The organism is Mariniflexile jejuense, from assembly GCF_042675665.1.
Lineage (GTDB): Bacteria > Bacteroidota > Bacteroidia > Flavobacteriales > Flavobacteriaceae > Mariniflexile > Mariniflexile jejuense.
This window is the reverse complement of sequence record NZ_JBHTJI010000001.1, coordinates 2,301,008-2,358,678: the sequence shown is the minus strand read 5'-3', so window position 1 is coordinate 2,358,678 and position 57,671 is coordinate 2,301,008. Positions and strand designations below refer to the sequence as shown.

Here is a 57,671-nt window from a genome sequence, read left to right as displayed (position 1 = left end):
ATTGGCGGCTTCAGCACGTTCTGTACGCGATTTTGATATTTACAATGTTTTAGAAGCTTGTAGCGAACATATAGAACAGTTTGGCGGCCATAAATACGCTGCTGGTTTAACACTTTTAGAAGAAAACTATGAAGCTTTTAAACAAGCTTTTGAAGATGAAGTTTCCAAAACCATTGATAGAAATCTTTTAACACCCGAAATTAAAATTGATGTTAAAATTGATTTAGATGATATTAAGCCTAAATTTTATAGAATTTTAAAACAATTTGCACCTTACGGACCAAATAATATGACGCCTGTTTTTATGACGGATAACCTAATTGATACAGGTTACGGAAAATGTGTAGGCGAAGATAAAACCCATTTAAGAATTACCGTAACACAACCACAATCAAAAAGTTTAGTAGCCATTGGTTTTGGTATGGGCGATAAATTTGATATTGTTTCAGATAAAAAACCATTTAAAGCCGTTTATTCCATTGATGAAAATGAATGGCAAGGGCATGTTTCTTTACAACTCAAACTGCGAGATATTAAAGAATAAAAAATGCAGAAAACCGACCCATACGCAGCCTTACGAATTAAAGAATTCAATATCTTTTTATTAGTACGTTTTGTGCTTGTTTTTGGCTGGTCTATGCAATTTATTGTGATAGAATGGGAAGTGTACAGCTTAACGAAAGATCCATTATCACTTGGTATAATTGGCTTAATGGAAATTATTCCAGCATTTACCATGGCATTATTTGCTGGTCATATTGTAGACCAAAAGGAAAAACGAAATCTTTTAGCACTTTGTATCGCGGCATTTTCAATGATTAGTTTTGGCTTGTTTTTATTAACATGGCCTAAAATAGTTTCAGCTTGGTCAACCCAAACTATTTTGTATAGTATTTATGCTTTGGTGTTTTTTGGTGGATTTTTACGGTCGTTTTTCGGGCCAACAATTTTCTCATTAGTTGCTTTAATAGTGCCTAAAAAAGCTTACCCAAATGCAGCTACTTGGAACAGTTCTACATGGCAAATGGCATCGGTTTTAGGACCTGCAACTGGTGGTTTTTTAATTGGTTGGATAGGTGTTCATTGGTCGTTATGCATCATTTTTGGTTTAATAGTATTGTCATTTATCATTTTATTACAGATAAAACGAAAACCAATTTTAAACCCTAAAATTGGTGAACCTGTTATTGAAAGTTTAAAAGAAGGTGTTCGCTTTGTATTTAAAACCAAAGCTATTTTAGGTGCTATGACTTTGGATATGATTGCTGTTTTATTTGGTGGCGCTATTGCTTTATTACCCGTTTTTGCTCAAGATATTTTAAAAGTAGGTAGCGAAGGTTTTGGTGTGTTGCGAGCAGCTCCTGCCGTTGGTGCATTTATAACCATGTTAATTACGGCTTATTTACCTATAAGTAAAAATGCGGGTATGAAACTGTTGGTTGCCATTTTTGGTTTTGGGGTTTGTATTATTGTTTTTGGGTTGTCTTCAATATTTTGGGTTTCGGTGGCGGCATTATTTTTTAGTGGTGTTACCGATGGTGTTTCAATGGTTGTGCGTCAAACAATTTTACAACTTAAAACACCCGATCATATGCGTGGGCGCGTATCATCAGTAAATTCAATGTTTGTTGGCTCGTCAAACGAATTGGGTGCTTTTGAAAGTGGCGTAACTGCAAAACTTATGGGAACAGTGACGGCAGTAGTTTTTGGAGGAACAATGACTTTGATAACTGTTGTTACTACAGGTATTGTATCGCCTTCGTTTAGAAAATTAGATTTAACGAAGGATTTGGAGGAACATAATAAAGATTAAAATTACGGTTTGAAGGTTTTTAATTCAAACTGTTCTCCATCAAAAACACCATATGTAAAGTAATTTACCCAATCGCCAAGATTGATGTATTTTGAGTTGTTGTTTAGTTGAATTTCTAAAGGCAAATGACGATGACCAAAAACAAAGTAATCGTAGTGCTTTTCGTTTAGTTTTTCTTTGGAATATTGTACCAACCATTCCTTGTCTTCACCTAAAAATGTAGCATCATCATCACCAGATATTAATTTGTTTTTTATTGATAGGTATTGCGCAATTTTAACACCAATATCTGGATGCATCCACCTAAAAAGCCATTTAAAAATAGGGTTGGTAAACACTTTTTTCATGCGTTTATAGCCTTTGTCGTGTGGTCCTAAACCATCGCCATGACCTATAAAAAAGGTTTTATTGTTAAAGGCAAACTCTTTAGGTTCGTGGTAAACGGGTATGTTTAACTCGTTTTTAAAATAACCATTCATCCATAAATCGTGATTACCAACAAAAAAGTATATAGGAATTCCAGAATCGGATATTTCGGCAAGTTTGCCTAAGGTTCTTGTAAATCCTTTAGGAACAACGGTTTGGTATTCAAACCAAAAGTCGAATAAATCGCCAACTAAAAATATGGCAGCAGCATCGTGTTTAACGGTGTCTAACCAAGTAACAAATTTCTTTTCGCGTGGGCGAGAAGCTTCGGGTGTTGGTGCTCCTAAGTGGTTATCGGAAGCGAAATATATTTTTTTTCCTTTTGGAATTTCCATGAGGTAAATATAAATAATTCCTGCTAAGGCAGGAATCTTATTATCATGGTGTAAAAATAATGAACATTATGGCTGATTATGCTACTAATGCACTAATATTTTTTGTTGCTAATAATGTATGACCGATGTTAGATAACCGTAGTGTATGCTAGGTTGCCTAAAATTTAGCAAGTTACTGCGTTAGGGATAGAAGCGAAAAGCCCAAAGTGAGACACGAACGCGGACTTGTAGCGTATAGCCCGACCCGATAGGGTAACGCCCTAAATATTATCGTAAGCGTACCATTCGGCAAACGAACTGTCTGTTTCTTGAAGTTTTAGCGAGTATAATTCAATGTGTTCTGGCAGGCGTTTTTTAATTTTTTTCGCAAAGTCTATAACCATCATTTCGCTGGTTGGTTGGTAATCTACAAGCAGCACGTTGTGACCTCTATATTCTAGTTCTTTGGCAAGTTCTATATGTGGTGTGTTTTTGTTAAACACGGTGGCGTGGTCAAAAACGTTTACTATTTCTTCTTTCACAATTTTTTTTAAATCGCTAAAATCTATAACCATGCCGTACTTAACATTTTTTGTGTCGGAAATGGGTTTTCCAATAACTGTAACCGAAAGTTTATAGCTGTGACCGTGTACATTTTTACACATACCGTCGTAACCGTAAAGTGCGTGACCAGTTTCGAATGAAAATTGTTTTGTGATGCGAATAAAACTCATTAGTGATAAATTTATAGTGCAAAGATAAGGGTTTTGTAAAAGCAATTCGTTTTTAGATTACATTTGCGCGCTTTGATTTATAATGAACACAAAGTTTTTTATTAAAACCCTATGAATCAACTTTTTGAGGCTATTGATTTTGTTGAAAATTCACTGTATGAACAAATAATTTCGGACATTGGAACGAAGCAATATAGCATTATTGAAAATTTTTTTTCGGAAGAAGATGTTTTAGTTTTAAGGCAGTTACTTTTAGAAAAATATGAAGAAGATGCGTTTAAAAAAGCAGCTATAGGGAATAGGTTTGAGGAAACTATTGTAAAATCAATTCGTGGCGACGTTATTTTATGGATGGACGAAACTAAAGCCGATGCCGCAGAATTACTTTTTTTTAACAAAATAAATGATTTAGTAAATTACCTTAATAAAACCTGTTTTATGGGTATTTTACACAAAGAGTTTCATTACGCTATTTATCCAAAAAACACATTTTACAAACGGCATATTGATACGTTTCAAAATGATGACAGACGCAAATTATCGTTTGTTTGCTATTTGAATGAAGATGGCTGGTTGCCAGAAAATGGCGGCGAATTGGTGTTGTATTTAAATGAAAATGGAGAGGAAGTAGAAAAGATTATCTATCCATTTCCAGGACGTGTTGTAATTTTTGAAAGTCAAATTATTGAACACGAAGTAAAACCCGTAAATACCCAACGCTTAAGTATAACGGGTTGGTTAAAAACACGTTAATTAGCGTCTTTTACGTCTGTTCACATAATAGACAACTATTAAAGCAAGACCTAAAATTAGGAATAAACCTCTACCACTTAAAAAACTTAAAATATCCATATGCTATTGTAATTATGTTGTAAATTTAAAATTATTCGCGAATTATTAATATGAAATGCGTGCTATTTTAATTTGATATAATTTGTATTGTGTTATTTACAAATGATTAAATTGTTTTACTTTTGTTTAAAAATTAATAATTGCATGAAAAATATTTTAGTCCCTGTTGGAGCTTCAGAAAATGCTTTGAGTAATTTACAATATGCTGTAGATTTTGCGCAAGCTTTTGGTGCAAAACTGTTTGTAGTTCAAGTATATAATGTTTATACCAAAGCTGGCACTATGATTAAAATTGATCATATTTTAGAACAAGACACGCTAGATTATTTAAATGATTTGGTTTCTAAGGTTGATACAAAAAATGTTGAGGTTGTTGTAAGAGCATTAAAAGGAAAGTTTGTTGATACCATAGAATTGGCTTGTAAAACAGCAAATATTGACTTAATTTTAATTGAACCAAGAATTTATTCTGAAGATGAAGATTTATTTTTAGGAAAAACCTCGGGTAAAATTGTAAAACAAACATCAATCCCTACGTTAATAATTCCTGAAGGTTGCGTTTTTAAACCTATTGAAACCATTTTAATGGCAGTAAAATCGGCTATAATAAAAAAAGATGATGTTTTAAAACCGCTAAAAGCAGTTAAAGATAATTTTAAATCAGTAGTAAATTTGCTATTAGTTAAAACACCATATTACAGTGAAGGTGATTTTGAATTAAATGATGAGTTAAGCAGTATTATTACAGAAATAACATATTCAGAAAGTCCAACAACTTACCTTGGTGTTTTAGAACATTATAAATCGCACAATCCAGATATGCTTTGTGTTGTAAGACGTAAACGCGGGTTTTTCATGAAAATATGGGAAAACAACCAGATTTATAAAACAGAATTTAATAGTACATTACCAGTTTTGGTATTAAGTGAATTAAAATAAAAATTGGGGATGTAGCTCAGTTGGCTAGAGTGCTTGACTGGCAGTCAAGAGGTCGTGGGTTCGAATCCCATCTTCTCCACTTAAAATAAACCCTTGTGTTTTAAAACGCAAGGGTTTTATTTTTTAAGGCAAATAAATATTACTCATAAGTACTTATACACTTATATTTTATAAGTGTATAAATAACATTTATTATAAATATGCTTGGTTATGTTGTTTTTTTAAGCTAATTATGTAAAACTAAAAATGCAGTTATTAAAATAAGTTTAACACAAAACTTAAGCGTACATACTTATAATTTAGTAAAATGAACTAACTTTATTTGCAAATAATCTTTAAATTAGGTTAACACTGCTCTTATTCATTTAATTCAAAAACAGCATTGATTACAAATAGTGAAAAGTATCAACTTACATTAAAGGAGTACAAAAACTTATTTGACTCTTCATACACTATGCTATGTGTTTTTGCAAACAAATATCTTAATGATATGGAAGTTTCAAAAGATATTGTTCAAATGGTTTTTATTAAAATTTGGGAAGATAAAATTGAATTTCAAAACGAAAGTTTTATAAAATCGTACCTATATTCATCAGTAAAAAATAAATCGCTTGATTATATAAAAAGCAAGCATTACAAAACTACAGACCACATGTCTGCCATTAAAATTGCCAAATTAGAAACCGAACCATTTTATCTAAGGGAAGTTGTAGTTGTTGAAACGCATAATATTATTGAAAATGCCATTAATACATTACCAAAAAAATGTGCACAAATTTTAAGATTAAGTATTGGTGAACTAACAAACCCAGAAATTGCAGAGAAATTAGGTATTTCTATAAACACAGTAAAAGCTCAAAAAAAAATAGCCTACAAAAAACTTAAACCATTATTAAAAGATTATTTTATACTAATAGCCTTTGTTTTTGAATTGGATTAATCGCCATTATTTTTTCTCATTCTTTAATTAGCACTTAATCAAATGATTAAAAAAAAATTTTAATTTTTTTAACTTTTTTTTAACCCTATAGTTGTTTTTCTTCGTCTTATAGTTAAATAAGCACACATTTAAGTTAAATAAGCATATAAATGACCATTTTCGATAAAATTATTGAACTCTCAAAAAAAATAGCGTCTTCATTATTGAAAGATGAAAAACCCGATGCCTTAGAAAATTCAGATATTTTTAACGAGAACGATAAAGCATATATTATAAAAAATCTTACCAATAAAACGTTAATTAAAGAACGGCTTGATTTAATAAACCAGATTGAAAAAAAGGAAGACTGGGAAAAAGTAAAAAGCACTATTAAAACACCAAAAGTAAAGCATTTTTATTGGCGCTATGCAGCGGCGGCGGTTCTTGTTGGCATAGTAACTTCAACTTACTTTTTTAGAGATACATTATTTGGTTTTCCAAATGAAACTACACCTATAATAGTAAATAATAACATAAAAATAGGTGAAGATAAGGCAACACTAACCTTAGAAGATGGTACAGTAGTGGCTTTAGGAAAGGGCAGTAACTATGAAGCTGTAAATTTAGTAAGCAATGGTGAAAAGCTAGTTTATAATTCTGATGGCGATGCAAATACAAAAACCGCATACAACTATTTAACAATACCAAGAGGTGGTCAGTTTTTTGTACAATTATCAGATGGTACACAGGTTTGGTTAAATTCAGAATCAAAACTTAAATTTCCAGTATCATTTATAAAAGGCGATACACGAAAGGTAGAACTTGTTTATGGTGAAGCTTATTTTGATGTAACTCCAAGCACTAATAATAACGGATCAAATTTTATAGTAATAAACAACAATCAAGAAGTTGAGGTTTTAGGAACCGAGTTCAATATAAAAGCATATAAAGACGAAACTATAATTTATACCACACTAGTTGAAGGTAAAGTAGCTGTAAGTTTGGTAAATAATAAACAATGCTTAAAGCCAAACCAACAATTAAAGCACAACATAAAAAACCAAACTACCAAAGTTGAAACTGTAGATGTTTATAATGAAATATCATGGAAAGAAGGTGTATTCAGTTTTGATAATAAACCACTAAAAGAAATTATGAAAGTACTATCTAGATGGTACAACATGAATGTAACATTTGAAAATACTACAATTGAAACAGTAGCTTTTACAGGGGTATTAGGTAAAGATCAAAAAATAGAAGAGATTTTAACAACTATTAAAAATTTCGGAATTATAAACAATTACGAAATAAAAAATAAAACCATAACATTAAAATAAAAAAGGGAGCGAAGTTTTGAAATTTAGCGGTATCAAACTTCGTCCCAACTTTAACTAAATTAATTAAAACAAATGTCTAACTAATCCAACGCTAAATTATGAAAATTAAATTAATTAAGGACCGTTCTCTTGTTCGAAAACGGCTACTAATTTTTATTATGAGAACATTTTTCTTCTTATTGTGTACAACCGTTTTTAGCTTTACTTCAGAAAACACGTTTTCTCAAGATAAAGTACTAATTAATCAAGATGAAACTGTAACCGTAGATAAGGTGTTCAAAATAATTAAAGAACAAACAGATTATCGCTTTATTTACCCAAGTAGCTTGTTTAAAAATGCACCAAAAATTAAGCTAGTAAAAGGTGAAATTTTAATACAGAATCTATTAAATCAAAGCCTTTCAGGAAGCAATCTTAATTTTGAATTGTCTAAAAACAACACCATCGTTATTAAAGAAAACGAAACTATTAAGGTTGTTGAAAGCCAACAAGGAATTAAAGTATCAGGTTCTGTGTCAGATGAATCAGGAATGCCATTACCAGGTGCAAACATTTTAGAAAAAGGAACCACTAATGGTGCACAATCCGATTTAGATGGTAATTTTTCATTAAATGTATCAAACCGTAATGCTGTATTAGTAGTATCTTTTATAGGATACACTACAAAAGAAGTTACTTTAGAAGGCAAAACAAACTTTAATATTACTTTACGAGAAAACGCTTCGGCGTTAGATGAAGTAGTTGTTGTTGGTTACGGAACACAAAAAAAATCAGACTTAACAGGTTCGGTTAGTGTTGTAGATATGGACAACGCTAAAAAAACAGTAACATACGATACCGCTAAAATGTTACAAGGTCAAGTAGCTGGTGTTACCATGCAAACATCTGGTGAACCTGGAGGTTTTGTAAATATTAAAATTAGAGGAGTTGGTTCGTTTAACAATAACAATCCACTTTTTGTAATTGATGGTATGATAATAGATAGCCCATTCGATTTCGCTCCAGGTGATATTGAATCTATGCAAGTATTAAAAGACGCATCTGCAGCAGCTATTTACGGTGTACGCGGTGCAAATGGCGTTGTAATTATTACAACAAAAAAAGGAAAAGCAGGTAAATTAGGTGTTACCTACAAGTCGCTTTATGGTGTTCAAAATGTAGCACAAGAATGGTCTGTTACAGATAGAATAGGTTATCAAAACATTACCAGTGCAGCCGAAGCTAATGCGGGTTTAATTATTGCACCAGGTAACGACCCAAATAGCACTTCTTACATAAATAATGTTGACACTAATTGGCAAGATGCAGCTTTCAAAACAGGTTACATTGAAAACCATGCAGTAACATTTAATGGTGGTGCTGAAAGTATGGGATACAACTTAAATTTAGATTATTTTAAAAACAGTAGTTATTTAGATTCTCCGCAAGATTATGAAAGAATCTCAACTAATTTAAACTTATACGGTAAAAAAGGAAAGTTTAACTACGGTGCAAAATTAGGATACACTGAATCTGATAAAGAAAACTTCAATGAATACAATGCAGGTCAAACACCAATTAGCGATTTATTAGGAGCAATTCCAACAATGCCTGTTTATGATACTAACCGATTAGGAGGTTATGGAGGAACAGATAACTTAACCCAAAGAGCCATTTCAATGAATGTTATTGGATTCAATAATTTAATTGAAAACACAGGAAAAAGAAACCGATTTATTGGAAACATTTGGGGAGAATTAGAAATAGTAAAAGGTTTAAAATACAAACTTGATGCTAGTTTTGATAGACTTGATTGGAAAAACAGACGTTTTATTCCTGAAAGTAATTTAGGATGGTATTATTTAACAACACCAGAAGAAGCCTCTTTAGATATTTCTACAGGAAGTCATTCTAGAACTTTCTTAAACAATTTACTTACTTATGATTTAGATATAGATAAGCATAAAATAAGTCTTTTAGGAGGATATGTTCAAGAAAAAAATGATTATTACAATCATTGGTCTAGAGGTGTAGGCTATACAGCAGACAGAATAAGTCATTTAGAATATGCTGATGCAACAAGTACAGGAGAATATGAAAACACAGTAACAGGAACCTCATATTTAAGTAGGTTAAACTACGGGTTTGATGATCGTTATTTGATTACTGCAAATTTCAGACAAGATAAAACATCACTTTTTAGCCAAATAAACAACAAAGCTAATTTTTATTCATTCTCAGGTGCATGGAAAATTAGTAACGAAAGTTTCATCACATTACCAGAATGGATAAGTACAGCTAAATTAAGAGGTGGATATGGAGAATTAGGTAATAACACAATACCTCCTTACTTCTTTGCTACAACAACCAATGCCTTTGCAGGTTATAATTTTAATAACACACTAGCGCCAGGTACAACTGTAGTAAGTGCTTTAGACCCTAATGTACATTGGGAAAAAACAAAAACTACTAATGTGGCGTTAGAACTAGGGCTATTAAATAATGCTTTACAGTTTACAGCCGAGTATTATATTAAAAAATCAACCGATTTATTAATTGGTGTGCCATTACCTTATTCAACAGGTGCATTTCCAGCAAACATTACTACAAATGCAGGAGCTGTAAAAAATAAAGGACTTGAATTTACGGCATCATATAGCAATAATAGTAAAGAATTTAAGTATAATGTATCTGCAAACTTAGGAACACTTAAAAATGAAGTACTTCAAATAGGTATCAATGGAAACCCAATTTATGGAGCTGCATCAAAAACTGAAGTTGGTAGATCTATAGGCGAAATCTTTGGTTATGTAACAGATGGTATTTTTCAAACAAATGCAGAAGTTGCAGCTTCTCCTACACAAGTTGGTGCAGCAGCAGGAGATATAAAATTTAAAGATATAAACGATGACGGCCAAATTACAGATTTAGATAGAACCTATTTAGGTAATACAATTCCAAAATACAGTTACGGTTTTAATTTTGATTGTAATTATAAAAACTGGGATTTGTCATTCTTTTTTCAAGGAGCAGGTGGTCATAAAGCATTTAATGGTATCTACCGTAATTTAATGATAGAACAATATACAAATCATCATACAGATGCTTTAAACTATTGGACACCAACAAACACCAATACCAATGTGCCTCGTCCAATAATTGGCGACCCTAATGGTAATGCTAGAGACTCTGATAGATTTGTTGAAAACGCAGACTATATTAAACTTCAAAATATGCAAATTGGTTATGAAATTCCTTTAGGAGATACTAAAGTTATACAAAGAGCAAAAGTATATGTTAATGGTCAAAACCTATTAATTATTAGTAAGTATAGAGGTTATGATCCAGATTTTAATAGTAACGATGGTTTATTTTCAAGAGGTTATGATGGCGGATCTTTCCCAAACCCAAGAACATTTTCTTTAGGGGTTCAAGTAGATTTTTAATTAGAAGCTAAACAAATTTAAAACGAATTAAAATGAAATATAAAAATATAAAATATTTAACGGTTTTTCTTTCGATTTCAATTGCGTTAAGCAGTTGTGTAACCGATGAAGACTTAATACAAGTTGATCCAAATAATAATGCGGTAGATTCTTTTTGGAAGACTGATAGTGACGCACTTCAAGGTGTAAATGCGGCATATGGTAGTTTATTAACTGATGGTACTTATATGAGAAGTACACCTTTATTGTTAGACTTAAAAGGTGACGATTGTAAAAGTAACAGTCCATGGGGCGCAATGTATGTAGTGGGTAAATTTAACTCTAATGTTACAGATGCCGCTATTTATGGATGGGCTTATGAAACCTATTATCAAGGTATTTATCGTGCAAATCAAGTATTAACAAATGTGCCAAATATTGAATTTGCTGATAGTGCACTTAAAAACAGAATTTTAGGACAAGCTTATTTTTTAAGAGGTTTATACCTGTTTCATGCTGTAAACATGTTTAAAAATGTGCCCGTTCCAGTTGAGTTAGCAGCTGTTTACCCACAAAAAACGGAAGCAGAAGGATGGGCTCAAGTAATTGAAGATTTTAAATCTGCTGCCAATTTATTGCCGCTTTCGTACACCAATGTATCTGGTTTAGATGCTGGTCAAAAAGGACGTGCAACTAAAGGTGCTGCTTTAGCTTATTTAGGAAAATCATATTTATTTACTAAAGATTTTCCAAATGCAAGAGACACTTTTAAAGCTGTTATTGATTTAAATATCTATTCATTAGTATCTAATTATAGAGATAATTTTACTGACACTAATGAAAACAATTCAGAATCAGTTTTCGAAGTACAGTTCAGTAGAGATGCTGGCGGTGTAGATTTAGGTTGGGGTGGAGCTCCACAATCTGGTTGGGGTAAAACCTCAGCAAGAGCTATAACCTATGGTCCTAGAGCTTTTGGATGGACAGATGTACAGCCAACACGTGCTTTGTTTAATGAATTTCAACAAGAATTAACAACCTCAGGAGCTGTTGATCCTCGTTTAGATGCTACCATGTTTTATAATAAACCAGGAGGCATGATGCTATATGGTCAAGATTTTGCTACATTCTATGGCGGTAATCCACAAGATTTAAACGATTTATTCTGTAGAAAATATCAAAATTCTGATGGCGCTTATCCAAATGAATACGATTGGCGTTCAGGAATTAACGAACGTTTATTAAGATATGCCGATGTATTATTAATGTATGCTGAATGTTTAAATGAAACTAATGATACACCAGGAGCATATACTTATATTAAACCAGTTAGAGACCGTGTTGGGTTGCCTAATTTAAGCATAACAAAACCAAACATGACTAAAGAGCAAATGAGAGAACAAATTGGGCATGAAAGATACTTAGAGTTTGCACTTGAAGGTCACAGATTTGATGATATTCGTAGATGGGGTTGGTTACAAGATCCAGCAAAACTTATTTGGTTAAAATCAAGAGATGCTGAGTATGACACCTATTCACCAGGAAGAGAGTTTTTCCCAATTCCACAGTTAGAAATGGATAATAACCCAGGAACGATTCAAAATTCTGGTTATTAATATAAATTAGATTAATTAGTTTAAATTGAGTTAGTTACTTTTTCAAATGGCAAGTATTAAGACTTGCCGTTTGATTTTTAAAATAATGCTAAATCAAATTTATTTAACAAGTTTGAAATTCAAACACCATTGCTTATCTTTTTTTAGGCAATTAAAAGCAATCCTATTACCTAATAATTAATAAGTGTTAATATTACATTTATTAATTATAAGTTTGGTTTTAATAATAGTTTTACTTTAATTTGTTAAGTGTTGATTAAACACTTATTAAATAACCAACTTAACTTAATATTATGTATACAAACAAACAAACATTTGTGTTTTTCAGAAAAAGAAGCTTCTTAAACACATTGATAATCTTTTTTGGAGTAACTTTTTTTGCAAAAGCACAAAATGCTACAGTAATTAACATTGATTTAGATGAAAAAGCACCAGTAATTAGTAAACATATTTATGGCCATTTTGCAGAACACTTAGGCAGATGTATTTATGATGGTTTTTTTGTTGGAGACACTTCTAAAATAGCTAATACTAACGGTGTCCGAAATGATATTATTGAAGCACTTAAAAAATTAAAAATACCTAATTTAAGATGGCCAGGAGGATGTTTTGCTGATACCTACCATTGGAAAGATGGTATTGGCCCATTAGAAGATAGACCAACCATAGTAAACCAATGGTGGGGTGGGGTTACCGAAGACAATAGTTTTGGAACGCACGACTTTTTAAATATGTGTGAAGTGTTAGGTGCAGAACCATATCTTTCAGGTAATGTTGGTAGCGGTACGGTACAAGAATTGGCAGATTGGGTTCAATACACCAATTTTGGAGGGATAAGCCCAATGAGTGATTTACGTAAAAAAAATGGTAGAACCGAACCTTGGAAAGTAAAATATTGGGGAATTGGTAATGAAGCTTGGGGTTGTGGCGGTAATATGACAGCCGATTATTATGCCAATGAGTATAGAAAATATGCCACATTTATTTCCGATTGGGAAAATACGGGAGGTATAGTCCGTATAGCTTCTGGAGCAAGTAGTAGTGATTATAATTGGACAGAAACACTTATGAAGAATATTCCAAATAATATGTTAGGAGGCTTGGCATTACACCATTATTCGGTAATAGATTGGAAGAAGAAAGGCGATGCAGTAAGCTTTACTGAAGAGCAGTACTTTAAAACCATGACCGAGGCTTTAAAAATGGAAGAATTGGTTACGAAGCATTCGGCTATTATGGATAATTATGATCCAAAGAAAAAAGTTGATTTAGTGGTAGATGAATGGGGAGGTTGGTACGAAGTTGAAAAAGGTTCAAATCCAGGTTTTTTATATCAACAAAACACCATGCGAGATGCTATTTTAGCAGGCACTACACTAAATATATTTAATAACCATGCCGATAGAGTTCGTATGGCAAATTTAGCTCAGTGTGTAAACGTATTACAAGCAGTAATACTTACAGATAAAGCTAAAATGATTTTAACACCTACTTATCACGTCATGCAAATGTATAGTGTACATCAAGACGCTAAATTATTACCTATTACATTTGAAAGTCCTTTGTACAAATTCAATAATGAATCACTTCCAGCAATTTCTGTTTCAGCTTCAAAAAACAAAAATGGACAAGTTCATGTTTCAATAGTGAACGTAGATTCTAACAAAGAGAATAAAATAGAAATAGATATAGTTAAGTTGGGAGTTAAAAATTTCACAGGAACGATATTAACATCTTCAAAACTGCAAGATCACAATACATTTGATAATCCTAACAAAATTAAACCAACTGTTTTTAAAGCGTTCCAAAATAAAAAAGGAAAACTAGAAATAACATTACCGCCTTTTTCAGTGGTTATGATGGAAGGAAAATAAACAAGTTTTTATAAAAACATAATGGAAATGTGCTTTGTAGAAGCATAGAAAACTATTAAAAACAACACAGATGAAAAGGTTACATTACAAAATAATACTTAAAGCCAGCATATGTTTGTTGATGCTTTTTGCTGCAAGTTGTTCTAAAGATGATGCTGTTGATCATCCTAAATCAGGAACAATTCTAAGTAAAGAGTGTGTAGGAACTACACAAACCATACACTACGCAGATGGGAAAGGTGGTTTTACCGTTGGTAATATTGAAAATTCGACCGAATGTGGTTATGTAGCACCGGTACTTTTTGCTGGACCAACCTATGTTGATAATTACACATCTATAGCTGCATGGAGTAGTAGAGCACAATGGAATTTAGCCAATGTACACGATCCAACAGTTGAAAAACAAGGCGAGTATTATTATATGTACCAAACCGATGCATCTTATGGAAATGCTCATGATGGCCAAGGGCACTTTCATCACAGACGTTCTAAAGATTTAATAAATTGGGAATATCGTGGGTTTACAATGGCAGCAGCACCTGCTTGGGTAAAAGATTCTACAAATAGTAAAAGAGCTAAAATGGTACCTGCTTTACCAGCAATTACACCTAATTATGGCTATTGGGCACCTTGTGTTCGAAAAGTGGGTAGCAAATACCGTATGTATTATAGCATTGTGGTTTTTGATCCAGCGGGTGATGATGGCACTTGGGGGAATAGGTCTTTTATTGGATTAGCAGAAACCAATGATTTAGCTTCCAATAATTGGACAGACAAAGGAATGGTAGTTTGCTCTGAACCTGACGGATTAAAGCCTTTTTCTTTTACAGGTTCTATAGTCTGGGAAAATGCTTATTACAAATACAATGCTATTGATCCAAGTTTTATTGAAACACCTGAAGGCGATCAATATTTAATTTACGGTTCTTGGCATTCTGGAATTGTAGCAGTTAAATTAAATCCAACAACAGGAAAACCATATCAACTTAAAACCCTAGCCGATTATGGAACCAAAATAGCGTCTCGAAGTACTACCAGTCGTTGGCAAGCTTCTGAAGGACCAGAGATTATATACAATCCAGATACTCAATATTACTATTTATTTCTAGCGTATGATGGTCTTGATGTTCCTTATAATACTAGAGTTTGCCGTTCAAGAAATATTTTAGGGCCTTATTTAGGAATAAATGGAGCAAATGTTACAACAGGAGCAGATTGCTTCCCAATGTTGACACACCCATATAGTTTTAAAAACCATACAGGCTGGGTTGGGTTTTCACATTGCGCGGTGTTTCAAAATCCAGACACGAAACAATGGTTTTATTCTTCGCAAGCACGCTTACCAGAAAACGTTCCAGGTATAGCGGTATCCAACGCTATTATGATGGGGCATGTTCGTGAAATTCAATGGACTGAAGATGGTTGGCCAGTAGTAGCACCAGAACGTTATGCAGGTGTACCAACTACACAACTTACAGAAGCATCTTTTGTTGGAACTTGGGAACATATTGAAATGAAATATCAATACAGAACGATTCAAAATGCAGTAACAATCAATTTAACTGCCGATAAAAAAATAACTGGAGGTATCACAGGAAGTTGGTCTTATGATAGTACTACAAAAATATTAACCATAAATGGTGTAAAATGTAAAGTGAATGATGCCTGGGATTGGGAAGCTTCACCAAGAAAAGTTACTATAACCTATTCTGGACTTACAGCATCAGGCATACCGTTTTGGGGAAAGAAGAATCTATAAAACCACGATATAAAAACCTAAAGTATGAAAAAGGCATTTCTAATCATCATCATTTTTTCAATTTTTACATCTTGTAAAACCAGAAAAGCAGATACATCTTTAAAATTAAATAATCCAATTATAACAGATAAATATACTGCCGATGCTGCAGCTATTGTTCATAATAACAAGGTGTATTTGTATGCCGGTCACGACCAAGCACCAGATGATGTAAATGCTTATAGAATGCATGAATGGTTAGTATATTCTTCTTCAGATATGATACATTGGAAAGAACATCCAGTGCCATTAAAACCAACCGATTTTAAATGGGCTTCAGGCGATGCTTGGGCAGCTCAGGTTATTGAACGTAATGGTAAATTTTATTGGTATGTAACCGTAACTCATGGTAGTATTCATGGAAAAGCAATTGGTGTTGCAGTATCCGATAGTCCAACAGGACCTTTTGTAGATGCCCTTGGTAAAGCAATAATTACTAATGATATGACAACGCAAACAAAAATAAGTTGGGATGATATTGATCCAACCGTTATTGTAGATGATGATGGTCAAGCTTATCTGTTTTGGGGAAATACCTTATGTAAATATGCGAAACTAAAAGAAAATATGATAGAATTAGATGGTCCAATAAAAACCATCGATTTACCAAATTTTACCGAAGCACCATGGATTCATAAAAAAGGAGATTGGTATTATTTATCATATGCTTTTCAATTTCCTGAAAAAATCGCTTATGCTATGAGCAAATCTGTAACTGGTCCATGGGAGTTTAAAGGCATATTAAATGAAGTTGCAGGAAACAGCAATACAAATCATCAAGCTATTATAAATTTTAAAGGGAAAGATTATTTTATTTATCATAACGGAAGCATTCCAACCAATGGTGGAAGTTTTAGACGGTCAGTGTGTGTTGATAGACTTTATTATAACCCAGATGGCACTATGAAGCGTGTTATTATGACTTCAGAAGGAATCCAAGAATAAATACATTATGAAAATAGTTAAAAGCATATTTTTTTTTCTGTTAATTTTTATTGAAACATCATCGTTTTCACAAGACATTCGTGTTCATGATCCTGTTGCGATTCAACAAAATGGTACGTACTATTTATTTTGTACCGGTAGAGGCATTAGCTGTTTTAGTTCTAAAAATTTAAACGAATGGAAACAAGAACCAGCCGTTTTTAGTGAAAAGCCCGCATGGGCAGATACTGTTGTGCCCGATTTTAAAAACCATATTTGGGCACCAGATATTACATTTTATAATGGAACTTATTATCTGTATTATTCTATTTCAGCTTTTGCCAAAAACACTTCGGCTATTGGTTTGGTAACAAATAAAACTTTAAACCCAACCAATAAAAATTACAAATGGGAAGATCATGGTATCGTTATTCAATCTATACCAAACAGAGATTTATGGAATGCGATAGATCCAAATTTAATTTTTGATGAGAACAATGTGCCTTGGCTATCGTTCGGATCGTTTTGGAATGGTTTAAAAATGGTAAAATTAAATGCAGATTTAAAAACAATTGCCGAACCTCAAGAATGGTACACAATTGCAAAACGAGAAAGAACCTTTGCGCTAGAAGATTCAAACCCTGGAGATGCAGCTTTAGAAGCTCCTTTCATTTTTAAAAAGAATGATTATTACTATTTATTTCTATCATGGGATTTATGCTGCAGAGGTGAAAATAGCACGTATAAAGTGGTTGTAGGTCGCTCAAAAAAAGCCACAGGACCTTATGTAGATAAAGATGGAAAATCTTTAAACGAAGGTGGCGGTACGTTAATTATTGAAGGCAATAAAAATTGGTACGGTGCTGGTCACAATAGTACTTATACCTTCAACGGAAAAGATTATATTATTTTTCACGCCTATGATGCCAACGATAATGGATCGCCAAAACTTAAAATTTCAGAACTAGCTTGGGATATTGAAGGTTGGCCAAGTTTAAAAGAACAAGTACTTGATTAAGATGCGATATATAGTTGTTTGTTTAATTCTGTTTAGCTCGGTTGTTGCATCGGCTCAACAGCAAGTGCAATTGTTTACTTTAGATGAAGTTTCAGTTACTTCGGGTGTTTTCAAACAAGCTGCCGAAACCGATTTTGAATACATTAAACAATTAAATCCAGACCGTTTATTAGCGCCATTTTTACGTGAGGCAGAATTAGAACCTAAAGCTGCATCCTATACCAATTGGGAAAATACAGGGTTAGATGGTCATACATTAGGGCATTATCTTTCAGCGTTATCTATGTATTATGCTTCTTCAAAAGATAAAAAAGCCGAAGCACTTATCGATTATGTTCTATCAGAATTAAAACGTGTTCAAATAGCCAATGGTAATGGTTATATAGGTGGCATACCAGAAAGTAAAGTGCTTTGGAAAGAAATACATCAAGGAAACATAAAAGCAGGAAGTTTTAGTTTAAATAATAAATGGGTACCACTTTATAATATTCACAAAACCTTTGCTGGCCTAAAAGATGCATGGGTTCATGCCCAAAAAGCCGAAGCAAAAACCATGTTGATTGATTTAACAAATTGGTTTATAAAAGTTACAGAAAACCTTACCGACATTCAAGTACAAGATATGTTACGCTCTGAACATGGTGGGTTAAATGAAGTTTTTGCTGAAGTTTATAATATAACTGGTGAGAAACGCTATTTAGAATTAGCAAAACGCGTATCACAATTAGCACTTTTAAATCCATTAGCAGCCAATGAAGATGTTTTAACAGGTATGCATGCTAATACGCAAATTCCAAAATTTATTGGTTTTGAAAGAATTGCGCAATTGGAGCACAATACAAAATACCATGATGCCGCTTTAAATTTTTATAATAATGTTACTGAAAAACGCTCGTTAAGCATTGGCGGAAATAGTGTTAGAGAACATTTTAATCCTACTGATAATTTTAGTTCGGTTTTAAGTAGCGAGCAAGGTCCTGAAACTTGTAACACGTACAATATGCTTAAACTAAGCAAGCTGTTGTTTGAAGATTCAGAAAATGCAAATTATATTGATTTTTACGAACGCGGACTTTACAATCATATTTTATCATCTCAAAATCCCAAAGGTGGCTTTGTGTATTTTACACCCATGCGCTCAGGTCATTACAGGGTTTACTCGCAACCAGAAACCAGTTTTTGGTGTTGTGTTGGTTCGGGTATGGAGAATCATACAAAGTATAACGAGTTAATTTATGCCAAAAATGACGATGCACTTTATGTAAATTTATTCATTCCTTCAACAGTAACATGGGACGAAAAAAATGCTTTCATTACCCAAAAAACCAATTTTCCAGAAGAAGCTTCAACAACCCTAATATGGCAATGTAAAAAGAAAACAACTGCAACCATAAAAGTTCGATACCCAAAATGGGTTAAAAATGGCGAGTTAAAAGTATATATAAACGGAAAACTTCAAAAAGTTGAAGCAACATCGGGTACTTACATTTCACTTACTAGAAAATGGAAAGATAACGATCGTATAGAAATGAAGCTTCCCATGCATTTAAGTTTAGAAAATATTCCAGATCAATCAGGATATGTTTCTATTAAATACGGACCAATAGTACTTGCTTTAGCTATCAATAATGAAAATCAGGATGGTTTATTTGCAGATGATAGTAGAGGTGGTCATATTGCATCTGGTAAATTTTTACCATCAACAGAAGCGCCTATGTTTCTTTTAGAAAAAGGACAAGATATTTTAGAGCGAATACATCCAATACCAAACGAGCCACTTAAGTTTAATGCAACAAATTTGCTTTATCCTGAAACGTATAAAAATTGTGTTTTAGAACCGTTTTATAAAATTCATGAAAAACGCTATGCTATATATTTTAAAACTGAAACACCAGAAGACTTAGCCAAAGCACAAGCAGTCATTGAAGAAAAACAAAAAGCAGAATTATATCTGCAATCTATAACCCTTGATTATGTAGCTCCAGGAGAACAACAACCAGAATCCGACCATGGTATAAAACATGAAAACTCAAATAGTGGGTTAAATCAAAACCGCCATTGGCGTGATGCTACAGGGTGGTTTAGTTATAATTTAAAAAATAGCAAAGCCAAAACAAAGGCATTGCGAGTTACTTATTTTGGTAAAGATTCAGGGCGAAAATTCAAGATTTTAGTTAATGGTGTTGTTATTGCAACTCCCAATTTTAATGGTGAAAAAGGCGATACTTTTTTTGATGTTGATTATAACTTGCCAGAAACTGTTGCAAATAATTCTGAAACATTAACAGTCCGTTTTGAAGCAGAAAAAAATTCAGTAACCGCAGGAATTTATGGCGTTCGATTAATAAAATTATAGAATAAAATATAAACTAAACTAATAAAAATGAAATTAAAAACCTTAACTAAGCAAGGCTTATTTGCCTTTTTAATTACCGTTTTACTGGTAAATACTAGTGTAGCACAACAAGAACTTTCGGTTAATTTAAGCAAAACCATAGCACCTATACAACCAACCATGTATGGTATCTTTTTTGAAGATATTAATTTTGCTGCCGATGGTGGTTTGTATGCCGAAATGATTAAAAACAGATCGTTTGAGTTTGACAATCCGTTTATGGGATGGCTGCAACCTAAAAGTGATCGTCATTCATTAAATTCTAATTCTGGTATTGCTACCGCAATAAAATATACTGGAAACCCAACCAATACCACCTATTGCAGAATCAAAGTAAATAATGATGCAGGGTATCAACTTATAAATGAAGGTTTCCGTGGTATGGGTATTAAAAAAGATGCTGCTTACAATTTATATGTTTCAGCAGCAAAACCAAGTGGCAACATTAAAACTATCATTTTTCAGTTTATAGATGAAAGCGGAAATGTTTTAGGTGAAACCAAAATAGCACCAACAACTGCAGATTGGAAGGATTACACTGTTCAAATATCAGCAACAAAAACCGAAGCAAAAGCAAAAATAAAAATCACTTTTGAAGGAACAGGCGATATTGATTTGGATATGATTTCATTATTTCCTGTTGATACTTGGCAAGGAAGAAAAAATGGTTTACGCAAAGATATTGTTCAATTATTGTACGATATGAAACCAGGATTTTTACGTTTTCCAGGTGGATGTATTGTAGAAGGTAGAACTTTAGAACAACGCTACCAATGGAAAAAAACGGTTGGCGCAGTTGAAGACAGAGAAATTTTAATAAACAGATGGAACACAGAGTTTGACCATAAATTAACTCCCGATTATTTTCAAACATTTGGCTTAGGCTTTTTTGAATATTTTTTATTATCAGAAGATATAGGCGCAGAGGCATTACCAATTTTAAGTTGTGGAATGGCTTGCCAGTTTAATACAGGCGAGTTAGTACCTTTAGAAGAGTTAGACCCTTACGTACAAGATGCTTTAGATTTAATTGAATTTGCAAATGGTGATATAACTACACATTGGGGGAAATTAAGAGCCGATATGGGGCATCCAAAACCATTTAATTTAAAATACATTGGCGTAGGTAACGAGCAATGGGGTTCAGCATATATTGAGCGTTATAAAGTGTTTGAAAAAGCTATTAAAAGCAAATACCCAAACATGATTATTGTTTCTGGAAGTGGTCCATTTCCTGAAGGCGATTATTTTGAATATGGTTGGGAAGAACTAAAAAAATTAAATGCTGAAATTGTAGATGAGCATTATTATAAAAGTCCACAGTGGTTTAAAGACAACGCAACACGCTATGATGCATATGATAGAAAAGGCCCAAAAATATTTGCAGGCGAATATGCCGCACAAAGTGTAGCAATTGCAAGTCCAAAAAACAAAAATACGTGGGAATGTGCTTTGTCTGAAGCAGCTTTCATTACCGGTTTAGAGCGTAATGCAGAAGTGGTTCATTTAACATCATACGCACCACTTATGGCACATGCTGAAGGTTGGCAATGGACACCAGATATGATTTGGTTTAACAATTTGGATGTTTATGGTACAGCAAATTATGAAGTTCAAAAATTATACGCTACAAATAAAGGTACAGATTTATTATCTATCACTAATAAAGGAATTGATGTAACAGGGCAAAATGATTTGTACGCCACAGCATCAAAAGACATAAAAAATAAAACAGTTATTATTAAACTTGTAAATACATCGGCTAAAACTCAAGACGTTGTTGTGAATTTATTAGGCAAAAAAGTAAGCTCAAAAGGAACAATTATTATATTAACTAGTGAAAATTTAACAGATGAAAATTCATTTGAAACACCAAATAAAATTAGCCCTAAAAAAGCTGATTTCAAATTGAAAGGAAAAAGAGCTTCTGTAAGTTTACAACCTAATAGCTTTACAATTTTAAAGTTAAAATTAATTTAATGTCGGTATTTTTTTAATACATTTAGCATTGCAATTAATAAGTGTTATAATTACACGAATTAAAGTTTAACAAAAATGTTGTTATATTAATTTGAAAACCAACTAAATAAAATTATGAATAGATTTAAAAAAAGTATCTACGTGCTTTCGGTTGTAACCATTGCTTTTTTAAGTGTTCAATGTAAAAGCGATAAAAAGAAAGACGTTGAGGTTGTGCCTCAAAAAGAAAATTTAGTAACTATTTCAAAAGAAGCGTATGGTACAACAGCCGATAGTATTGCTGTAGATAAATACACTTTGAAGAATGAAAAAGGTATGGAAATAGACATTATAACCTACGGAGGCATCATTACAAAATGGACTGCGCCAGACAAAAATAACAACTACCAAGATATTGTTTTAGGTTATAATACCTTAGCGGAATATGAAAAAGCAACACCTTATTTTGGAGCACTAATTGGCAGATATGGTAATAGAATTGCAAAAGGTAAGTTTTCAATTGATGGTGTTGAATATAACTTAGCAACAAACGATGGTTCTAACCACTTACACGGTGGTGTAAAAGGATTTGATAAAGTAGTTTGGACAGCAAATGAAGTTTCAACAGATAGCACAGCATCTATCGTTCTTACTTATTTAAGTAAAGATTTAGAAGAGGGTTACCCAGGAAATTTAAAAACCACAGTAACATATACACTTACAAACGATAATGAATTGTTGGTTGATTATGAGGCAACAACCGATAAAAAAACCATAGTTAACTTAACACAACATTCTTATTTTAATTTATCTGCCGATTTTTCTAAAACTATTTTAGATCATGAAATTACAATAAATGCAGATAAGCTTGTGCCAGTTGATGCTACTTTAATACCAACAGGCGAACTTACAGATGTAACCAATACGCCATTCGATTTTAGAATAGCTAAAGCCATAGGAAAAGATATTGGTGTTAAAAACGAACAATTAGCAAGAGGTTTAGGTTACGACCATTGTTGGGTGTTAAATAACCAAAATAAAGGTGTAAGACTTGCAGCTTCTGCATACGAAAAAGAAAGTGGCAGATTACTTGAAATTTTTTCTGATGAACCAGGAATTCAACTATACACAGGTAACTTTTTAGATGGCACATTACCAAATAAACAAGGAGGAACGTATGCACACAGAACAGGTTTTTGTTTAGAAACGCAACACTACCCAGATTCGCCTAACCAAAAAGCGTTTCCGTCAGTAGTTTTAAGTCCAAGTGAAACTTATAAATCTAAAACATCATTCAAGTTTTCAGTAAAGTAAACTTATAATACACATACATAAAAAAACCAGTAATATTAACATTGCTGGTTTTTTTTATTGTATTTAATACTTCATTACAAAACCACCATGTGCTTTCATTGTAACTGTAACATTTTCAGAAGTATTTATCGGGTTTTTTAAAAAGCCATTAGCACTATCTGTAATAATAAAACCGTTCTTTTGGTTTATAAAAGATAAATTAAGAACAACTGTTTTTTCGGTGTTTTCACCATTAATACCAACCACAAACCACGTGTTATTTTTCTTTCTAGCCATCACGACATCTTTTCCAGGAAAACCATAAACAAATCTAGATTCGTCCCAATTTGTTGGAATATCTTTTAGATAATCAATTATAAATTGTGGTTGTTTAGCCATACCATCTGGTGTTTCTGCCATGTGTTGAATACCTGATAGAAACAGTATAGGAAGTGCCAATTCAAAAGTTGGTGTGGTTTTTCTTGTAATGTTAGGAATGGCATCTAAAACCATGGGTGTAAAATCCATTGGATCAAAAACATTGCGTGTAAAAGGTAACATGGTACAATGGCTAGGTTGTAAATCGGCATTTTCTTGAAAGAAAGTAATAAACTCTTCACCCTTAATAGCTTCGGTAGTTAATAAATGCGGATAGGTACGTTGCCAACCTCTAGGAAGCGTTGCACCATGAAAGTTTACTAATAGTTTATACGTTGCAGCATCTTTTAAAATGGCGTGGTAATAGGCAATCATAGATTGCCCGTCGCCTCCAAAAAAATCTACTTTTATACCTGCAATACCTAATTGATTTAGTTTAGAAAACGTTTCAACTCTATCATTATGTGTTAATAATTTATCTTTTGGGTGGTAAGGTGTTGTATTCCATGAGCCTGATGAGTTGTACCAAAGCAGCAATTTTACATTTTTAGTTTCGGCATAATCTGCTAATTGTTTTATTTTTTCATCACCAATTCTTGTGTCCCAATCGGCATCAATAAGGCAATATGGCCAATTCATTTCAGAGGCATAATCTATAAATTTCATAGATGTTTCGTAGTTGGTAAATTCATCTTTCAGTAATACCCAACTCCAAGAGGCTAAACCACTTTTTATGAACGAAGGATCTAAATCAATAGCTTTTTCAGCTAAATCGGTACCTAACGTACTTTCGGTAATGGTTTTTAAAGAACCGATGGTTATAATACGCCAAGGCGAAAACCAAGGTAATTTAGATTCAGGATTTAATGCACCATCAGGAAAAATTTCTTCGCTTTGAGGAAATGTAACTTGTATGGCATTTGCATCAGTATTATACATTAATCGGCTACCGCAATAATTTTCATTTAAAGTAGTTTCTGAAATTAAAACCCACGTATTATTGCTGTTAAATAACGCAGGATATACCCAACCTTCACCTATTGGCGATTTTGAGTTTGCAGGAATGCCCATTTGATAATGCTCTTCATAGGAAGGGTTTGTACTTTCCCAACCTGTTTTTGCTTTAGACATGGGTTGTAACCACGCTTTAGTTTCAGCAGAAAAATTATAAGTGGTTTTTTCTTCAGTTATTTTTTTAATTTCTGAAGTGGTTTCAGGGAAGTAATAACGAAACGCAACACCATCATCCGATAATCTAAAGATAATATCCATTAAGTTTCCTTTACTATTTTGAAGCTTTACAATATATTCATTAGCTGAATACTTTATGTTTTTCTGCTTTCCTTGAAGCATAGAATAGTTATCTGTAACCAATTTTGGCTTAGAAACCTTTACCAGTTTTAAATTATTGAAAAAGTTAGCATCTTCCCTTAAAACACCCAGATTTGAAGAATCAATTACTATATCGTTATTATGGGAAATTTTGTAAGTTGGTGTATTATCTGTGCTTAATTTGAATTCTAACTTGATGGTTTTTGTTGGATTTTCAAAAATTGAAATAGCCTTTTGAGCATTACAAGAAACTAAAAAAAGGCTAAAAAAGAATAGTGTAAATATATTTTTCATATAAGTGTTTTAATTACACTTGTAAAGTACAAAAAAAAACAGTTTGTGTGTATTTTATTTTATATGAAAATTTAGCTTTTTTAAAACATTAAAAATTTAATGGATTTTTTAACAACCTCATTTAGGCTTTCTGGTAATGAATCTTTTTTCCAAGGATGATTTGCTCCAAATACATGGTTAGCACCATCAATAATTTCCAATTGACTTTTAGGATTCCAATTATGAAGTAAATTTGCTTCATCCAACAAAACACTATCATCTTGATTTCCGTGAAGTATTAAGTGAGGAATTTTTAAATTTGAAACTGCTCGTTTAATAGTTAATCGCTTTTCATTAGCTATAAAATCTTCATAAAATTGGTAATAATGTGGCATTTGCTGTTTGGTTCTGCCATTTAAAACATGTTTTACGCCTGTTTTTTTCCAAAGTTCAATCTCTTGTTTTGTTCCCATTCTGTTACCAAAATTGGAAACACTTGCTAAACTAATTAGTTTTGTAATTCGGGTATCTTCTTCTGCTTTAATAGCTACAATTCCGCCGCCTCTACTATGCCCAATTAGTGCAAGGTCATTAATATTTGCTATGCTTTTTATTTCTTCGGTATTAAAAATCCAATCAATAACAGTTTTTAAGTCATCTAATTCTTTGGTGTAATTGTTATTTCCAAAGGCTTCCAAATCTGGAAAATCTATAGGTTGTTCCAAAGTACCACCATTATGAGAGAAGTTGAATTTTATGAAATAAAATCCAGCTTCTGCAAAGGTTTTTGCCATAACATTCCATGAACCCCAATCTTTAAAGCCTTTGTAACCATGACAAAAAATTATAACAGGCATGTTTATTTTATTTGAAACAAAAGTGGCATCAATTAAAATTGGTTTTTCATGGATTCCATTAATTACGGTATGTTTTTGCGTTATCATTTAAACTTCTTTTTCAGTAAATGGGATGTTAGGATTACAAATTTCTAGAATAAGTTGCTTTAACTCAACTGTAAAATTATCAATAGTATCTTGAGTAATTAAGGTGTCTTTTTTAGCATAAGCTCCAGCTTTATCTTTTTTAGCGAAATTTAAAAACCCTGCGCTTAGGTTTTTAAATGAAATAATACCAGCTTCTATGGGAAGTTTTATATCACCTTGAAGTTGCATTATTAGTGCATAAGTAAGTACTTGAAAACTTTTACTATACTTTTTATAATCGGTTGTAATATCTTCCCAATTTACAATTTCAACAAGATTTTGGTCTACGCGCCCGGTTTTGTAATCAATAATGCGGGTTATACCGTTATACTCATCAACACGATCAACTTTTCCAACTAGTTTTACAGGAAAATTTAATTCGGGAATTTCTATAATAACTTCGCTATTTGCTTCAATTTCTAATATTTTTATTTGGTTTCCAGCTTTTAAATTAGCTATTTCCAAATCTAAAAAGTTAGACACATAACGTTTTGCAATTTCAAAAATAATAAGGTTTTTGCCTTTTGTAATATCGCCTTCTTTGTATTCTTTTTTAAAGTGATAGGTTACTGTATCTTCAATTTGATTTTTTAGGTTTTTAATACTTTCAACAGTTAAAAATGTACCTTTTAGTGGTTTATAAAAATCTTCAAGCGTATTGTGAACAACGGTTCCTAAAGTGTTAGCAGCAACGGTTTCTTCAACATCGTCGTATTCTTTTATTTTTAATACTTTCTGATAATAAAAATCTATAGGGTTTCTAATATAAGATGTTAAGGATGAAGGTGAAAACCCTTTTTCGGCAAGTTTTATTAACTCATTTTGAAGGTTTTCGGTTTTCTCAATCGTATTTAAAGTTGTTTCTATAACAGGAACTTCTGGCACTATAATTTGATGCTGTATGTTGTGCTTGCCTTCTATTTCTAATTGGGTTATAAACCTGCTTTTTTCGCCACCTGTTAATACATCTGCTTCTGTGTTATAAAGAATGTAAACGTTTTTAGCACGTTGTAAAAGTCTGTAAAAGTGATAGGTGTAAACGGCATCTTTTTCTTTATAAGTTGGTAGGTTGTTTTCCAATTTCACATCAAAAGGAATGAATGAATTATTGCTTTTTCCAGAAGGAAGCACACCTTCATTAACCGACGAAATAATGACCGTTTCAAAATCTAAAACACGCGATTCTAACATTCCCATAATTTGCAAACCTTGTAATGGTTCACCTTGAAAATCTAAAGTTTCCGAGCTTAATAACTCTTTATAAATACCAAATAAGGTTGAAACATCTTTTATGTGTTGGTATGTAGAATTTAATCTAGAAAGCTCGTTAAACAACTCGTTAAAACGGAATAAATATTCTAATGAAAGTAAATTTGATGTTTTGTTTTCATCCAAATGCTGTTTAATGGTTATTATTAAATTAGAACAGTTTTTTAGTACATTTTCAATAGTTGTATCCCAATTTAAAAACAAGGTATTTATAACTGCAGTACAGTTTTCAGCAATTTTATTTAAGCGTTCAACAGTAACATAAATAATGTTGTTGTCTTCAATGGTTTCAATTAGTTTTGATGCATAATCAATACCATCAACAAAAAACAACGGTCTTATAAATTGATGAGAAATAATATTTATCACTTCTTTATAATAAAATGCGTTTGATGGATTTTTATGCAGATGAAACAACGCTTCAAACAACGATGCTAAAGGAATTGATTTTAACGGAAAACCCATAGTAATATTTAAAGCATCACTATTTTCTGGTAGTGAATTAAGTACTGGAATTAGCAAGGTTTCATCACCAAGAATAACTGCAGTGTTTTGAAGGGTTTGGTTTTCTTGTTTTAAGGTTTTTAATAAAGAACCAATATATTTTGCTTGACCAATATTTTTAGGTACGCCAAATGTTTTAATATTTTTTTCAGTTGAATAATAATTTGTTACCCAATTAAAAGGATTGTTTTTATAAAATAACCAAGTTTCTTTATGATGCTTAGTAAACAATGCCGCATCATGGTTTGGATGGTTTATAAAATGTGCATCAATATCCCAATATACTTTTGCTAAATTGTTTTTAAGCAATTCTTGAATGATAGTTTCTTCGCAAGTATTTAAGGCGTTAAAACCTAAAAAAACATGCTGTTTTTGGCTATTGTTTTGAATGTAAACTTCTAAGTTTTCAACAGCTTCTCTATAAATTAAACCTTGGTAACCAAGGTTGTTATGTAATAGGTGTTCTGTAAAATGGGTGTAGTATGAATGTAATTTGTTCCAAAAGGCTAAGTATTTTTTAACAAAATCAGTTTGGTTTCCTTCAACCGACCAATGTTTTAAATCTTGAATATTGCTTAAATATTCAAAGATATTTTTTTGAGGAATGCGATATCTGTCAATCTCATTAAAGTCTTGCAGTAAAATTTGTGCCCATTTAGAAAACACTTCAAAAGTATCGGCATTTTCTTTTTTAGTTAATTGAAGGTAGGTGTTGTAAAACTGAAAAAGAAGCTCTGTGTTTGAAATTGACTTTAGTTGCGACAACTCTTCAACAAATTCTTCAATACTAATAATTGAAGGCGAAAAAATAGTTTGTTTAGCAACGCTACTTAGCTGATGTTTTAAAAAAAGTCCAGCCCGTTTACTAGGTAAAATAAAGGTAAGTTCAGATAGGTTTGCATTGTTTTTTTGCAAGTCTTTTAGAACATCAAAAATAAATGTTGTCATTATATAAAAATAAAAAACGCTTCGGATATCCGAAGCGTTTTTAAACTTATTTATTTAAAGTTAATTAGCTTTTATTATTTAGCTAAGTTAATTTCAACACGTCTGTTGTTTGCTCTACCTTTTGCAGTTGTATTTTTATCTATTGGTTTAGACTCACCATAACCTTTAGATGAAAGTCTGAATTCATCAATACCATTTTTAGTTAAATATTCTTTAACTGATAACGCTCTAGCGTCAGATAAATCTTGGTTTAACTTATCGCTACCTACACTATCAGTATGACCTTCAACTGTAAATTTAGAGTTAGGGTATTCTTTAAGAATTTTGATAATATCAGCTAATACAGCTTGAGATTGAGATTTGATAGAAGATTTTCCAGTATCAAATAAAATCGTTTTAGCGTAAGCATTTAAAGTTTTTTGAACTTCTTCAGAAACTTCAGGACAACCGTTGTTAGCAACAGTACCTTTAACGTCTGGACATTTATCATCTTTGTCTAATACGCCGTCACCGTCTGTATCTGGCCAAGGACAACCTTTGTTAGCAGCAGGACCAGCAACTGAAGGACATTTATCGTCAGCATCAGTTACACCATCACCATCAGCATCTGGACAACCAGCTAAAGCTTTTAAACCAGCAACTGTAGGACATTTGTCATCTTTATCAGCAACACCGTCACCGTCAGAATCAGGACATCCGTTTAATTCAGCTAAACCAGCTTCGTTAGGACAAGCATCTTTGCTGTCTTCAATACCATCACCATCAGTATCAGGACAACCATTGAAAGCTGCAATACCTTTAACATCTGGACAAGCATCATCTTTGTCAAAAATACCATCACCATCAGTATCAGTACCACCAAATTTAATAGAGATACCAGCTGTGTGTTGGAAATGAGAATTTAAGTAATCTTCGAAAGAGTGTTTGTAAGCTGTTTGTAATGTTAAACCAACATTATCATTAAACCAAATGTTTAAACCTAAAGTTCCATTTAAAGTACCAGCACCAATTTCATTAACCCAAGTGTAACCACCACCAACACCTAAATAAGGGTCAATAGTTGTTCCTTGTAAAAAGTTATATTTAATAGTACCATCAATACCATAGTAAGATAAATCACCTGCATTTGAAGCACCATCCCAGTTTTCAATTTTGTTTAAAGATCCACCTACTCCTAAAGAGAAACCATCACCTAAATATTTAGAAACAGTAATAGTTGATAACGATGGTAAAATGTTCCAGTTGTCTCCAACGTTGAAGAAGTCTTTAAACATTCCACCTACATCACTTGTTGGGTAATTATCTACGGCATTAGCACCAATTGTAATTTGCCATGGATTGTTTTTGTCTTGCGCATTAGAGTTGCTATAACCAAGTACAAGCAACATAGCGAACAGTAATCTGCTAAGATTTTTCATATTCAAAAGTTTAATTTTTAAGTGTTAATTGTAAACAAAAGTAAGTTGTTAAATGTTATTAACAAAGACAAATATATAAAAAAAACGAAGATTTTACTTGTTAAGTACTATTTCAGAATGATTTTATATGATTTTTAATGCTTTGCCTACGGTAGTGAAGGCAAGAATAGCTTTGTCTAAATGCTGTTTTGTGTGTGCTGCCGAAAGTTGAACACGTATTCTTGCTTTTCCTTTTGGTACAACAGGAAAAAAGAAGCCAATAACATAAATACCCTCGTTTAAAAGCATATTTGCCATAGTTTGCGATAATTGAGCATCATATAGCATTACTGGAACAATAGCAGAATCTCCATTAACAATATCAAAACCAGCAGCTTTCATGCCTTTTTTAAAATAGCTTGTATTCCATTCTAATGTGTCGCGCAATTCAGTATTATTTGCCAACATATCAAAAACCTTTATAGAAGCACCAACAATAGCAGGTGCTAATGAATTTGAAAATAAATACGGTCTAGAACGTTGACGAAGGATGTCTATAATTTCCTTTTTACCAGTAGTATAACCACCCATAGCACCACCTAAAGCTTTTCCTAAAGTACCAGTTATAATATCAATTCTGTTTAAAACGCCTTTTTCTTCAAGTGTTCCACGACCTGTTTTACCTATAAAACCTGCGGCATGACATTCATCAATCATTACTAATGCGTCGTATTTATCAGCTAAATCACAAATTTTATCAAGCGGCGCTACTATACCATCCATAGAAAAAACACCATCTGTTACAATTATCTTAAATCTAGCTCCATTTTTATTGGCAGCAATAAGTTGGTTTTCTAAATCTTCCATATTGCTGTTTTCGTAGCGGTATCTGGCGGCTTTACATAAACGTACACCATCAATTATGGAAGCATGATTTAAAGAATCGGAAATTATAGCATCTTCAGCGCCAAGCAAAGGCTCAAAAACGCCACCATTAGCATCAAAAGCTGCGGCATAAAGTATGGTGTCTTCTGTTTGATAAAAATTGGCTATTTTTTGTTCTAATTCTTTGTGAATATCTTGAGTACCACATATAAAACGTACAGAACTCATGCCAAAACCATGTGTATCCATGGCGTTTTTTGCTGCTTGAATAACATCGGGATGCGATGATAATCCTAAATAATTATTTGCACAAAAATTTAAAACGGTTTCGCCTGTATTTAAAGTAATTTCGGCACCTTGAGCAGAAGTGATAATACGTTCTTCTTTATAAAGTCCGTTGTTTTTTATGTCTTGAAGTTCTAATTCTAGATGTTTTTTTAGTTTTCCGTACATAATTTTATGTTTTTAGCAAAATTACACTTCTTTTACTAAAATATCATCATTTATATACACAAGAATCTTCTTTTTAATGCGAATATTCATTTCAAGTAATACATCTTCATACGATTGCAATTGTTGGGTGTGTTTTTTATCTTCAGCACCTGTTTTATAATCAATAAGTATTGCATCATTTTCGGTAGTTAAAACCACTCTGTCGGGTCTTAAAATAACGCCTTCTTTGGCAATAATATCACGTTCGTTATATATAGTTTGGGTTGAATTATAATACATTTCAAGTGAAGGATGATTCACTATTTTAGTAATTATTTTTTGCAATTTTTCAGCCTGTGTGTTACTAATAATGGCAGTATTTACATAACTAAAAACAGCAATTTCAACATCGTCTTTGGTTTTAATTTTCGCCATGATATTATGAATTAGATTTCCTTTTTCAATGGCTTCTTCTTGGTTCGTATCCCAAAGCATACCCGATTTTGTAACTACTTTTATATTTTGACTTTCTTTAGATGTTGAAATAAATTCTGTTTGAATTGTGTTTTCTGTTGAAGTTATTTCTGGTTCACTTTCTCTTTTTTGATTTCCGAAGAAATACACAGATTCCGAATCGTTCCAAATGCCTAAATGTTGCAGATAATTAATGAACAAACCTGAATATTTTTTAATACTTACATCGCCTTTTGAAGCGGTTTCGGTTGATGAAATAATGTAAAGTTGCTCAACAGCACGTGTTAAAGTTACATACAGCAAATTAATGTTGTCCAGCTCTTGTTCAGATTTGTGGTTGTTGAAAATTTCCAAGCCAATAGCACCAAAATTCTCAAAGTCTTTATTGAAATTTAATAACGTATGCGAAAACCCTTTGTAAATATTTTTATTAATAGGAAACCATTCTTTAGGTTCTAATTCTCTGTAAATATCTAAATCGGCATACGGGAAAATAACCACAGGAAATTCCAACCCTTTGGATTTATGAATAGTCATTATTTGAACTGCATTTTGCCCAACAGGTGAAACAATGCTTAAATTGTTTTTTTTCTTATCAAAATACTCTATAAAACCAGAAATATTTGAGCCTTTTTTTTGTGAAAAGTCTAAAACCACATCCAAATAAAACTGAATATAAGCGTTCGATTTTTCAACTAAACTAAAGCTTCTTACAATGGTTTCAACCAAATCAAATAAGGGTAATTGTAATAATTGATGGCTGTTTATTTGAATATTAAAAGATTCAAAACTTTTAAATAATTGCGAAGTTGAAAGGCTTATATGCTGGCTAAAAAAATCGTGCTTGTTTTCAATTTTAAATTTAGTAGCCAAAAAATTTAAAATCGCTACTTTAATTTCGTTGTTTTTTGGCTGAATTAATAGTGAAAGTACATTGTTTATAAATGTAACTTCTGGCGCATTGTAAATTAATAACGTTTCTGAAGAAATAATCCGAATGTTTTTCTCGCTTAAGTAATTTGCAATAGCAACACCTTCTTTTTTCTTTCTAACTAAAATGCAAATGTCTTTATATTCAAAGTCGTTTTCAATGCATTTTTCAATGGTTTTCAGTACGTTTTCACAAAATTGTTCATCTCTATCATCATCTTTTTCAATGTTTAAAAAGGATAGTTCAACATAACCTTGTTCGGTTTTAGTTGTGTTTTGGTTTGCGTTTTCGTAAAGATTTCTATAAGCTTCATTACTAAAAACTTGGGTTGCCAAATAATTAAAAAAACCATTATTAAAAATAACTACTTCTTTAAAACTTCTAAAGTTAAAATCTAACGTGTTTACGTTTTGATTGCTGTTTGGAAACGGTTTTGCTGTTTGGTTAAATAAATCTATAAACTGTTCTGCTTTACCACCACGCCAACGGTAAATGGCTTGTTTTGCATCGCCAACTAGCATGGTACTTCCTGTATTGGTAGCTAAGGAGTTATCTAACAAAGGCATTAAGTTTTTCCATTGCATTGTTGAGGTATCTTGAAACTCATCAATAAAATAATGCTTAAATTTTTCGCCCAAACGTTCGTAAATAAATGGTGTTGGTTGGTTGGTTATTTCGTTACTAATGATGCTGTTAAATTCTGAAATGAGCATTTTGTTTTGGTCTAATTTTAACAGATTTAATTCATTGTTTATTGCGTTTAATACCGATAATGGCGTGGTGTTTTTGTAGAAAGCTTTTGAAAATTTAAGATGAAAAATAGCTTGTTTAGTAAGGTTAAAAGCTTGTGCTATTTGCGGTTGTAATTGGTCTATAATTGAAGCTATTTCGGGTGTTACGCGTTTTGGGTAAAGCGTATTATTTTCAATATCGTCTTGCCATTTGTTACCAAAAGTAACATCAAAATTTTTATTGGCTAATTTTTGAAAATGCTTTGGTAAATAGCCAGATGAAAAATCATTAAACTCCAAACCAGCTTCTTCAAACAAGGTTAAAAGACTTTTTGATGCTTCAACAATCGCATTTTCAGTAGTTTTTATATCATTTTTTAATTGAATTTTTAAATTTTTAAAATCGTCTAAGGTTTTATCTTTTAAAGTTTCAATAAACGGAATGTCATTTTCATTGGTAAGTAGTTTTGCTATTTTATTAAAATCAAAAGCAACATCCCAACTTTTATCATCATCGGCTTTTTCAATAGCAAATTCTACTAAAACCTTTGTTAAATCAGCATCGGTTCCAGCTTTGGCAATTAAACTATCAACAGCTTCATTTAACAAAGCATCTTGGTCTAATTCAACTTCAAAGTTTAATGGCAATTTTAAGTCGTAAGCAAAGGTTCGTATTAGTTTATGCGTAAATCTATCAATGGTTGAAATATCAAAAGCCGCATAATTATGTAAAATAGTGTTTAGTAAAATTTTAGATTTTTCATGAAGTTCCTTTGGAGCCATTTGCAATTCTTTACAAATAGTTTCAAACATGGTATCTGATTTTTCAAAAATAGCATCATCCGAAAAGGTTTTAAGCGTTTTGATGATGCGTTCTTTCATTTCAGCAACCGCTTTGTTGGTAAACGTAATAGCTAAAATGCGCTTAAATTGCTGTAAATTGTTCGACTTAAATAAAATTTTTAAATATTCTTTTACTAAAGTGAAGGTTTTTCCACTTCCTGCAGAAGCGTTATATATAGTAAAAGGATGTATTTGCGACATAAATATTGAAATTTGCATACAAGATAAAAACTATCAATGGTTTGATAACAATTAATTATTTTTAATTGATGTGTTTTATCCGTAAATTTGAAAATAAAATAAATACTAATAATTAAAACAAAACATTATGGCTTTTGAATTACCACAATTAGGATATGCTTATGATGCCTTAGAGCCTCATATTGATGCACGTACTATGGAGATACACCACTCAAAACATCACCAAGGATATACTACCAATTTAAATAATGCAATTGCAGGAACCGATTTAGATGGAAAATCTATTGAAGATATTCTTGCAAATTTAGATATGAATAACGCTGCAGTAAGAAATAATGGCGGTGGTTTTTACAACCACTCCTTATTTTGGGACGTAATGAAACCAGAAGGTAAAGGCTATTTATCTGGCGAATTAAAAGATGCTATTGAAGCAGCTTACGGTTCTAAAGAAGGTTTTATGGATGCATTTTCTAAAGCAGCTGCAACACGTTTTGGTTCTGGTTGGGCTTGGTTATGTGTACAAAAAGGAGGTAAGGTAGAAGTTTGTTCGTCGCCTAACCAAGATAATCCACTTATGCCAGGTGTTGGTTGTGGTGGCACACCAATTTTAGGAATTGATGTTTGGGAACATGCTTATTATTTAAACTACCAAAACCGTCGTCCAGATTATATTAATGCATTTTTTAATGTTATTAACTGGAATGAAGTTGAAAGACGTTACGCTGAAGCGAAATAATTTTATAATAAAATATAAAGGCGTTCAAGTTTTTTCTTGAACGCCTTTTTTTATGCCTTATTTTATAAATTTTGTGGTTAGCGTATTTACAAATAATACGTTTCCTATTTTATCATAACCTTCAAATACCTCGATATTTTTAGCAGATTTTATCATGGCTTCATGGAAACCAATTACCGTTAAATCAGCATCAACCGAGTATTCATTTATCAAATCATGTCTGTTTTTATGTTCGTCTAAAGGTAAAACGCGAATATTATTAGCAGAAATTGGTAAACGACCGCTAGAGGTTAATTCAATTAAGTTTTCTTCTTCTTGCTTTAAATGTTCTTTAGGGAATGTAGCAAAAATTTTAATTTGCCCTTTTTTCCAATCGGAATGCCCAAGAATGATGTACGACATTAAAATCATTAAATTGGCATTTTCATAATCTTCTTTATTAATCCAAACATGAATATCTTTTTTGTATCCAAAACCCTTGTCGGACGTTGCCAAAATACACAAGTCGTATTTTGCGGTTTTTAAAACGCTGTAATTGTCAACAATGTCTGTTAGCCATTCGGTTTGACCTTTTTTATACTCAAAAAGCATCATATTGTTTGGTTGTCCAGAAATACCAGGTTGCTGTATAGCTTGTACAATAGCAGCGGTATTTGATGGGGAAATAAGGGTTTCTAAAAACACATTCGATTTACTTGATGCAGAAATATTAATTAGTTTTTCAAGATTTTTTTCGGCTCGTTCTTTAGATTCTTTAGAGAAATAATCTTTTTCAAAATGGATATAGGTTCCAAAACCATAGCGGTGCGAAATCCATTTCATCATTTCTAATGCGCTGTAACGTTCAAAACTATCTTTAGATAAACATAAAATAGCTGGTCTCCAATCTTCTTCGGCCTTATCTTTTTCAGCTTTTTGTAAAAATACCTGCATGGTTCTACTAAATTGATGAATTACACCTTGAAAAATATTAGCCATTCCTTTTTTAGTATCACTTTTAATAGAAATGTAGAAATATAATACCACCATAAGCGCAATGGCAGCCATAGCATAAGGTGTGTTAATTTTAAACATTAAATAAATACACATAATGGCACCTAATAAGGATAAATACCATTTCGATTTAAATGAAGGTCTATAAGAAGGATCTGCGGCAAAATGTTGTAAAAATGAAATTAAACATAAAGATCCATAAGTAACCATGAAGAACATAGAAATAATTTCGGCAACAGCATTAACATCGCCCATTAAAACAAAAACCAAGGCTATTATACTTGTAAGAATGGTAGCGTTTCTAGGTTCATTATTCTTTTTTGTGCCTTTAGCAACCCAAAAATTTACAAATTTATTAGGAAATACTTTGTCGCCGCCTATGGCTTGAAGTGTTCTTGGCGCTACCATAAATGAACCAAGCGCTGATGAAATGGTTGCAGCCGCTAAACCTATGGGTATAATTGGTTCCCATAAAGCTATTTTACTCATTATTAATTGATCTGCAACCAAGTCTGATGGGTTTGCTGAAGATGCTAATTTATAGGCGATAAACACATATATTATCATACCTATTACGGTAGCAGCTAGCGTTCCTAGTGGTATGGATTTTTTTGGATCTTTTAAATCGCCAGATAAACCAACACCAGCTGTCATACCTGTAAATGCTGGAAAAATGATAGCAAACACATAAAAAAAACTTTTATCGGAATTTACACCACTAAATAGTTGAGAGCTATCAAAAACTTCAGAATAAGATGTTGAACCCATAAAGAAGAAAACTAACGAAAGTGCAAGTATGGCAACAACAATGTATAAAGCTTTCATACCCAAATCGGCACCTTTAGTTACCATAAGCCAAATTAAAAGTAACAATGCAGGAATGGTAAATAAGCGGTTATCATAAATTTCATAACCAAATTCTGTAGCAACCCAAGGTTTTATGGCATCAAACGCTTCACCAAAAGCAATAACATAAAATGCCACACTTATAGCTTGCGATAAATAGAGTGCAATACCAATAGCAGCACCAATATTAACACCAAACGAACGCGAAATAATAAAGTATTCACCACCACCTTCAACTTTTTGATTGGTAGCTATTTCTGCTAAAGCCATAGCGGTTGGTATAGTAACTAAATGACCTATAAATATAATTAGTAGTGTTCCTGAAAATCCTACTGATCCAACTGCAAAACCAAAACGCAAAAACATCACAGCACCAAGTATGGTTGATATTGCAGTTAGAAAAACGGGAAGTGTGCCAAAATTAGCTTTAGCTGGCGAAATTGTTTTACTACTCATATTAATTTTGTTGGTTACTGTTTTATGACAGTTAAATTAATGAAAAGTCACTCGTAAAACTATTTTTGTTTTCAGTTTTTAAATTGACCTAAATAGGGTGGCTATAAAGTTGGTATGTTTTTTTAATTGAGGCGTAGTTTTTTAACAAAAAGAGAGGTTGCTAATACTTTAATTTGCGAAAGTTTATAAAATGAAAAAGGTGAACGAGAGTTCACCTTTTTGCCCCAAATCTACCATAAACTTAACCTACTTATGTTATGGTGAGACAAATATATATTGATTAAAGAATTACTAGAAATATTTTAGTCAAACTACTTATAAATTGGCTTAACAGATATTAATCCGTTTTAGTGATTTTAAACACGGATAAACGTACGTTTTAGAAACTAAATCGCATAAAAAAAGGCGAACGAGAGTTCACCTTTTTTTGCCCCAAATCTACCATGAACTTAACCTACTTATGTTATGGTGATACTAATGTATATCTATTTTAGAAACTCTAAATATTTATTAGATAAAACGCATAATTTTTCAGATTAAATGTATTTTCCTCAGAATACATGCGTTAAAATTGTGTACATTTAAATTAATAAGCACGTTCTTTATTGCCTTCATAAAAATTGATGAAAGCACGGTTTACAACGCGGTTACCACCTACTGTTGGGTAATTTCCGGTAAAATACCAGTCGCCTAAATGTTCTGGACATGCTTTGTGTAAATTTTCAACCGATTGGAAAATTATTTTCACTTCAGCATTTATATTATCTGGACTTAAAAGTTCGGCTATTTTATCAGAAATTTGCTCATCTGTAAATGGGTCGTAAATTTCTTTTACAAAGTTTTGTACGTAAACATCTTCTAATTCTGTTTGGTCTATACATTTATCATAAACTTCTTTTACAATATCGTATTTGCCAGCTTCTTTTAATAATTCTAATGCGGCTCTAAAAGCTACTAAACTTTCAAGATTTGCCATATCAATACCGTAACAGTCTGGATAACGTATTTGAGGTGCCGATGAAACCACAACAATTTTCTTTGGGTTTAAACGATCAAGTATTTTTAAGATACTCTTTTTTAAGGTTGTACCTCTTACTATACTGTCATCAATAATAACCAGATTATCATTTGGTTTTATAACTCCATAAGTTACATCGTATACGTGTGCAACTAAATCGTCTCGACTACTATCTTCTGTAATGAAGGTTCTTAGTTTAACATCTTTAATAGCAATTTTTTCAACGCGGATGCGTTCTGATAAAATTTCGGTTACTTTATCAGCTGAAATTGAGCGTTGCCCTGTTAATATGGCGGCTGTTTTCTTTTTATTTAATGAAGCTTCGGCAGTTTCAATCATCCCAAAAAATGATGTTTCTGCTGTATTTGGTATGTATGAAAACACGGTGTTTTTTGTGTCGTTATCAATAGCTTCCAAAACTTTAGGCATTAAAAGTTTACCAAGCATTTTACGTTCTTGATAAATTTCGGCATCACTACCTCTAGAGAAATAAATACGTTCAAATGAACACGATTTACGTTCCAAAGGTTCTAATATTTTTTTAATAACAACTTTTCCAGATTTTTTAGTAATGATAGCATGACCAGGTTCTAGTTCTTTAACGTCTTCAAATTTCACATTGAATACGGTTTGTATTACTGGGCGTTCTGAAGCGATTACAACAACTTCATCATCCATGTAGTAATATGTAGGCCTAATTCCTGCTGGATCTCGTAAAACAAACGAGTCGCCATGCCCTATAAGTCCTGCCATAGCATAACCACCATCCCAATTTTTAGCTGCTTTTCTTAATATTTTGGCAACGTTTAAGCGTTCGGCAATTAACGGAGATGCTTCATTTTTGCTGTAGCCTTCTTTTTTTACATCTTTATAAATTTTACTTACGGCATCATCTAAAAAGTGACCAATTTTTTCCATAATTGTAATGGTATCGGTGTATTCTTTTGGGTGTTGTCCAAGCCTAATAAGATTTGCAAATAATTCTTTAACATTGGTCATGTTAAAGTTTCCAGCCATAATTAAATTTCTATGCATCCAGTTATTTTGTCTTAAAAACGGATGCACACTTTCAACACTATTTTTTCCAAAAGTACCGTAACGCACGTGCCCTAAAAACACTTCACCTATATATGGTATGTGCTTTTTTTGTAGTGCTATATCATCAGCATATTCTGGGTGTTCTGTAAATTCTTTATTTACACGATCGTTTATTTGAGCAAAAATATCTTGTATGGGTTGTTGTGCTATGGAGCGTACACGACTAATGTAACGTTCACCTGGTTTTGTATTTAATTTTATACTTGCAAAACCAGCACCATCTTGTCCACGGTTGTGCTGTTTCTCCATCATAAGGTACATTTTGTTTACCCCATAAAAAGCAGTGCCATATTTTTCTTTATAAAATTCTAATGGTTTTAAAAGCCTTAAAACAGCTATACCACATTCGTGTTTTATTGAATCACTCATTTTTAAAGATTTTCGCTTTACTTAATTTTTATATATCATTCTTTAAAATTTTTAATTTCTAAGGAATGATTAATTATTACTTAAATTAAAAACGCGCTCTATTTTTGAGCGCGCTGGTTTATGCTAATTTTATATCGAACTGTGTTAATTGTTTAAATTGCATCAGTCGTTCCTGTACTTCTTCGTTTTTTAAATTTTCCATACGTTCGGTACCAAACTTTTCAACACAAAAAGATGCTAGGGTTGAACCATAAATAACAGCATTTTTCATGTTTTCAAAAGATGTGTCACCTGTTTTTGCAATGTAACCTGCAAATCCACCAGCAAATGTATCGCCAGCACCAGTTGGGTCGAAAACTTCTTCTAATGGTAACGCAGGTGCATAAAAAAACAGCGTCATTATGAAATAATAAAGCGCCATGTTCACCTTTTTTAATTACGACATACTTTGGTCCCATAGCATGAATTTTTCTTGCAGCCACAACTAAAGAGTATTGTCCAGTAAGTTGTCTAGCTTCCTCATCATTAATGGTAATAACATCTACACGTTTCATAACATTATGTAAATCTTCTAATGCGCTATCCATCCAAAAATTCATAGTATCTAAAACTACTAATTTTGGTTTTTTTGTCATTTGATCTAAAACACTAGATTGGACGATAGGATGTAAGTTTCCTAACATAACTATTTCAGCATCACGGTAGTTTTCTGGAACTACAGGATTAAAATCGGCTAGTGTATTTAATTCTGTAACGAGTGTATCGCGGGTATTCATATCGTTATGGTATTTACCACTCCAAAAGAATGTTTTGCCATTTTTAACGATTTCAATACCAGAGATATTAATGTTTTTATTAGACAAAAGGTCTAAATATTTTTGAGGAAAATCGCCACCAACAACTGAAACAGTTGCAGCATCAATATTAAAATGTGAAGCAGCTAAACCAATAAATGTTGCAGCACCACCAAGAATTTTATCGGTTTTCCCGAAAGGCGTTTCAATAGCATCAAAAGCTACAGTGCCAACAATTACTAATTTGCTCATTAAAGTTATCTGATAATTTTGTGCAAATATACTATTAAACTTTAAAATGCTGTGTTAATTAGTGTTCGATTTATGCCGAAGTTTTATTTATTAAATTTATTGAATAAAGAAATTTTAATTTGTTTTGCCGACTCTTTTCTTGTAAGCAACATTGGTGCATAAACACCAATTGTTATTGCCATTAATACAAATAATGTTTTACTGCCATTTGTGATGGTATTATCTAATAGCGACATAAATTTGTCTGGATTTGTGTTGTAGGCTAGTTTAATAAAACCTTTCATGGTGTAGTAAGCAAACGTGCCTGGAACCATTGGAATTACTGCAGGAATTGAAAATACAAAAGGCGGTGAATGTTTATAATGAGCAGCAAAAATGCTAAGTATGCCTATTACTGCACAACCTATAAAGGTGCTAAATACTACACCAATATTCCAATGCATAAAAAACAACTTTGTAATGCCTCCTAAAGCAGCCATTAAAAAAACAGGAATTAGTGTTCGGGTAGGAACGTTAAATAGAATGGCAAAACCAACGGCAGCACAACCAAACCATATTGCTTTTTCAATAAAAATTAGTATTTCCATTTTAATTAGTATTAAATATTAAAATAGCTAAAAGTAACCCTGTTGAAATAGCAAATGATACGACTACGCCAATAAAAGCACGAACCATTCCGTTTATGGTATTTCCGTCTAAAATATCAGATATTGAATTAATTAATTGTATACCAGGAATTAAATATAGTATAGATGTTATAAAAAGAATGTTATCATGTTTATACGGTAATAACAAACCTAATGAACCAGCTATTGTAGCTGAAAAAAAAGAAGCTATAAATATATTAACGTAAGGGTTTACCTTTTTTTTAGCCAATTCTTGTTTTAAAAATAACCCTAAAAAAGCTGCAATAAAAACAAAAAGCATTTCAATGAAATTGCCATCATTTAATCTGCAAAAAGCACTACATGCAAATGCCACTACCGATAAAACTATAAAACGCGGATAATGAGGCAAGCTTTTTAGTCTTTTAACTTCTTCTTTAGCTTTTTTAACAGATAGTTTTTCTTCTACAATTTGCCAACTTAATTTACTTAAACCACTTACTATTTTAAAATTAGGTATGTGGTTGTAGGTTTGTTTTAATTCATTAAAAGACACATTGCCATCAGAATCTTTAAGCGTAAGTATTATAGCTCTGTGCGTAATTAAAAAATCGGTTTTAAAGTTGTAACTTTTACCTATACGTTGCATGGTAAGGCGTATTCGGTTTGTGTTGGCACCAGAACTCATTAGCAATGCGCCAATTTCTAAAAGTAAAGTGCCAATTTCTGAAGATTGAGGTTTCTGCATTTTTAAATGGAAATGCTTTTTTTAAGTATATACAAATGTAATAATTTTTTAAGTGGTTTATTATAAAGTAAAGCGCTATTATTTCCTTCCAAAATCGGCAGGAATTTCACCCCAAGCTTTGGTTTCCCATTTTACAATAACGGTGGTGTAAGTATTGGTTTTTAACCAGTTTTCAGCTCTTTCAACCAACTGAAAAAGTGCTTTGTTTTTTTCGTTTGGTTCTAATTTAGAATTACACGCTTTCTTTTTCACCCAACTAATGGCTGTTTTACTATCGGTATATAAAATGCGGTCGCTGTTATTTTTTTTAAGAAGTGCCAACCCATGAACCAATGCTAAAAATTCTCCTATGTTATTAGTGCCTTCTTCAAAAGGACCTTGAATAAAAAGTTGTTTTTTGGTTTTAGTATCTACACCGCGGTATTCCATTTTCCCAGGATTTCCACTAGAAGCTGCATCAACTGATATAGAATTGTAATTAGGTTGTCCAATTTTTTTTAATTGTTCAGCAGATAACTCACTTTTAAAATCAGATTTTTTCCCAACATAATCAAAATAATTACCTTTTAAAGCAGCTTTGGCGGCATCAAAACTTTCAAACGATTTGTATTGTGCGCCTTCAAAATTATTTATATGGGCTTTACAGTCGTTCCAAGTTTCAAAAACACCAGTTTTGTGTCCTTTCCAAACGGTATAATATTTCTTTTTCTTTTTTGACATTTTATGTCATCCTGAACTTGTTTCAGGATCTCATCTATTTAAATTTCTTACTTCTATTTTAACAATTCTTCTACTACCTTCGGGAAATGTGCCATTTCCAATTCATGAATTTTAGCAGCAACATCTTCAGCGGTATCCGATGAACTTACATCACACTTCGCTTGAAAAATAATGGCGCCTTCATCGTAATGTTCGTTTACATAATGTATAGTAATACCAGTTTCGGTTTCTTTATTAGCCACGATAGCTTCATGAATATGCATGCCATACATGCCTTTGCCGCCATACTTTGGAAGAAGTGCTGGATGTACATTAATAACTTTATTGGGAAAGGCATTTAAAATAGTTTCTGGAAATTTCCATAAAAAGCCAGCTAAAACAATCAAATCAGGTTTTGAAGCTTTTAAAATATTTAGAACATCATTGGTTTCTGTTAAAGCAATTTTATTAAAAGATAAAGCGCTAACTTTTAATAATTTGCATCTATCTAGTACTTTGGCATGAGGATTGTTCGTAAGCACTTGAACAACAGACGCCTTATTGCTGTTTTGAAAAAATTTGATTAAATTTTCTGCATTAGTACCACTTCCGGACGCAAAAATTACAATACGTTTCATCTTTTATTATTTATATTTTATAGGTGCAACAAGCAAATTAATATAAAATGTTTTGCAAAATTTTTCAAATTTATACCATTTTACACCCAATAATGCTAACTTGTTCAAACAAAAAAAAGAATAAATATTAACAAATTAAGAGTTAAAATAAAATAGTTAAAACTTATTTACTAAATTACAATCACATTTTTTTAGTAAAGATGTGATTTAAAAATAAAGTTTTTTATTTTTGCCACTTAATTAAAACTTAAAATTAAAAGATTATGTCAGACATTGCATCAAGAGTAAAAGCGATTATCGTAGACAAATTAGGAGTTGATGAGAACGAAGTTGTAACTGAAGCTAGCTTCACAAACGATTTAGGAGCAGACTCTTTAGACACTGTAGAATTAATAATGGAATTCGAAAAAGAATTCGATATTCAAATTCCAGACGATCAAGCTGAAAATATAGCAACAGTTGGTCAAGCTATTTCTTATATAGAAGCTGCAAAATAAGCAAAAACATTTTATGGAATTAAAACGAGTTGTAGTCACAGGATTAGGGGCTTTAACACCTATTGGCAATACCAAAGACGAATATTGGGAAGGCTTAATAAGTGGTAAAAGTGGTGCTGCGCCTATAACCTATTACGATACCGAAAAGTTTAAAACGAAATTTGCTTGCGAATTAAAAAACTTTAATGCTACCGATTTTATCGATAGAAAGTTAGCAAGTAGAATGGATAAATTTACGCAATATGCTATGGTAGCTGCTGATGAGGCAATTGCCGATGCAAAGCTAGATTTAGATACCATTAACAAATTGCGAGTAGGCGTAATATGGGGTGCGGGCATAGGCGGTTTAGAAACCTTTCAAGAAGAAGTTTTAAACTTTGCCAAAGGTGATGGTACACCAAGATTTAATCCGTTTTTTATTCCTAAAATGATTGCCGACATTGCGCCAGGAAATATATCCATTAAATATGGATTTATGGGTCCAAATTACACAACAGTTTCTGCTTGTGCTTCTTCAGCAAACGCTATGTTTGATGCTTTAAACTCAATTCGTTTAGGGCATTGTGATGTGGTTGTAACAGGAGGAAGTGAAGCGGCAGTTACTATAGCTGGTATGGGTGGTTTTAACGCAATGCATGCTCTTTCAACTAGAAATGAAAGTCCAGAAACAGCTTCTCGACCATTTGATGCAACCCGTGACGGGTTTGTATTAGGAGAAGGTGCTGGAGCAATTATTTTAGAAGAATATGAGTACGCAAAGGCAAGAGGAGCAAAAATTTATGCTGAGTTTGTTGGTGGCGGTCTGTCTTCAGATGCTTACCACATGACTGCGCCGCATCCGGAAGGAAGAGGTGTTGTTGCCGTAATGAGAAACTGTTTAGAAAATGCAGGTTTAAAACCAGAAGATGTAGACCATATTAATACACATGGAACATCTACACCATTAGGTGACGTTGCAGAACTAAAAGCAATTTCAGAAATTTTTGGTAGTCATGCAAAAAATATAAATATTAATTCAACAAAGTCAATGACTGGGCACTTACTTGGTGCTGCAGGAGCAATTGAAGCTATTTCGGCTATTTTGGCAATGGAACACGGTATTATACCGCCAACCATTAACCACACAACAGTAGACGAAAATATTGATCCAGAGTTAAATTTAACTTTAAACAAAGCTCAAAAGCGTAATATTAAAGTAGCTATGAGTAATACATTTGGATTTGGCGGACATAACGCTTGTGTATTATTCAAAAAATTAGACTAAATCCCGAATGAAAAACATTCGTAACATATTAAATTCCCGTTTTAAACGCAACGGGAATTTTTTTATGGAGTTAACTAAAATTCTTGGGTTTAAACCTAAAGATATTAAATTCTACAAAAAAGCATTCACGCACCGTTCCATGAACATAAAAGATAGTCATGGACACGCCATTAATTATGAGCGTTTGGAATTTTTAGGTGATGCTATGTTAAGTGCCGTTATCGCATCTCATTTATACTTAGAAGTGCCAGCGGGTGACGAAGGCTATTTAACAAAAATGCGATCAAAAGTTGTAAGCAGAGAGCATTTAAATGAATTAGGTAAAGAGCTAAGCCTCATTAAATTAGTAGAAAGCAAAATACCACCAGGACAATTTGGCGATAACATTCATGGAAACTTATTTGAAGCATTAGTTGGTGCCATATTTTTAGACAAAGGTTATAAATACTGCGAAAAATTTATCTATAAACGTGTCATTACACCCTATGTTGATATTGAAACACTTGAAGGTAAAGTAATAAGTTATAAAAGTTTACTAATAGAATGGTGTCAAAAAGAAAAGCGAACATTTGGGTATAACGTTTACGAAGATACTGGAAATGATGAAATAAGACATTTTTCAGTAAAACTATCAATAGATAATAAGGTTGTTGCAAAGGCAAGAGCCACATCCAAAAAAAAGGCAGAAGAAAAAGCCTCAAAACGCGCGTTTTTTGTATTTCAAAACAAAATGTCAAAAATGCTTTAAATCATTTTTAACAACACCAATTAACTATAACGTTTTAGTGGGTTTACTTGTTAAGATTCCCCTAACTTTTACAAAGGAATGTTTTTAAATACTATATTTACGGTGTTTAACATAAGTTATGGCTGTACACAAACTTATTCTGGAATCTGTTTTTGATGAGGTGGATTGCACTTTAATAGCAATTCATTCTGCTATTGAAGATTATAGATTAACATATCTTTTAAATAAACAGTTGGGTACAAATCTTACTCGAAAAATTCCAGATTTAGATTTTAGTGCAGGCAAATCAACATATTCAATTTTTGAATGGGAAGATACTATGAATCTCACAACATGGAACTTAGTGTCTAATATTTGTAAAACAGAAATTAACAAACCTCAAATAATCAACTCGTTGTTTGATACAGAGGAAAAAATAATCAAAACAACCTATTTAGTACCAGAGCACAAGGCCGTTAACTATTTTTTAAAAATAGATAGCGAGTTTAACTTAACGAAAGAAAAACATATTTTAAATAAAATATTACAACTACATCAAGTTATAACAGCCTTTAGTATTGATATTAATCAATTAAAATCCAAAGACAATTTAATTTTTAGCTAATGCCATTAACAAAAAAAACCAAAATAGTAGCTACCTTAGGTCCAGCTACAAGTACCAAAGACGTTTTAAAAGGAATGCTTGAAGAAGGTGTTAACGTTTTTAGAATAAACTTTTCTCATGCCGATTATAATGATGTAGCAGAACGCATCAATATGATTCGCGAACTAAACGAAGAATTCGGATTTACAGCAGCCATATTAGCCGACTTACAAGGTCCAAAACTTCGTGTTGGGGTTATGAAAGAAGAAGTAGTAGTAAACCCAGGCGATGAAATAATTTTTGCAACAGGAAAACGATTTGAAGGCACAAAAGAACGCGTGTACATGACATACGAAAGATTTCCTCAAGATGCAAAACCAGGCGAACGTATTCTTTTAGATGACGGAAAATTGATTTTTGAAGTTGTTTCAACAGACAATGAATCAGAAGTAAAAGCAAAAGTTATACAAGGCGGTCCATTAAAATCTAAAAAAGGAGTAAACCTGCCAAACACAAATATTTCACAACCTGCATTAACAGAAAAAGATATTGAAGACGCAATTTTTGCTATAAGTCAAGATGTAGATTGGATGGCATTATCATTTGTTCGTCATGCTGAAGATTTGATGCAATTGCGCGATTTAATTGAAAAACATAGCGATCATAAAATTCCAATTATCGCCAAAATTGAAAAACCAGAAGCGGTAAAAAACATAGATGCTATTGTTGCACATTGTGATGGTTTAATGGTTGCTCGTGGCGATTTGGGTGTTGAAGTTCCTGCTGAAGAAGTGCCACTAATCCAAAAACAATTGGTTTTAAGAGCAAAAAAAGCTAGAATACCTGTAATTATAGCAACCCAAATGATGGAAACTATGATTGAAAGTTTAACACCAACAAGAGCCGAAGTAAATGACGTTGCAAACTCGGTTATGGATGGTGCAGATGCTGTTATGCTTTCTGGTGAAACATCGGTTGGTAAATATCCTGTACAAGTTATTAGGCAAATGGCAAATATTTTAAAAAGTGTTGAAGATTCATCATTAATTAAAGTGCCACAATTACCACCTCATATTCGTACCAATCGTTTTATAACAAAATCAATTTGTTACCATGCAGCTTTAATGGCAAATGAAATTGATGCAAAAGCTATTTCTACTTTAACAAATAGTGGTTATACTGCATTTCAAATTTCAGCATGGAGACCAACATGTCATATTTTAGTATTTACATCTAACAAACGTATTTTAACACAATTAAGTTTACTTTGGGGTGTTAGAGCTTTCTTTTATGATAGATTTGTTTCTACTGATGAAACTGTTGGAGATATAAACAGAATGGCAAGAGATAATGGCTACTTATCAAAAGGTGATATGGTAATTAGTTTAGCGTCAATGCCAATTGCTGAAAGAGGTATGGTTAATACTTTGCGTGTTAGAGAAATATCACACTAATTTTTTTAAAGAACTATAAATTAACGCCATCTACAGTTGTAGATGGCTTTTTTTTAAAAGTCAAACTTCAATTGTACACTAACCTGTTTTTGTTCGGGTGTTTTTTTTGTTTCTGTATTTAAGTTAGACATCGAAATACCTAGCAATCGTACAGAATTACTTAGTTTTTCCTGATATAGTAAGTCTTTGGCTGTTTCCAAAATCAATGCTTTATCACTTATAAAATACTGAAGTGTTTTGCTTCGGGTTTGCAATGTAAAATCGCTATATTTTATTTTTAAAGTCACCGTTTTACCTGATACTTTACTTTTTAAAAGTCTGCGCGATACTTCATCTGCAATGCGTTCTAATTTTTCAAGCATAAACACTTCGCTTGATAGGTTTTCATTAAATGTACGTTCGGCTGCTAAACTTTTTCTTATACGGTTTGGTTTTACTTCACTTGTATGAATACCTCTTACTACGTAATAATAATACCTACCAGATTTCCCAAAGTGTTCATCTAAATAGGCTATCGATTTTAGTTTTAAATCTTTTCCAGTAAAAATGCCTAATTGATACATTTTTTCGGCAGTTACTTTACCTACACCATAAAATTTTCTGATGTCAAGTGCTTCTAAAAAAGGAATAACATCTTCAGGATTTACGGTTTTTTGTCCGTTAGGTTTATTATAATCACTCGCAACTTTTGCTATAAATTTATTGATAGAAATACCTGCGGAAGCCGTTAAGCCAACTTCATTAAAAATACGTTCTCTAATTTCTTTAGCTAATAACGAGGCACTTGGGTTACCTTTTTTGTTGTTGGTTACATCCAAATAAGCTTCATCTAAAGAAAGTGGTTCAACCAAATCTGTGTAGTCTAAAAATATTTTCCGAATTTTTTTCGAAATTTCAGCATAACGTTCAAATCGTGGTCTTACAAAAATAAGTTCAGGACACAATTTTATAGCTAAATTTCCTGCCATAGCACTTTTTACCCCAAATTTTCTGGCTTCATAACTGGCAGCACTAATAACACCACGTTTTTCGCTACCACCAACCGCAACTGGTTTTCCCTTAAGTTCAGGATTATCCATTATTTCAACCGACGCATAAAATGCATCCATATCTACATGAATAATTTTTCGTATTGGTAAATCGCTTAACATACCGTAAATTTAGGCATTAAATGCCATTATTGTATTGGTGCTTTCAACAAGTAAATTAATTAAAAACTAGCATAATTAATGATTGAAATTGAACGTAAATTTTTAGTAACTGCTGAAGCATATAAAACCGAAGCCTTCAAAAGCACCAGAATTATTCAAGGGTTTTTAAACACTGATAAAGAACGAACTGTAAGAGTTAGGTTGAAAGGAAATACAGGTTTTATAACAGTAAAAGGAGCTTCAACAAATGATGGTTTGTCTCGTTTTGAATGGGAAAAGGAGATTTTAAAAGAAGAAGCCGAAGCACTTTTAAAACTTTGTGAGGTAGGCGTTATAGATAAAATACGGTATGAGGTAAACGTTGGAAACCATATATTTGAAGTTGACGAATTTTATGGTGACAATGAAGGTTTAGTTGTAGCTGAAGTTGAACTTAAAGCCGAAATGGAAGCATTCAAAAAACCAAATTGGTTAGGAAAAGAAGTAACGGGCAATATAAAATATTATAATTCGCAGTTAAGTAAACATCCTTTTAAAAGTTGGTAACGTACATTATTAAAACAAAATAGATGAAAAAAATAGTAGTAATATGTTTAACAATTTTAGTAATTGTTTCATGTAAAAAAATTGAAAAAGAAAAAGTAAACGCAACAGAAATACAAGAAGAAGTTAATGATACTATCATGGAAAACGTTGCAGAATTACCCACAAAAAAATCTATTAAAGATTTAAAAGAAGAACTTAATGCAAAAGGATTTCAAACCTTTGATTATGTAGACGAGAAAACCAAAGACACCATTTTAATGCAACAATATTTTATGGCATTTTTGAAAAGTGGAGCAATTCGTTCGCAAAATGAAGAAGAAGCAGCACTTTTGCAAAAAGAACATTTAGCACATTTAAAAAAAATGTACGAGTTAGGATATGCCGATATTTCTGGACCTTTTGGAGATAAAGGAAACATTAGAGGGATAACCATATATAACGTGCCAACCCTTAAAATGGCCGATAGTTTAGCCAATGCAGACCCAATGGTAAAAGCAGGACGTTTGGTTATAGAAATGCATCCTTGGTGGGCAGCAAAAGGCTATCAACTTAGGTAATGTTTAAAATTTTAAAAATTCTTTACTGGATTTTTAATGTTGTAGTAATTACAGCATTATTGGCAATACATTTTGTTTTAAAAGAACGTAGTTATACAGATTCTATTAACTTTTATGCACGTCCTTTACCCTTAATAATACTAATAGTTGTGCTACTATCATTATTTATTAAGAAACGAAAGTATCATTTAATATTAGCAGGTATTTTACTTGTTATTTGGTTAGGAAGAAGTTTTAAAATACACATTCCAGAAACTATTAATGCATCCGATTTAGAAGTTGTTTTTTGGAATGCTTCGCGCGAAAATGGTTTTGAAGAAGCATTTATTGAAAGTGAAAGTGTGCCAGATGTGTTGGTTTTAGTAGAATCTGAAAAAAATAACCTTGAAAAACTTCAATCAAAATATCCAAATTATTTTTTTTATAAGCTAAAAAACGAAATATATATTTTTTCCAAAGCAGAGATCAATATCAAGTCTGAAAACACATCAAAATACAATTCTACAGTTATAAATTTTAATACAAAAGGGATTAATTTTTACGCAGTTGATGCTACTGGAAGTTTTGATGTGCCTAGAAGCTGGGAATTTGCTTTTATTAATGCAATTATTAAAAAAGAGCCAAAAACCATTGTTTTAGGCGATTTTAATGTGCCTTTTGAATCTAAACATTTAAATAAAATGAAAACCGCTTTTAACCATGCTTTTAATAAAAAGGGGAATGGTTTTAGAGAAACGTGGTTTTGGAATTTACCACTACTTTCACTAGACCATATTTGGGTTTCAAAAGATTTGAAAATTTTAAAAACTCAAAAAATTGGCACCTTTAAATCAGACCATAGCATGCTTAAAACGTATGTTAAATATTAGTTTTATAAGTTCAATTGAATCCACATAGGTCGATGATCAGACATGTAATATTTCAAATATTTTTTAAAATTTGAAACATTGGATTGCCATAAATCTGGAAACATAGCCGAATCGAAATCGAATACACCGTTGGCAGTAATTTTAGATTTCAATGATGGTAAAAATGCAATTTGGTCGTACTGTTTATCATCATTTATGTTGGAATAAATTTGAGTAGAATGGTCTGGAAGTTGTAAACCACGTTTCATTAAAGCATCATAGGTTTGGTCGCCTTGTTCAATTTTAGGAATATTAAAATCGCCCATAGTAATAATATTTTTTGAAAAGGCGTATTTGGAATTTTTACGTAAATCGGCATAACGCGAAATAGCAAAAGCTTCTAACGAGCGTCTTTCTACATCTGCCTTTTTTTCACTTCCAAAAAAGGAATGTACTGTTATAAAAATAAGTTTGTGGTTTTTCCATTGAAAAGAACATAAATATGGGTTTCTATCAAAACCTGTAAACTTTGTTTTTACGCCATCTAATTTTATGTGTTTGTAATCTTTTGGTGGAATAGAAATTTCAGCAACCAATTGTAATCTATCAATTTTTTGATTATCGAATATAAAAGCAGAGCGTTCATTATTGCCACCTGCATCCGAAAAAATTAAATCATAATGGTTTGGTAATTCTAACTCAATGTTATTTAAGCCTTCCAAATTATCGTTTGCTTCTTGTATTGCAATTACATCAAACCAGCTAATTATTTCTGCAATAAGTTTATAATGCTCGTTCCATCGTTTTTGCAAGCCAAGGTTGGCAATATTCCAAGTGGCAATTAAAAGTTTATCGTTAGTTTTTTCAGGAATATGGCGTTTGCTTTTATGGGTTTTTAGGTTTTGAATCTCGGTATTGATGTCGAAATTATATACAAAATTTGGTTTAGGAAATGCTGGCATGTTATAATGGTTTGGTTTACATAAAGTTACAAATTATTTTGAGATAGTTATCCTTCTTTTTGCTTCATTTCCAAATTCATCAACAACGGTTATCATGTGGTCGCCTTGTTTGGGAACGACTAATAATTCGTGAATATCTGTAGTGCTTCCTACAAAGGCATCATCCAGATACCAAAACAACGTAGATTCGGGTTTGGAGTGGGCTATTTTCAGTATTAAATCATTGGCTTTTCCATCAAAATCTTTTGCTAGAAATATATGATTGTTTTCTTCGGGGTATATAAACTCCATAGTAATAACACTTTCACCCAGACAATCGCTTCTAAATTTTGGCAGCGGCTTGTAAAATGGGTTTTTGGTTTTATAATAATATGCCATTAATGGCGGTAATACAAACCACGATTTATTGTGAATATTACTTAAATTTTCACATGAGGTATTTACTTGAAACGTTTCCGTATTATCTAAATGAATCAAGATGTGAAACGGACAAGGTTTCGTTTTTAATCCACTTAATTGAATAAATTTTGTTTCAACTTCGTCGCAATTTTGAGACGCTCTGTAACCGCTTTTTTTGCAGATTTCAACTTCCTGCATTTCATCAAAAGGTTTTGAAAACCAATCGGTTTTGGGTAGCACATCAAAAACATCAAACAACATAGGAGCTGCAGCTTGCACGCCAACTAAACCAGGTCTGCCTTCGCCATCGGCATTTCCAACCCAAACCCCTACCACATAATCTTTAGTGGTGCCAATAGCCCAAGCATCACGAAACCCAAAACTGGTGCCTGTTTTCCATGCTATTTGCTTGGAACCATCAAAAAATTCCCAATTTTCATCACCTTCCGGTCGGTTTACTTCTTTTAGACTCTCATAGGTTAAATAAATGGAAGCAGCATCAAAAAGTGTTTTTTCAGTTGATTTTTTTCCAAAGTCAAGTGTTTCTGAGGCTAAAAAAGTGGGTTCGCAAAATTCATTGGAAAAATATTCACTAGAAGTTTCAGAAAAATGATTTAAGGTGGAAGATAGTGCAGCATAACTTTTGCATAAATCCCATAAATTACTTTCGGCACCACCTAAAATAAGCGATAACCCATAATGATTGGCGTCGTATTTTAAATCGTTGAGTCGCAATGTTTTTAAATAATGATGAAATCGATTCAAACCAAATTCTTGAAGCATTCTTACCGAAGGCACATTTAATGAGCGCGACAACGCTCTGCTTGCTGGTACAGCACCGTCATAGGTTTGGTTATAATTTTCGGGGTTGTAACTTCCAAATTGTGTGGGTACATCGGCCACCAAGGTGTTTTGCAACATATCGCCCGCATCAAGCATTGCCGTATATAAAAAAGGCTTTAAAATACTGCCAGTACTACGAGGTTTATCTATAACATCTACATCTTTTTGGTGCGCTTTATCGGTAGGTGTATTTCCAACATACGCTAAAACTTTTCGGGTTTTTACATCTAAAACCAAAACAGCAGCGTTGTAAATTTCGTTTTGACTTAATTGGTTGTAATGGCTTTGAACGATTCTGTTAACACGTTCTTGCAAGCGCATATCTATAGAAGTTTGAATGCGTTTTCCGTTATAAGTTTTTGAAACTTTTTGAAGCAAATGTGGTGCTATTTGGGGCAATGGATATGGCTTTTCTGGAATATCTTCTGCAATTGATAATTGATAGGTTAACTTATCAATCACACCATTTTGAAAAAGCTTTTTAAGAAGCATATTTCGTTTTTTTATTAACTGCTCATGATTTTTTCCTGGATAAATGAGGCTTGGAGCATTTGGCAACACAGCAAGTAAAGTGCTTTCTGCCCACGAAAGTTGGTTGGCACTTCTATTAAAATAACGCCACGAAGCAGCATCTAACCCAACAACATTACCGCCAAAAGGCGCGTTACTGCTGTAATAAGCTAATATTCGGTTTTTTGAAGCTCGAAGTTCTAATCGGGTAGCCAGCAGAATTTCAATACATTTTTCAAAATAGGTGCGTTTTTTATTTTTTCGGGATAAACGAATTACTTGTTGTGTTATCGTACTGCCACCACGTTTTACATTGCCAGATTTAAGGTTATCGCGTAATGCCTTAAAAATGGAGATAGGATTAAAACCGGGATGTTTATAAAAGTATTCATCTTCAAATTGAATAATACAGGTTTCAAATTTTTTAGGAACGGTGTCGTTTTGTGGGAAACGCCATTGGCCATCTTTTGCTATTTGGGCTCCTAAAAGTTCTTTGTTTTTACTGGTAATTACGGTGGCCGTTGGATCTTTAAATAGTTGCCAAGGCAAACAAAAGTAATAGGCAATTAAAACAACCAGAATAACTGCTGATTTAATTTTATTGCGTTTTATATAGACTATTATTTTGTTCATGGTATTGGAAGACCTCACAGGTTTTTAAAACCTGTAAGGTCTAAATTTTAGAATATCATTACAAGTAGAAACGATATCACAATCTGTTTATTTAAATGTAAAATATTTAATTATAAAGATTACTTCAGTCATGCTTCCTTCGTAATGACGTTACTTGTTTTATTTGTTAAACTCATACTCACGTTCAACCTTACAAATTTTCACCTTGTACCAACTGTACCAATCTTGTCGTCCTTTTTGTTGTGCCACCAAATGGTCCGTTTGTTGTTTCCAAGTTTTTATAGCTTCTAAGCTTTCCCAATAACTAATAGTAATTCCAACTGTATTTCTGGCACTATCCATGCCTAAATAGCCTTTCTGTTGTTTTGCTAAAGTTTCCATTTTTTCTGCCATATCGCTGTATCCTTCAACATTTTCATTTTGGGTTGAAGTGAAAATGACTGCGTAATAGGGTTTGAAATCTTCTTTCATTTTTTATTTTTCAACAGTTATCCATTGCCCTTTTGTTCTTACCAAAAAGTCGTTATCATACATCGCTTCCGCTTGAATACCTGGTAAATAATACGTTCCTAAATACGAAGCATTCAACATTACATTAAACGTTTTTGTACTGTGTTTTCCTTTTTGGGATAAATCGAAATAGAAATTCACTCGGTCGTCGCGTATATCGGTATAGCGTGATTGACTTGTAACGGTATCGCCAAAATCTGTAAAACGGGTGTTTACAATTTCCCATCCTGAAGGGAAAATTTGAGTTAAAGCCACATTTTGAATGTTATAATCTTTAAGGTTGCTTACACTTACTGAAGCTACAAAATCTTGCCCTTGCTGTAATTTTGAAATATCCATTTTATTACCTTTTAAGTCCTTGTAAATTACAGACACACTCAAACCACGCTGTTCGGCTATTTCTTCTCCTAAGGGTAATTTGCCAGCGTTTAGAACACGTACATACACCACATTGTCTTTATGGTTAGTTAATGACAATGCATTATTGCCTTCAACAATTTTTAAACTACGCTGTGCAATAGCGTTTTTGGATGTTATGGTTTCAGTTTTTCCATTCAAGGTATAGCTTACTTGCAATGCTTTGCCGCCGTTTGCTTTCACCATTTTAGCCATGGCTAATAAACTGTAGGCTGTGGTTTGTGTACTCATCCAGGTATCGTTCGATAAGTCTTTTGCAATGGTTTCTGCAAGTCCGCGCATTTTAGAACTTTTGGTAAGCACCATCGTTTCTAAAGCCATCGCTCTGTTTCTATCAACCGATCCATACGTGTAATAATTATATTTTTGTGGTTGAAAATTAATATTGGCAGTGCTAGAAATTTGAGAACTAGCTTCTTTTTGTCCTGCCAAAGCATAGGCTGCTGCTAGTCGCCATTTGGCTTCGTTGGATATTTCGGTAAATTCACGTAGTCGGTTCATGGCTGCTAAATCGGCATTTCCAGCTAAAGCCAAGGTGTATAATCTGTAAGCTTGAGCCAAATCGGAATTATAACTTCTATAACTTGGGCGCCAATCTCTAGCAGCTTGCTTTTGGTAACGCAACCAATTGGTTTTAAACGTTAAAGGTAATACAAAACCTTTCTTTTCGGCCTCTAACATAAAATGCCCTATGTAACTTGTAGACCAGTCATCGGCAGTTGTTTCACCCATCCAATAACTCATACCGCCGTTGGGTTGTTGAAAATGTCCTAATCTGGTAATACCTTTTTTAATATTACTTTCAATGGCTTGTTTTTTATCATACGTTAAATCGAAAATATCGTTTAAGAATAACTGCGGAAACACGCTCGACGTTGTTTGTTCTGCACATCCATGAGGATATTGAATTAGATAATCCAATCGGCGTGAAAAATCCATAGGAGGTAAGGTTGAAAATTCGATGGTTGCCGAATTGGTTCCTGTAACACCAAAGGTTGAAAAATCAAGTGTTTCGTTTGCATTGGCATTTAATGTTTCATCAAGCGATTTGGATGTTATTGGATTAGGATTAAAAACATCCAATTCTACTTTATAGGTTGATTTTTCACCATTTCCTGTCGCAATAACTTCCACTGTATTGATGCCTTTTGCTTTGCTAACATCCAATTCAAAATAGGTCATTTGTTCATCGGGTTTTGAAAACGATAGATTTTTTGTTTTCTCCCCAACTACCGAAATGCCGTTGCTTAATTTAAGACTAATCGTAACATTTTTCACTTTGTTTTCCATAGCAAAAACAG

43 protein-coding genes, 1 tRNA gene and 1 pseudogene (2 of these 45 running past the window's edge) are annotated in these 57,671 nt (G+C 32.6%); 25 read left to right on the top strand and 20 right to left on the bottom strand.

Annotated elements, in window-relative coordinates; translation table 11 throughout:
• Together recJ and ACFQ1R_RS10045 are read left to right on the top strand one after the other, a co-directional pair.
• Positions 1 to 544: the end of a single-stranded-DNA-specific exonuclease RecJ gene (recJ, locus tag ACFQ1R_RS10050; protein ID WP_379926037.1), read on the top strand. 1,148 nt of this gene lie to the left of the window's left edge; 544 of the gene's 1,692 nt are visible here — the last part of the coding sequence; the start codon falls outside the window, past its left edge; the stop codon is at positions 542 to 544.
• Between the two features lie 3 nt (positions 545 to 547).
• Positions 548 to 1,813 (top strand): MFS transporter, encoded by a 1,266-nt coding sequence (locus tag ACFQ1R_RS10045; RefSeq protein ID WP_379926036.1) that lies wholly within the window; start codon positions 548 to 550, stop codon positions 1,811 to 1,813.
• 2 nt (positions 1,814 to 1,815) lie between these two features.
• Here ACFQ1R_RS10045 and ACFQ1R_RS10040 read toward each other — a convergent pair whose 3' ends face one another.
• A complete protein-coding gene (locus tag ACFQ1R_RS10040; protein WP_379926035.1) occupies positions 1,816 to 2,574 on the bottom strand; it encodes a UDP-2,3-diacylglucosamine diphosphatase in 759 nt (252 codons plus the stop codon).
• A gap of 260 nt (positions 2,575 to 2,834) precedes the next feature.
• Positions 2,835 to 3,287, bottom strand: coding sequence for a 6-pyruvoyl trahydropterin synthase family protein (locus ACFQ1R_RS10035; RefSeq protein WP_379926034.1), 453 nt, complete (start codon positions 3,285 to 3,287; stop codon positions 2,835 to 2,837).
• Positions 3,288 to 3,398: 111 nt separating this feature from the next.
• Between ACFQ1R_RS10035 and ACFQ1R_RS10030 the strand changes: the two genes are divergently transcribed.
• The 14 genes from ACFQ1R_RS10030 (at position 3,399) to ACFQ1R_RS09965 (ending at position 23,636) form a co-directional block, all read left to right on the top strand.
• Positions 3,399 to 4,040 carry a 2OG-Fe(II) oxygenase gene (locus ACFQ1R_RS10030; RefSeq protein ID WP_379926033.1) on the top strand — a complete coding sequence of 214 codons (642 nt, stop codon included), beginning with the start codon at positions 3,399 to 3,401 and terminating at the stop codon, positions 4,038 to 4,040.
• Between the two features lie 243 nt (positions 4,041 to 4,283).
• Positions 4,284 to 5,078 carry a universal stress protein gene (locus ACFQ1R_RS10025; protein ID WP_379926032.1) on the top strand — a complete coding sequence of 265 codons (795 nt, stop codon included), beginning with the start codon at positions 4,284 to 4,286 and terminating at the stop codon, positions 5,076 to 5,078.
• Positions 5,079 to 5,083: 5 nt separating this feature from the next.
• Positions 5,084 to 5,157, top strand: a tRNA-Ala gene (locus ACFQ1R_RS10020).
• A gap of 303 nt (positions 5,158 to 5,460) precedes the next feature.
• Positions 5,461 to 6,018 carry an RNA polymerase sigma-70 factor gene (locus ACFQ1R_RS10015; protein WP_379926031.1) on the top strand — a complete coding sequence of 186 codons (558 nt, stop codon included), beginning with the start codon at positions 5,461 to 5,463 and terminating at the stop codon, positions 6,016 to 6,018.
• A gap of 149 nt (positions 6,019 to 6,167) precedes the next feature.
• Entirely contained in the window at positions 6,168 to 7,334 is a 1,167-nt protein-coding gene (locus tag ACFQ1R_RS10010; protein WP_379926030.1) for a FecR family protein, read from the top strand.
• A gap of 158 nt (positions 7,335 to 7,492) precedes the next feature.
• A complete protein-coding gene (locus ACFQ1R_RS10005; RefSeq protein ID WP_379926029.1) occupies positions 7,493 to 10,759 on the top strand; it encodes a SusC/RagA family TonB-linked outer membrane protein in 3,267 nt (1,088 codons plus the stop codon).
• Between the two features lie 32 nt (positions 10,760 to 10,791).
• Positions 10,792 to 12,354 carry a RagB/SusD family nutrient uptake outer membrane protein gene (locus ACFQ1R_RS10000; protein WP_379926028.1) on the top strand — a complete coding sequence of 521 codons (1,563 nt, stop codon included), beginning with the start codon at positions 10,792 to 10,794 and terminating at the stop codon, positions 12,352 to 12,354.
• A gap of 293 nt (positions 12,355 to 12,647) precedes the next feature.
• Positions 12,648 to 14,228 carry an alpha-N-arabinofuranosidase gene (locus ACFQ1R_RS09995; protein ID WP_379926027.1) on the top strand — a complete coding sequence of 527 codons (1,581 nt, stop codon included), beginning with the start codon at positions 12,648 to 12,650 and terminating at the stop codon, positions 14,226 to 14,228.
• A 70-nt stretch (positions 14,229 to 14,298) separates the two neighbouring features.
• Entirely contained in the window at positions 14,299 to 15,987 is a 1,689-nt protein-coding gene (locus tag ACFQ1R_RS09990) for an arabinan endo-1,5-alpha-L-arabinosidase (RefSeq protein WP_379926026.1), read from the top strand.
• A gap of 24 nt (positions 15,988 to 16,011) precedes the next feature.
• On the top strand, positions 16,012 to 16,971 hold the full coding sequence (locus ACFQ1R_RS09985; RefSeq protein ID WP_379926025.1) for a glycoside hydrolase family 43 protein: 960 nt from the start codon (positions 16,012 to 16,014) through the stop codon (positions 16,969 to 16,971).
• A gap of 7 nt (positions 16,972 to 16,978) precedes the next feature.
• Positions 16,979 to 17,968: an arabinan endo-1,5-alpha-L-arabinosidase gene (locus tag ACFQ1R_RS09980; RefSeq protein WP_379926024.1), complete on the top strand. Its 990-nt coding sequence runs from the start codon at positions 16,979 to 16,981 to the stop codon at positions 17,966 to 17,968.
• A 1-nt stretch (position 17,969) separates the two neighbouring features.
• Complete coding sequence (locus ACFQ1R_RS09975) at positions 17,970 to 20,324, top strand: beta-L-arabinofuranosidase domain-containing protein (RefSeq protein WP_379926023.1); 2,355 nt, start codon at positions 17,970 to 17,972, stop codon at positions 20,322 to 20,324.
• 27 nt (positions 20,325 to 20,351) lie between these two features.
• Positions 20,352 to 22,343 carry an alpha-L-arabinofuranosidase C-terminal domain-containing protein gene (locus tag ACFQ1R_RS09970; protein WP_379926022.1) on the top strand — a complete coding sequence of 664 codons (1,992 nt, stop codon included), beginning with the start codon at positions 20,352 to 20,354 and terminating at the stop codon, positions 22,341 to 22,343.
• 114 nt (positions 22,344 to 22,457) lie between these two features.
• The gene (locus ACFQ1R_RS09965; RefSeq protein ID WP_379926021.1) at positions 22,458 to 23,636 is read left to right on the top strand and encodes an aldose epimerase family protein; all 1,179 of its coding nucleotides are present in this window, start codon (positions 22,458 to 22,460) and stop codon (positions 23,634 to 23,636) included.
• 63 nt (positions 23,637 to 23,699) lie between these two features.
• Here ACFQ1R_RS09965 and ACFQ1R_RS09960 read toward each other — a convergent pair whose 3' ends face one another.
• From ACFQ1R_RS09960 to ACFQ1R_RS09935, 6 genes are all read right to left on the bottom strand, one after another.
• On the bottom strand, positions 23,700 to 25,619 hold the full coding sequence (locus ACFQ1R_RS09960) for a glycoside hydrolase family 97 protein (protein WP_379926020.1): 1,920 nt from the start codon (positions 25,617 to 25,619) through the stop codon (positions 23,700 to 23,702).
• Positions 25,620 to 25,699: 80 nt separating this feature from the next.
• Positions 25,700 to 26,542 carry an alpha/beta hydrolase family protein gene (locus ACFQ1R_RS09955; protein ID WP_379926019.1) on the bottom strand — a complete coding sequence of 281 codons (843 nt, stop codon included), beginning with the start codon at positions 26,540 to 26,542 and terminating at the stop codon, positions 25,700 to 25,702.
• On the bottom strand, positions 26,543 to 29,302 hold the full coding sequence (locus ACFQ1R_RS09950; RefSeq protein ID WP_379926018.1) for a PD-(D/E)XK nuclease family protein: 2,760 nt from the start codon (positions 29,300 to 29,302) through the stop codon (positions 26,543 to 26,545).
• 74 nt (positions 29,303 to 29,376) lie between these two features.
• Entirely contained in the window at positions 29,377 to 30,720 is a 1,344-nt protein-coding gene (locus tag ACFQ1R_RS09945; RefSeq protein WP_379926017.1) for an OmpA family protein, read from the bottom strand.
• Between the two features lie 123 nt (positions 30,721 to 30,843).
• Positions 30,844 to 32,037 (bottom strand): glycine C-acetyltransferase, encoded by a 1,194-nt coding sequence (gene kbl, locus ACFQ1R_RS09940; protein ID WP_379926016.1) that lies wholly within the window; start codon positions 32,035 to 32,037, stop codon positions 30,844 to 30,846.
• 21 nt (positions 32,038 to 32,058) lie between these two features.
• A complete protein-coding gene (locus tag ACFQ1R_RS09935; protein WP_379926015.1) occupies positions 32,059 to 35,196 on the bottom strand; it encodes a UvrD-helicase domain-containing protein in 3,138 nt (1,045 codons plus the stop codon).
• Between the two features lie 127 nt (positions 35,197 to 35,323).
• On the opposite strand from ACFQ1R_RS09935, the gene ACFQ1R_RS09930 reads away from it, so the two are divergent.
• Positions 35,324 to 35,932: a superoxide dismutase gene (locus ACFQ1R_RS09930; RefSeq protein WP_379926014.1), complete on the top strand. Its 609-nt coding sequence runs from the start codon at positions 35,324 to 35,326 to the stop codon at positions 35,930 to 35,932.
• Between the two features lie 57 nt (positions 35,933 to 35,989).
• On the opposite strand, the gene ACFQ1R_RS09925 is transcribed toward ACFQ1R_RS09930, so the two are convergent.
• The 7 genes and pseudogenes from ACFQ1R_RS09925 to purN all read right to left on the bottom strand — a co-directional run bounded on the left by ACFQ1R_RS09925 (position 35,990) and on the right by purN (position 44,448).
• The gene (locus tag ACFQ1R_RS09925; protein WP_379926013.1) at positions 35,990 to 38,227 is read right to left on the bottom strand and encodes a hypothetical protein; all 2,238 of its coding nucleotides are present in this window, start codon (positions 38,225 to 38,227) and stop codon (positions 35,990 to 35,992) included.
• 586 nt (positions 38,228 to 38,813) lie between these two features.
• On the bottom strand, positions 38,814 to 40,712 hold the full coding sequence (locus ACFQ1R_RS09920; RefSeq protein ID WP_379926012.1) for an amidophosphoribosyltransferase: 1,899 nt from the start codon (positions 40,710 to 40,712) through the stop codon (positions 38,814 to 38,816).
• Between the two features lie 118 nt (positions 40,713 to 40,830).
• Positions 40,831 to 41,758, bottom strand: a pseudogene (locus ACFQ1R_RS09915) (PfkB family carbohydrate kinase).
• Between the two features lie 83 nt (positions 41,759 to 41,841).
• A complete protein-coding gene (locus ACFQ1R_RS09910) occupies positions 41,842 to 42,345 on the bottom strand; it encodes a threonine/serine exporter family protein (protein WP_379926011.1) in 504 nt (167 codons plus the stop codon).
• 1 nt (position 42,346) lies between these two features.
• Positions 42,347 to 43,111 carry a threonine/serine exporter family protein gene (locus ACFQ1R_RS09905; protein ID WP_379926010.1) on the bottom strand — a complete coding sequence of 255 codons (765 nt, stop codon included), beginning with the start codon at positions 43,109 to 43,111 and terminating at the stop codon, positions 42,347 to 42,349.
• A gap of 78 nt (positions 43,112 to 43,189) precedes the next feature.
• Positions 43,190 to 43,831, bottom strand: a complete 642-nt coding sequence (locus ACFQ1R_RS09900) for a ribonuclease H1 domain-containing protein (protein WP_379926009.1) — start codon at positions 43,829 to 43,831, stop codon at positions 43,190 to 43,192.
• A 53-nt stretch (positions 43,832 to 43,884) separates the two neighbouring features.
• Positions 43,885 to 44,448, bottom strand: a complete 564-nt coding sequence (gene purN / locus ACFQ1R_RS09895; protein ID WP_379926008.1) for a phosphoribosylglycinamide formyltransferase — start codon at positions 44,446 to 44,448, stop codon at positions 43,885 to 43,887.
• Between the two features lie 263 nt (positions 44,449 to 44,711).
• Between purN and ACFQ1R_RS09890 the strand changes: the two genes are divergently transcribed.
• The 5 genes from ACFQ1R_RS09890 (at position 44,712) to pyk (ending at position 48,994) form a co-directional block, all read left to right on the top strand.
• On the top strand, positions 44,712 to 44,945 hold the full coding sequence (locus ACFQ1R_RS09890; protein ID WP_007647141.1) for an acyl carrier protein: 234 nt from the start codon (positions 44,712 to 44,714) through the stop codon (positions 44,943 to 44,945).
• A 13-nt stretch (positions 44,946 to 44,958) separates the two neighbouring features.
• Positions 44,959 to 46,209: a beta-ketoacyl-ACP synthase II gene (gene fabF, locus ACFQ1R_RS09885; RefSeq protein ID WP_379926007.1), complete on the top strand. Its 1,251-nt coding sequence runs from the start codon at positions 44,959 to 44,961 to the stop codon at positions 46,207 to 46,209.
• Positions 46,210 to 46,216: 7 nt separating this feature from the next.
• Entirely contained in the window at positions 46,217 to 46,957 is a 741-nt protein-coding gene (gene rnc, locus ACFQ1R_RS09880) for a ribonuclease III (RefSeq protein ID WP_379926006.1), read from the top strand.
• Between the two features lie 118 nt (positions 46,958 to 47,075).
• A complete protein-coding gene (locus ACFQ1R_RS09875) occupies positions 47,076 to 47,561 on the top strand; it encodes an IPExxxVDY family protein (protein WP_379926005.1) in 486 nt (161 codons plus the stop codon).
• On the top strand, positions 47,561 to 48,994 hold the full coding sequence (gene pyk / locus ACFQ1R_RS09870) for a pyruvate kinase (protein ID WP_379926004.1): 1,434 nt from the start codon (positions 47,561 to 47,563) through the stop codon (positions 48,992 to 48,994). Before ACFQ1R_RS09875 ends, pyk begins: the two co-directional genes overlap by 1 nt.
• A gap of 53 nt (positions 48,995 to 49,047) precedes the next feature.
• On the opposite strand, the gene dinB is transcribed toward pyk, so the two are convergent.
• Positions 49,048 to 50,145 carry a DNA polymerase IV gene (dinB, locus tag ACFQ1R_RS09865; RefSeq protein ID WP_379926003.1) on the bottom strand — a complete coding sequence of 366 codons (1,098 nt, stop codon included), beginning with the start codon at positions 50,143 to 50,145 and terminating at the stop codon, positions 49,048 to 49,050.
• Positions 50,146 to 50,223: 78 nt separating this feature from the next.
• On the opposite strand from dinB, the gene ACFQ1R_RS09860 reads away from it, so the two are divergent.
• Genes ACFQ1R_RS09860 through ACFQ1R_RS09850 form a run of 3 tightly spaced genes read left to right on the top strand, consistent with a single transcriptional unit; the run spans position 50,224 to position 52,117 of the window.
• Positions 50,224 to 50,691 carry a CYTH domain-containing protein gene (locus ACFQ1R_RS09860; protein ID WP_379926002.1) on the top strand — a complete coding sequence of 156 codons (468 nt, stop codon included), beginning with the start codon at positions 50,224 to 50,226 and terminating at the stop codon, positions 50,689 to 50,691.
• A gap of 23 nt (positions 50,692 to 50,714) precedes the next feature.
• Positions 50,715 to 51,248, top strand: coding sequence for a YciI family protein (locus tag ACFQ1R_RS09855; protein WP_379926001.1), 534 nt, complete (start codon positions 50,715 to 50,717; stop codon positions 51,246 to 51,248).
• Positions 51,248 to 52,117 carry an endonuclease/exonuclease/phosphatase family protein gene (locus tag ACFQ1R_RS09850; protein WP_379926000.1) on the top strand — a complete coding sequence of 290 codons (870 nt, stop codon included), beginning with the start codon at positions 51,248 to 51,250 and terminating at the stop codon, positions 52,115 to 52,117. The genes ACFQ1R_RS09855 and ACFQ1R_RS09850 overlap by 1 nt, the downstream gene beginning before the upstream one ends.
• 2 nt (positions 52,118 to 52,119) lie before the next feature.
• On the opposite strand, the gene ACFQ1R_RS09845 is transcribed toward ACFQ1R_RS09850, so the two are convergent.
• The 4 genes from ACFQ1R_RS09845 to ACFQ1R_RS09830 all read right to left on the bottom strand — a co-directional run.
• On the bottom strand, positions 52,120 to 53,058 hold the full coding sequence (locus ACFQ1R_RS09845) for an endonuclease/exonuclease/phosphatase family protein (RefSeq protein WP_379925999.1): 939 nt from the start codon (positions 53,056 to 53,058) through the stop codon (positions 52,120 to 52,122).
• Between the two features lie 33 nt (positions 53,059 to 53,091).
• On the bottom strand, positions 53,092 to 55,443 hold the full coding sequence (gene pbpC / locus ACFQ1R_RS09840; RefSeq protein WP_379925998.1) for a penicillin-binding protein 1C: 2,352 nt from the start codon (positions 55,441 to 55,443) through the stop codon (positions 53,092 to 53,094).
• Positions 55,444 to 55,602: 159 nt separating this feature from the next.
• The gene (locus ACFQ1R_RS09835) at positions 55,603 to 55,914 is read right to left on the bottom strand and encodes an antibiotic biosynthesis monooxygenase family protein (protein ID WP_379925997.1); all 312 of its coding nucleotides are present in this window, start codon (positions 55,912 to 55,914) and stop codon (positions 55,603 to 55,605) included.
• 3 nt (positions 55,915 to 55,917) lie between these two features.
• Positions 55,918 to 57,671, bottom strand: the final stretch of a protein-coding gene (locus ACFQ1R_RS09830) for an alpha-2-macroglobulin family protein (protein ID WP_449288662.1). The gene runs 3,811 nt beyond the window's last position; the window shows 1,754 of its 5,565 coding nt (coding positions 3,812-5,565); the start codon falls outside the window, past its right edge; it ends in the stop codon at positions 55,918 to 55,920.

Coding starts and splice junctions, on each gene's coding strand:
- ACFQ1R_RS10045 (WP_379926036.1), top strand. CDS start 548: ATGCAGAAAACCGACCCATACGCAGCCTTACGAATTAAAGAATTCAAT.
- ACFQ1R_RS09910 (WP_379926011.1), bottom strand. CDS start 42,345: ATGGAAATACTAATTTTTATTGAAAAAGCAATATGGTTTGGTTGTGCT.
- ACFQ1R_RS09845 (WP_379925999.1), bottom strand. CDS start 53,058: ATGCCAGCATTTCCTAAACCAAATTTTGTATATAATTTCGACATCAAT.
- ACFQ1R_RS10005 (WP_379926029.1), top strand. CDS start 7,493: ATGAGAACATTTTTCTTCTTATTGTGTACAACCGTTTTTAGCTTTACT.
- ACFQ1R_RS09905 (WP_379926010.1), bottom strand. CDS start 43,111: ATGCAGAAACCTCAATCTTCAGAAATTGGCACTTTACTTTTAGAAATT.
- ACFQ1R_RS09950 (WP_379926018.1), bottom strand. CDS start 29,302: ATGACAACATTTATTTTTGATGTTCTAAAAGACTTGCAAAAAAACAAT.
- ACFQ1R_RS09925 (WP_379926013.1), bottom strand. CDS start 38,227: ATGAGTAGTAAAACAATTTCGCCAGCTAAAGCTAATTTTGGCACACTT.
- ACFQ1R_RS09945 (WP_379926017.1), bottom strand. CDS start 30,720: ATGAAAAATCTTAGCAGATTACTGTTCGCTATGTTGCTTGTACTTGGT.
- dinB (WP_379926003.1), bottom strand. CDS start 50,145: ATGTTAAGCGATTTACCAATACGAAAAATTATTCATGTAGATATGGAT.
- rnc (WP_379926006.1), top strand. CDS start 46,217: ATGAAAAACATTCGTAACATATTAAATTCCCGTTTTAAACGCAACGGG.
- ACFQ1R_RS10030 (WP_379926033.1), top strand. CDS start 3,399: ATGAATCAACTTTTTGAGGCTATTGATTTTGTTGAAAATTCACTGTAT.
- ACFQ1R_RS09900 (WP_379926009.1), bottom strand. CDS start 43,831: ATGTCAAAAAAGAAAAAGAAATATTATACCGTTTGGAAAGGACACAAA.
- ACFQ1R_RS10010 (WP_379926030.1), top strand. CDS start 6,168: ATGACCATTTTCGATAAAATTATTGAACTCTCAAAAAAAATAGCGTCT.
- ACFQ1R_RS09850 (WP_379926000.1), top strand. CDS start 51,248: ATGTTTAAAATTTTAAAAATTCTTTACTGGATTTTTAATGTTGTAGTA.
- ACFQ1R_RS10040 (WP_379926035.1), bottom strand. CDS start 2,574: ATGGAAATTCCAAAAGGAAAAAAAATATATTTCGCTTCCGATAACCAC.
- ACFQ1R_RS09985 (WP_379926025.1), top strand. CDS start 16,012: ATGAAAAAGGCATTTCTAATCATCATCATTTTTTCAATTTTTACATCT.
- ACFQ1R_RS09960 (WP_379926020.1), bottom strand. CDS start 25,619: ATGAAAAATATATTTACACTATTCTTTTTTAGCCTTTTTTTAGTTTCT.
- purN (WP_379926008.1), bottom strand. CDS start 44,448: ATGAAACGTATTGTAATTTTTGCGTCCGGAAGTGGTACTAATGCAGAA.
- ACFQ1R_RS09935 (WP_379926015.1), bottom strand. CDS start 35,196: ATGTCGCAAATACATCCTTTTACTATATATAACGCTTCTGCAGGAAGT.
- ACFQ1R_RS10035 (WP_379926034.1), bottom strand. CDS start 3,287: ATGAGTTTTATTCGCATCACAAAACAATTTTCATTCGAAACTGGTCAC.
- pbpC (WP_379925998.1), bottom strand. CDS start 55,443: ATGAACAAAATAATAGTCTATATAAAACGCAATAAAATTAAATCAGCA.
- ACFQ1R_RS09855 (WP_379926001.1), top strand. CDS start 50,715: ATGAAAAAAATAGTAGTAATATGTTTAACAATTTTAGTAATTGTTTCA.
- ACFQ1R_RS09930 (WP_379926014.1), top strand. CDS start 35,324: ATGGCTTTTGAATTACCACAATTAGGATATGCTTATGATGCCTTAGAG.
- ACFQ1R_RS09980 (WP_379926024.1), top strand. CDS start 16,979: ATGAAAATAGTTAAAAGCATATTTTTTTTTCTGTTAATTTTTATTGAA.
- kbl (WP_379926016.1), bottom strand. CDS start 32,037: ATGTACGGAAAACTAAAAAAACATCTAGAATTAGAACTTCAAGACATA.
- ACFQ1R_RS09835 (WP_379925997.1), bottom strand. CDS start 55,914: ATGAAAGAAGATTTCAAACCCTATTACGCAGTCATTTTCACTTCAACC.
- ACFQ1R_RS09920 (WP_379926012.1), bottom strand. CDS start 40,712: ATGAGTGATTCAATAAAACACGAATGTGGTATAGCTGTTTTAAGGCTT.
- ACFQ1R_RS09875 (WP_379926005.1), top strand. CDS start 47,076: ATGGCTGTACACAAACTTATTCTGGAATCTGTTTTTGATGAGGTGGAT.
- ACFQ1R_RS09955 (WP_379926019.1), bottom strand. CDS start 26,542: ATGATAACGCAAAAACATACCGTAATTAATGGAATCCATGAAAAACCA.
- ACFQ1R_RS09965 (WP_379926021.1), top strand. CDS start 22,458: ATGAATAGATTTAAAAAAAGTATCTACGTGCTTTCGGTTGTAACCATT.
- ACFQ1R_RS09970 (WP_379926022.1), top strand. CDS start 20,352: ATGAAATTAAAAACCTTAACTAAGCAAGGCTTATTTGCCTTTTTAATT.
- ACFQ1R_RS09975 (WP_379926023.1), top strand. CDS start 17,970: ATGCGATATATAGTTGTTTGTTTAATTCTGTTTAGCTCGGTTGTTGCA.
- ACFQ1R_RS09860 (WP_379926002.1), top strand. CDS start 50,224: ATGATTGAAATTGAACGTAAATTTTTAGTAACTGCTGAAGCATATAAA.
- ACFQ1R_RS10000 (WP_379926028.1), top strand. CDS start 10,792: ATGAAATATAAAAATATAAAATATTTAACGGTTTTTCTTTCGATTTCA.
- pyk (WP_379926004.1), top strand. CDS start 47,561: ATGCCATTAACAAAAAAAACCAAAATAGTAGCTACCTTAGGTCCAGCT.
- ACFQ1R_RS09995 (WP_379926027.1), top strand. CDS start 12,648: ATGTATACAAACAAACAAACATTTGTGTTTTTCAGAAAAAGAAGCTTC.
- ACFQ1R_RS10025 (WP_379926032.1), top strand. CDS start 4,284: ATGAAAAATATTTTAGTCCCTGTTGGAGCTTCAGAAAATGCTTTGAGT.
- ACFQ1R_RS09990 (WP_379926026.1), top strand. CDS start 14,299: ATGAAAAGGTTACATTACAAAATAATACTTAAAGCCAGCATATGTTTG.
- ACFQ1R_RS09890 (WP_007647141.1), top strand. CDS start 44,712: ATGTCAGACATTGCATCAAGAGTAAAAGCGATTATCGTAGACAAATTA.
- fabF (WP_379926007.1), top strand. CDS start 44,959: ATGGAATTAAAACGAGTTGTAGTCACAGGATTAGGGGCTTTAACACCT.